The sequence below is a fragment of the Paenibacillus sp. FSL M7-0420 genome (assembly GCF_038002345.1).
Lineage (GTDB): Bacteria > Bacillota > Bacilli > Paenibacillales > Paenibacillaceae > Paenibacillus_AQ.
On the sequence record NZ_JBBOCJ010000001.1, the window covers coordinates 6,686,213 to 6,743,883 of the forward strand.

Genomic DNA, 57,671 nt, shown 5'->3' on the forward strand with positions numbered 1-57,671 from the left:
TTACGCCGAAGCTGGAAGCCAGCAGCGCCACTGAAGCATTAAGTGTCTCATTATACCTCAGGCGGATCGTCCGGTTATTCTCCAGCACTGCGCTCGTCAGCGAGGGTGGAGTCTTATCTATGGCCACAGTACGGAAGCTCCAGGACTTGGTACCGCTTAATCCCTCATACTGCACACTGGGGTCTGCGGCATCTGTGAACGCTCCTTTGGCGATGTCGATATAATAGATCGTATCTGATTCCAGCGCTGCGGACGGCTTAATGATGAATTCTTTAGCAGAGGAGCCTTGCTGAACTACCGCATCCACTTTAGATCCATTGCTTTTGTATAGAACAACCCCGTTCGCGACTGTGCTATTGTAGACAACCTCCCGGTTGAAATTAACCGCAATCGTTTTGGAGATATCTACTGATTCACTGCGGTCCGCTGGTGATAACGCAGCTACAGACAGACTTGTCAGTGATGCCGTCGTGAACGTCCAGGAGTACGGGCCTGAAGCCGGAAAGAGATGACCATCCTGATCATAAAAAGCTCCCTGCGGTATAGTCACTGTATATAGTGTACCGCTCAATAGCGGTGAAGCTGCGGAGGCTGGCAACAGAGTGATTGTCGAGCTTCCCCCACCGGTAACATTCGTTGAATTGACATTCAACCATCTTGTTCTAGGGTCCCCTACACCTGGAGCGACCGAGATTACTCCAGAGGCCGGACTCATCGGGCGGTCGAAGTATAGCTTCAGGGCTCCACTAACCGATGCGCCAAAAGAGGCATTGGCCGGAGCCGTAGATGCAGAGATAGTACCCGTGCCGACCGTGGAGAAGCTCCAGCCGCTGCCGCTTGCTATCCCCTGATAGGTTGTATTATTAGCATCCTTGAATGCATAAGCGTCGATAAGCACATAATAATTCCCGCCGGACGGAAGCTTATTAGCCAGTGTCAACGTCACCGTTGTCGAGGAATCTGCACTCTGGAAGGCTACCCCAGGTTCTCCATCTCTGATCGCAAACTCCTGTATAACCGCGTTATCCGCTGACGAGAGCAGCCTGACGCTGCCTCCTCCGGCTGTAAGGACTCCAGATAAGCGTATACTCAGCTCCGTTAAGCTTGCAGCCTCTACCCTGGAATTGATGGCAGGAGACACGCTGCTTGCTGTAATCGCCGGATTTACCTCCGGGGCTGTCGTGAACTTCCAGCTTGTTGCCGCAGATTCATTGCCTGCACTATCCTTGAACAGCCCCTTAGGCACACTTACACTATATGTTTTGTAGGGAGCAAATTTAAGGCTGGCGCCTAGCTTGATCTCGTAGCTTGACGAGTTTCCGATTAGTCCTGCACTCCCGATTGCAATTTCCGTAAATACCGTTTCGGCATTTACATCTGTAATGGTGATTTTCCCGGCTTGCGGGATCACTTGGCGGTCAAAGCTAAGCCCCAGTGAAGCCCCGACATTTACAAAGGCAGCCCCATTCGCAGGAGCAAAGCTGATTCCGAATTCTGAAGCGGCGTATACCGCTGATGTATGTATACCGATAGCCGGACTGCCCAGACCAAGCAGCAGATTGCCTGCAATGATAATTGCCGTTCCTATTCTTAATTTCTTTTTCATTCTTAAAAAAACCCCTTTCAGCCCTTCCAGCACTTCTTGTATTTGTATACTGTTATATTTCGGCTAAAGGGCTTCCAAAGTTTAGAAGATGACGGCTGAGGGCACATCAGCTTACTTTTTTCACAAAAAAAAGCCCATATAATCCCCCCTGATGAGGGGTACTATATAGGCATGATTATAATTTGATGACATTATGCAAACTAGCTCAATTCATTTGCTGCAACTTTAAATTCCGGACTGGGCTTTTAACAAATCCGCCTTATCCACGCGTTCCCAAGGAAGGTCCACATCGGTACGGCCAAAATGTCCATAAGCTGCTGTCTGTCTATAGATAGGCTTACGCAGATCCAGCATTGAGATGATTCCTGCTGGACGAAGATCAAAGTTATCGCTGATCAGTTGAACCAGCTTCTCCTCACTGATCTTGCCCGTTCCATATGTATCCACATTGATCGATACAGGGGTAGCAACACCGATAGCATACGCCAATTGAATCTCGCACTTGTCAGCAAGGCCGGCAGCGACCAGATTCTTCGCTACATAACGAGCCGCATAGGCTGCAGAACGGTCCACTTTGGTCGGATCTTTACCGGAGAAGGCTCCGCCGCCATGACGGGCATAACCGCCATATGTATCCACAATAATCTTGCGTCCAGTCAGACCGGCATCTCCTTGAGGACCACCAATCACAAAACGGCCAGTAGGATTAATGAAGTATTTAGTGGCTTCATCCAATAGTTCAGCCGGAACAACCGGAAGAATGACATGCTCTTTGATGTCTGCCTGAATTTGCTCAAGGGTAATTTCTTCTGCATGCTGGGTAGATACCACGATCGTATCCACACGCACCGGCTTGTCGCCCTGGTACTCAATCGTAACCTGGGTTTTGCCATCCGGGCGCAGATATTTCAAAGTTCCATCTTTACGGACTTCCGCCAGACGCCGGGCAATCCGGTGAGACAGGGCAATCGGAAGCGGCATAAGCTCAGGTGTCTCATTCGTAGCGAACCCGAACATCAGACCTTGGTCACCGGCACCAATGTTAGCAGTCTCTTCAGCTAATGACGCAGGGTCCCGATGCTCAAGAGCAGCATTTACACCCTGGGCAATGTCTGCCGATTGCTCGTTCAAGGAGCTAAGGACAGCACAAGTATTATAATCAAAGCCAAACTTCGCGCGGGTATAGCCAATTTCCTTAATAGTATTACGTACGATTGCCGGAATATCAACATATTCAGACTTAGTGCTAATTTCCCCGATGACAAGCACGAGACCTGTTGCTACAGCTACCTCACAAGCTACACGGGCATTAGGATCGTTAGCAAGAAATGCATCTAGTACCGCGTCGGATATCTGATCACAGATTTTATCGGGGTGTCCTTCCGTTACGGACTCAGAAGTAAACAGATGACGCCCTTTGATCGACATACACAACAACCTCCCATATTGTTGATCTGACACTGTATTCAAGGGGGCTCCCTAGTAGATAACAGGCCAAATATAAGTAGTAGAATAATTTATGATGGCCAATGCCTGTTTTATTCAAAAAATGAACCTTTTCCGGATGGAAAAGGTCTAAGGCCTTCCTCAAAGGTCATATTATCTTATTTACCGGTGGCTGTCAATTGAAGCCAGTTATGCGAAAAGAGACTGCTCGGCCTGTTTGATCAACCTCTTTGTGATTTCCCCGCCAACAGATCCATTATCTCTGGAGCTTAGATGCCCCAGATATGGAGTTCCTCCAGAAACGCTTGCTCCGCCAATCGTACCCAGCTCAGAAGCAAACTCTGTGTCCATCCCGCCGCCGTACGAAGCTCCATATAATCCGAATTCAGAAGCAATTTCATATTGCATTTGTTTCAGCATTGCCCGGCTCTCTGGTACCACAGTGCGATTTGTACGTGCCATGTTACAGCACCTCCTGCGAATTTTTTTAAGATTACAGGTGGTATTGTGTACGAATCCCAAAGGCCTGAGTCGGCTTAATGTTTGTCAACTGTGGGAATGAGTTCCGGGGTATATGAAGACCCAATATAGGGCATTCTTTATATAGAAAGAAAAATGTCGATTGAAGTGTACTTAAAAAAGAATTGCAGCTACTTCAGAGTATATGCACCACGGACCATAACAACGATTTTCATCGTTTGACCGTCCTGTACAGCGATTCCACGGCCATCCCGTGGAAAAGATAACAGATGATTCGTAGGCGCAGCGACACCATTCGCCAAATCGACACCATCCGTCAAGTCAGCTACCCCATTAGCATCTTGGGAATAAATAACTGCTTTGCCGGCACGAACAATGAATTCCGCACCTGCTCCAGCGATGAGAGTCTGGCCTGGCTTCACATCAACAATTTCACTGGCATTACCCGTATTGCCTGTATCACCCGAACTGGAAGCCGGCGCTTTGGTAGGAGCTGTGGTTGCAGCCGGTGCATTAGTTGCAGTAGCAGCCGGAGCCTGAGTAGGTGGACTAATTGTTCCACCCTGTAAAGCCTTCTGAATCTGCTGGTCCACATAGCTCTTAGTAACCACCGGGTCCTCTGCCGTTCCTGGCTGTGATCCGACACCGGCACCTTCAGCCTTTAGGTTAAGCATAGATCCAGCCCACAGGCCACCCGCCAGCAGCACTGCTGACATCGTAACTTTCCAAGCGGTCTTCAAAAGTAATTCCTCCTCATAGTGGGATAAATGGCTATAAAAAAAGAATAGCCTCCGAAGAGGCTATTCTTACTTGCAGTAATCGGAGATTACTTAACAGTGATGGAAGTACCAGTGTTAACATTGTTACCTTCAACGTCAGTGATGTTAGCCACAGGAGCTACATCTCTAACTTTCACAGTCAATGTGTAAACAGTGTTACCATTAAGATCGATAACTCCATTTGCATCGTTGAATGTTACATAGAACTTATCGGCCACAGAAGCATTACCGATAGTAGCAAATGATGAAGGCTGTACAGGAGTACCATTCAGCGTGAAGATAAAGTCATTAGCATCTGCATTCTTAACTGCTTCAGAGAATGTCAGAATCATTGTTTTGCTGTCAGAAGCAGATACTACAGCAGAAGACAATGTAGGTCTAACTCTATCACCCAGTTTGATGACCTGTTCAAAAGCAACGTCCAAACCGTTTCCGGCAGTATCCACAATACCAGCAACTGTGAACTTGTAGTTTTTAGTTTCGCTAATGCTGGACTTAGGAATGTGAACTTCTGCAACTCTTGTAGTGCTGCCACTTGTTGCAGGAAGCAGTGTTACATAAGAACCTACTGGAAGTGCAGCGTCAGCCAACGTATAACTGTTATTATCTTGAAGCGATTTGATGTTAAGTTCTGAGTTATCCGTAGCAGTTACACGGATTACGTAATCTGCGCTAGTCTCAACCTCAGTTTGGTATACAGCGCTGATAACTGTTGGTCTTTCAGTATCAGTAGATGCACTGCTTCCTGTTACAGGCAATACTGTTGCAGCAGATTTGTTCTTGGCGTAGCTCGTATCAGCCGCAAGGCCTGCAGGCAGACGAAGAGTTTGAGCACCAACTACAGCAGTCGTTCCTACTTTGAATGTCAAAGACTTGCCATCATTAGAACGGCCAGTATAAGTCAGATCAGTATTAGCAACACCAGTAGAGTCATTGATCAAAGTCAGACCATTAACATTACCATAAGTAACTTCTTCAGAGAACTTGATAGTGATACCAGTTCCAGCTTTGTAAGTTACGCTAGTTACCGTTGGAGCTACTGTATCCTTAGTGAAAGTGATTGGTTGGGACAGTGCAGTTCCCAGAGTGTTACCAAGTGTATCACGAACACTTGCTCCGAAAACAATTGTTCCTGTGAATGTTCCACTCTCAGGCAGGCTCGCCATAGTTGAAGTCAAGATAAACGTCTTGCCATCAACACCAGCATTGATTTGCATAACACTCTTCAGTTCACCGTTAGGGTCGAGCAAACGTACGCTACCTACCAGAGAATTGAAATCAATGTTTTTATTGAATACAACTTTAACTTTCTTGTCGCCTTCTGCAGTCGCGCTTACGATTGTAGGAGCAGCGGAATCAGCAGTTACAGTGACTGAAGCTTTTGTTGGATTAGGGTTAGCAACATTTCCCGCATAATCAGTCAGATTAGTCAGGGATACATCATAAGTTGCGCCACTAGTCAATGCAGAACCAGTGTTCAAAGTCACTTCGTCAAGTGGAGCATAAGTATCGCGGCTCACACTTGCTGGAGCACCGTTAACGTATGCGATCAATCCAGCAGTTTTAACTGGCTCACTCAGTTTAACGTAAACTTTGTTTGTTGTTGTTTTAGCAACAGAGGATACGGAAGCAACAGTTGGAGCAGTAGTATCAGCAACAGTCAACAGGTTAGTGAAGGCTGGGATAGCTTCTCCGGCAGTTGTTTTCACGCTGTCCTTAATTACAACAGTGTAAGTACCTTTAAGATACTCACTACCTGCAAATGTGATCCAAGCTTCTGTACCGTCGGAAGCCAGAACTACGTTTGCGTTATTAGCATTCACCAATTGATCGCTGTTGTTAACACGAGTTACTTTAACAACTTCATCAATCAATTTCGCGCCGTTAGCAGTGTTTTCAACAAGAGTTTCTCCATCAATAGCACGGTTGAATTTAACAACCAGTTGCTTAGCGTTTGGAGCAGTTACGGAAACTACCTTAGGAGCCTGCAGAGTTACTTTTGCAGTGTAGTCCTTTTCAAGGTGTTTGAAGTTGATTGTTGTTTCAACGCCTGCTACCAGAGCAGTTGTCAATTCAACGTTTGCAGTAGTTTTGTCAGAGAAAGTTACAACTACTTTGGTTGGGCTTACTGCTTCAGCAGTAGCAACAGTCAATGTAGGAACTTTACCGATTTGGTCAGCATAGTAAGCTGTTTCAACTACCAAAGAACGAAGAGCGTTAGCTTTGAAGTTGGTATCTTTAGCTACCAGACCAGCGTTGATAACTGCTTGTGCATAGCCTTTAGCCCATACAGATGCACCGTTATCAGTTGTAGTTGGTTGTTCCAGCTTAAGAGCGATAGCCAATACTTTAGCTACTTCTTCAACAGTTACTTTACCGTTGTAGTTGAAGATCCCTTTAACAGTATCTTGACCCTGCATCAATCCTGCTGCAGTAACTGCTTCGATGTAAGGAACAGCCCAGTTTTTAGCGTTGTAACCTTTATCGTTGTAAGACAACTTGCCAGTTACTTCAGTAAGACCGAACAATTTAGTAACGATCTTAGCGAATTCTCCGCGAGTCAGATCTTTATCAAGATGAGCCTTTCCATCCGGGAACCCATTAACAACACCTTTTGCTGCTAAAGCATCAAATGCTTGTTGTGGAGTTACCTTTGCTGTTTCACCAAATGCTACAGAGGCAAACATCGAGAATGCCATTGCTGTAGATAATGCTACGGATAAAATTTTCTTCATAACCTTTTTTTCTCCTCCTTGGACATTCATGAACTGGGATTTTTCTTTAGTTGTGTAGCTCATATCACTCATTTGTCGAGCACCCCCTTTCCCGAGTTGAGCAGATTAAGTATAAATAATGTCTGTGACGGGTATCACAGAAACTTGTAAACAGCTTCAAGGCATAGTAATACTAGATTCCTAATTCTACCTAAGTATTATACAATGTGCCTCTAGTCACGTAAAGCTAATTTTTCCATTTAGCAATGAACAGTGCCTTGAGGGCATTCCGCAATTGCCTCGTGCAAGTGACTCTACACCTTAAACGCAATAGTTTCAAAAAAGTTGCGCTTTGGTTAAAAATTTTTTTTCTGCCCTGCTGTATCCCTGCCCCGATACTCTAGAAGATACAATATGTATGTTCTACTAACTATTGTTAATGTTGGGTGGCTACGGGAATCAGTATAGCATAGAGGCATTCCAAACGTCATTAAACAATATTTGCTAAGTTTACAAACAAATATTGCATACTGAACGTGGTGTTTTTGTTGACCAGCATTCGAGCTAATAAGTATATACCCACATTGCAACAGGGTTAACACATTCCCGGATAATGATTGACATAAAGAAAGGCTGCTGAGATCAACTCAGCAGCCTTTCCTTCAACTCAGTATATCCAGGGCTATCGAATCTTCATCGATAGCTGTATTAACTCCTGGCGCTTCTCAGGACTTGCATTTACATTCTCATACATGGCATCAATCGCTGCGCGGTTCTCACGGTAGGTCTTCTCATGCTTGATGGTGCTATGGGACCAATCGATCAAAGCATTCTCAGCAATAACCAGTTCATTATAAGCATCATGGAAGCCAGTTGCTTGGACAAGCTCTTCCATTACCTCCTGAGTGATCTCCTGCAGAGCCCGCTTCGCTGCAATTTCCTTTTCCATAACCTTTGCTCTATTCTCAAACATATTCTTTGCTTTCGTGTAATCCAATTGTGCTTTTGATAAAATCGGTTTCATCGATGGCTTTCACCTTTCACGTAAAAATGGTTTCTTTGACATTGTAACGCAAATGGGAGCAGATTACAAAGATGTCCGAATGGTAATTTAACCTGAATAAGGTTTTTACTCTAGGACTGTTACTGCCTAGCTCAGGGTTTTAGGGAAAATTGTAGTGCTTTTCTTCAAAAGCTCCACAGCAATTTTACCAGCCTCAGCTCTGGTCATATTGGCTTTAGGATTAAAGTTGTACGAAGCCTTCTTTTGTCCCGTAGTGGTCACTTCAGCCCCATTCATAATTTTAGCCTTTGACACGGCCTGAACTGCGGCTAATGCATAAGACTCTATCTTACCGGAATCCAGGAAGGACTTGGCTACTGCATCCTTTAATTTCTGATCATTAACCGGCAGCTTCAGCTTAAGTGCTCTGGCAATCATCACAGCCGCTTGCTCACGCGTAATCGGTTGATCTGGACCAAAAACCCCATCGGTAAGTCCAGTCACAATTCCGGCTCTGGATGCTGTCTCAATATGTTCATAATCCCAGGTTACTGAACTGGCCCCTGGAACCAAATCTGAATAGGTCTTATTACTATCGTAGTTAAGCGGCAGATTCAAGCCCTTAACAAGCAGGGTTGCAAACTCTCCTCTTGTTGTCTGATCGTCTGTGCCAAACTGTTCAAAACGAAGATTATTCATGATCCCCTTGGAATACAGGGCATTAAGAATGTTCCGGGCCCATTGGTGATTCGTAATGTCGTTATAGCCACGGCTCATTTTCATAACCTTGTAATAACCAAATTCATCAAACGGAACACTGATTGTATGCTTGTTGGTATCCACAGTACCACCAATATTCACCCATTCACGGTTGGAGTTATATTGGAATACAGTGACAACAGTCCCCGCGTCATCAACAACATTGGAGTCAAAAGCCAGTGTTAGTTTCCCCCGCTTGGATGGAGTGATCTTGCGTTCTGCCGGAGTCTGCGGATCACCGAACAAACCATCTACAGAATATGGAGCCAGGCCATTCGTTGCAGGAATGTACCCTCCAGTCGATACTGTACCCAATTCGCCCAAGCCTCCGCTAATCCAGTACACATCGGATATTCTTACAAAGTTACTGCTCTCATATGGAGAACTGAATCGAAGTGAGAATTCATCGGGAATGGTCCAGTTAGGAATTCCGCTCTCTTCAAATGTTACCGGGAAGCCGATGACATTGCCATAATCGTTACGGCGTTCCACCACTCCTGTTGTCGGTTCAGCAATACCGAAGCGAAGTTTGGTATCAGGATAGAACTTCTTCAGATTGCGTGTATCTGTACTTTGCATTACAGTCCCTTTCGGGAAGGTCAATTCCAGCTTCTTATTAAATACACTGTATTTGTCCGCTACCTTAGGCGCCATGTATTGCGAATCAACTGCTACAGTGCCCGTATAGAATATTGAGATAGTATCTGTACTTGTACTGCTTCCTCTGACAATTTGAATTTTGATGCTGTTTGCCTTATCTGGCTTCAAGCCTACGTAATCCAGAACGAACCTGCCTGGTCCCAGATCCGTTCGCTTAACGGCCTGCTCTTTGTCAATAATTACATTTGTAGCTCCCTCAGCCTCAATATCGAAATGAACAAAGTTCTTATTCACAACATACTGAGTCCCTACAGAGGGCTGAGGAGACAGAATGCGGTAAGCACTAACCTCCCGGATCAGCTCCAGCTTCTGGCTAGTCTTGGCACCCGTGCTGTTGATTAGCTCAAGCGTATAGATGTAGGTTCCCGGTGTATCATTAGTAAGATCCTGAATCCGCATTACGAAGTCCTTTTGACTGCCAGCAAAGCTGGTGGTGTAACGTTGATCTGCAAACACCGGGCTTGCTGTATTAGCAGCACTGGCGTTAGCCGGAATATCAAGCGACAATATATTTTTGGTACCCAGGTTCAGGTTCAGCTTCACAGCCCCGCTGCCTCGCAGCACCAAATCGTAGGTTTTTAGACTAGTTGTATACTTTGTTTCATTATAAATAAAATCAGGTGTCAAATTGAACAGCTTCGTGAGCAGTACATCCGTTGGTCCAAAATTAGCGTCCGGGAATGTAGGTCTCCCTGTGCCTAAGGCCGGCTGGAACTTGCTGATGGTTGATACATTCTCATCGAGAATATAGACGCGCAGCTCCTTACGGACCTCACGGACCTGTCCTTTTTCATCTACCCCTGTTCCTGTCAGAACAATTTTGTTCTCTCCAAATACGATGGGTCCCTCTTTGGCATCAATCTTTAAATCCACTGAAAAAGTACCGTCACTTGGGTTGGGCCATTTCTCAGTCCCAGTAGGCTTCATTTTTATTCCATTCACATACATTTCAGCCAGGAAGTAACTACTTCCCAGATTAAAATCGATATACTGTCCTTTTACGTTCAATACTTTGCTCTCGCTGGAGTTAATCACATAAGTCTGTCCATCCGTAAGGTTGGATACATAAATATAGCTCTTGGAAGCAAATGAAATATTTACGTCCTTATTTGAGGAAGAACCACTAATCTTGAAGCGAACAGTCTGATTTCCGTTCTGGAAATCAGTAATTTTAAAGATGTGCTCTGTAGACGATGGCGACTTCACCCATTCAGGAGTCAACACTCTGGTGGACAAAGGCAAATATTGTGCAGTTAGATTAACAGGTGTGGTTGTTACTGCCGTATTGGTTTTGACCAAGATATAGAATTCTCCAGAATCGACCTTAGCCCCATTCAGCGCTACTCCGGCAGGTACTATCCCTGTTGTTGGGTCATATCCCGGCAAATACTTCATATCTGTAATTACAATGTTATTCTTCATATACTGAAAATCAATGGACCGGTTAACGGTCTTGGTTCCATACGCTACTGAAAGATTGTGCGTCTGCTTTTCTAAACGGTTAGCCGGTGTTGCATTATCCTTGTTTAGAGTCAGAGGGATTTTAAAGGTTACCAACCGATAAGCAGGCGCATCCTTAATTGGGGATGGCACCAAAATTTCTTTATCTCCTACCAAAGATACTTTGCCATTGCTTTGAAGTTCTAATCCTCCTCCATATTCAATAGCAGGTACTACACTATCCAGCTTCACAACTGCCGAACCGCTGAAAGGCACTCCGGCATTGTCTGGAACCATCATCTGGACAAATAGGCTGGCAGTATCTTTATCCTCTGTCATCACCGGCTGATCTCCGTACAAGAGGTCTTGCCCTTGACCGGTACTATCCCCTAAGTACATAGCGACTATTGGGTTCTTCTCATCATAATAGAAAATTGAATATTGAAAGCTGAGTGTGTCAGAACCATTCTGTACAACCAGCTTAAGGCTGTTCACCCCAGGCTTAAGCTCCATACGCTGGGAAAAGAAAGTGCCATCCTGCAATAATGATGTGCTTGAAGCAGTACCATCATTAAGAGAAACTGTAACCTTAGTAGCATTCTGGGCCTTACCTTCAAGTGTAATTTCCTTGTTAGCTACCACCAACTGAGCGCCTTCATTCAAATTCAGCTTCTCTGATCCCCCAAGAACCTGAAGCTTCTCCACATAGGGGACCTTATCAAACAGAACATAAAATGCTTCTGAGCGGTCATTGCTGCCCTGTGATCCGGTCAATGTTATCCGGTTCATACCAGGATACAGGGTCAGATTGGCACTGAAACGGTTATCGGGGCTGTCAACATCCAGTTGGACCACTCCCGGTGTTACGTGTGTAGGATCTTCCAGCCATTTGTTGTTCTGCTGATCCCAATTTAATAATTGTACATTTGCTCCGAGTGTAGAACTCGTTACCTTTGTAAAGGTACCTGTAACTGTCAGGCTTGCATCTGTCACCTGCAATACATTATCTCTGGCAATTTGCTTTGACGGCACTGAAGAAGACGGAAGTAAAGTCAGATCAACCGTATTCCGCAGCTTTTGATTATCCGGTGTAAAGTAACTGGTCGGCTTATCTGCAGCCGCCGCAATATTCATAAGTCCAGGCGGGACTAAGGATACCAATAAAGCGAGCAGAAGTGTCCAGATAAATGTTTTTTTCATGCGCTGCATGTCATTAACCTCTCCCTTTTGTTGATGATAATTATTTTATCGGTCCAGCAGCCCATAATATGAAGGACTCCGCCCAACTTTTCTGTAAGCGGCATCCAGATCTGCAATAAGACAAAAAAAAGGGCGTACCCTTATGGAAGGTTACGCACGGATATTTAATGAAACAATTTGTGAATTGTATTCAGCTTCAAAAGAAATTATAGCTTACTGCCCCGCTCTTGCCCAACCTTCATCCGCATCCGCAAAAACAAATCAATCACCGGGCGCTTGGTCTTGCTGATGACGCCGGTGATCTCTGCGCCGATCTGCAGGAAGAAGAGCATGACGCAGATGACTACGAAGGTAACCCAGTTGGCTTCGTAGAGCGAAGCGGAGGTCTGGATGACTGCCAGGATACCGAAGAATGCGGCAATGCCGTAGATAATCAGTACCGTCTGGCGGTGGCTGAAGCCCAGCTCACGCAGGCAGTGATGGAGATGGCCTTTGTCCGGAGCGAAGATCGGCTTCTTCTGCAGCTTGCGCCGGACGATGGCGAAGAACGTATCCGATAACGGAACTCCGATAATCAGGAGTGGTGTGATGAATGAGACCACCGCAATCTGTTTGAAGCCGAGGAGTGCAAGCAGTGCCAGGCAGAAGCCGAGGAACAGCGAGCCCGTATCTCCCATGAAGATTTTGGCGGGATGGAAGTTGAAGAACAGGAATCCCAGAATGCTGCCCAGAAGCAGCAGACAGAGCAGGGCAACCATGGTGTTCCCCATCAGGAAGGCCATGACGGCAATCGTAGCAATGGCAATACCGGATACGCCTGCTGCAAGCCCGTCCAGCCCGTCGATCAGGTTCACGGCGTTCGTGACGCCGACAATCCAGAAGATCGTCAGAGGGATGGCAATCCAGCTCTCCAAGGAAGAATAGCTATTATGAAAAGGAATATTTACGAAATCTACCGTGATGCCAAACCCGAAAACTACAATACAGGCAGCGGCAATCTGGCCCAGCAGCTTCACTTTGGCTGATAGCTCAAAACGGTCATCCAGACCGCCGATCAACACAATCAGGCCTCCGCCGCATAGCAGCGCTTTAATGAAATTAGCCTCCCGGGGAGTGAAGTCATACGGAATAATCGGTAATACGGCAAGCAGGCCTAACACAAACGCCAGAAATATGCCGAGTCCGCCAAGGCGGGGCATGATCTTCGTATGCACTTTCCGGGCATTTGGCACATCTGTCGCACCGATCTTAATGGCGAATTTCTTCACGAACGGCGTCAAAAGCAGTGCAAGCCCCATGCACACAACGAATCCGGCGATGTATATGATTAACATGTGAAAAGTCGACCTCCATTTCTCTACCGCATTGAATTATACGCTGAACCAAAAACAAATTCCAATACTGTTTTTAGGCGATACCACGGATTTTTTCAGTAAATTTCCTCATTTTACTGGTCTTTTGTGACTTTATCTTTCTCTCGTACCACTTTTACTGCGAATTTCGGCAGCGCAAGCATTCTTTTGTAACGTGTAGGTTCCTTGAGCAGCCGGTATAACCATTCTGCCCTTAATTTCTGGAAGGCCACAGGGGCACGGCGGCTCTTGCCGGAGATCACATCAAAGCTCCCGCCGACACCCATCATCACCGGGATCTGCAGCCGGGCTTTGTATTTGGCGATCCATGGCTCCTGGCTGTCCGCTCCTCTGGCAACAAAGAGCAAGTCAGGCTTCGCTTCAAGGATTCCGCTCACAATTTGTTCATCCTCTGCCGGACCAAAATACCCGTCATGATATCCTGCGATGACAATACCGGGATATCTTGTTTGTAACCGGGAAGCCGTCTCGCGAATCACCTCAGGGGTTGAACCGAGCAAATATACTCTCCAGTTATAGCTTTCGCCTTGGTGCAATAATTCATGTAAAAGATCAAAGCCCGCTACACGCTCAGCTACAGGCTCCTGACAATAATTCGCGGCCCACACCACTCCGGTTCCGTCAGGGACGACCAGCTCTGCTGATTTCATAATCTCCATATAAGACGGATTCTCCAGCGCCGCCATGACCATAATCGGATTGGCAGTAATTACCTGATGAGGCTCACGCTTATGAACCGCCTCTGTCAGATAGGAAACGGTGGTCTTCATATCCGCCTTGGATACTCGTATACCAAAAATGGGTACTGTCGGTAATGCGCTATCTGCTTTCACTTGTCACTCATCCTTTACGGCCGAAATATTGGACAATTCGCCGGGCCGGCGCCTCTGCCTCTTGGGTAAGCGCGGCAATCAGCGGCTCCCGCTCCTGCTTCCAGCGCTCCCCTGAGCTCAGCAGCTCCAGAAGCCCGGCAGCCACCTTGTCTGCCTCCAGTGTATCTGTCTTGCCTACCGGCTGACAATCCACCCGCTCAAGAAAATGATCAATCTTCGGATCATAAGAGACGCCCATCAGCGGAACAAGCTGTCCCGCAGCATAGATAAGGCTGTGCAGCCGCATGCCTATAAGCGCCTGGCACTGGCTTACCTCCCGCAGCATCTGCAGCGGATGAAGCGCATCCTCACGGATCGTTACCGATCCTCCATTGTCTTCTATACTCCGGCCCAGCTTCTGCATTACATAGCGGGAAGCCTCATTGTCCGCAGAATGATGGAAGGGCAAAAAGTGTACATGGAGCGGCTGGACCGCAGAAGCCTTCACAAGGCCTTCAGCCAACGCGTCCAGCTCCTTACGGGACTGCTCCCAGAAGCGGACAGAGACACCTACAGTAGCGGGCACAACTTGCAGGCCAGGATCTGGCGTATCCCCAATCAACGTCCCTTTTTCTACTCCTGGCTGCATATCCTTAGGCAACTCCAGACCCATAACCGGGTCAGGTACTACCTCTACTTCATCAATACTAAGCCCCATAGACTGAAGCAACAGGCGGGACTGTTCATCCCGCACGGAGATATAGGCACATTTCCGGAAAATGGATTTGATCAGCGGATGAAACAGCTTGCGGTTCACCGGGCCGATTCCCTGGGAATAGATAAATACCGGCTTCCCCATCCACTGGGCCAGCTTGATAATACCGAGGTAATACGGAATGGTCTTGCTGCTTGTAACATCCTGAAGCAGGCTGCCGCCACCGCTGATCAGGCCCGCACTTTCTGATATGGCTCTGCGGACCTCTCCCAGCTTCATCCGGTGTACAGATTCCACCCCGTACGTGGCAGCCGTCCACTCCGGATCAATGGATAAGACCACAGGCGCAAGCGTTATTCCGGCGGCCTGGGACTGCTTGCGCAGAGCATTCAGAATCGACTGCAGAACGGCTTCGTCTCCGCTGTTGCGGAAGCCGTAGAAGCCGGAGATTACAATTTTTTGAGGAGTGGTGACCATCGTTTCCAACATCCTTCCGCAATCTGCCATACCCCAACAGCGATAATACCGATGATCAGGCCAAGTCCAAGACCCAGGAGTCCGCGGATCAGCGAGATCAGCACAGGCGAATGAATATGGGCAAAGGTATCCACCATAGATAACTGCCCAATAACAGCAATAATCATAATGAAGGCTGCGCTCCGGTATTTATAGGCCAAGAATGCGCCGAGGATAAAGAGCGGATGTGCCAGCAGGAATTCCTTGTTACGCGGTCTTACCCCAACGGTATTCTCCAGGAAGACACGCAGGATTTTCTCCGGTGCACTTACACTTCCGGCATTCCCGGTCCGGCTCAAATAATACATCCCCACGATACCGATCACACCGGCGGCAATGACCATAGCGAGTGTAATCGGCGTCCGCAGCAGCTTACCTGTCTTGTTAAAGGCAAAATCCCCACGGTACAAAAGCACATAGATTGCGGTAAGCCCGATCGGGGCCAAATGCAGCAGACTCACACCGCGGAACTGTTCCAGTACCAGGGCATAGGTGATATTGTTCAGCAGTGCAATGACGAAAGGCACCGCACTGAAGGTGATTAACGCAGTTTTGACATACAGGACCAGACTATGCGTCAGACGGCGGCGCGGGCTCATTACGGCAAAGGTTAACGGATTGGCGCGCAAAGGCGGACCCATCTCATTAATTTTGCGGATAGCCAGTATTATAGCCAGGGTAGGCGCACTTATGGCTACGGCAAGCGCAAGCGCCTGTTCAAATAATGCCGGCTTCAGAACCAGCAGACCTGCACTTCCAACCAGTCCAAGCACCCATACTGGCAGAGTAAGCCAAGGAATGAAGTAGGAGAACAGCAGCGCAACCATAGCCACCGCTCCGATTACCGCAATCAGCTTGAAGTAACGCTGGAAGGAGGAGTCGCTCACATCAAATGCTGTAGCTTGTCCAATCTTGAAGCCGTTCGCCTCAATCTTAGCCACCGCACCCTCAGGTCCGCTGAGACTCTCAATCAGGTTATCCAGCGTATCTGTGATAGCTGCCTTCTTGGTGTCTCTGGAGGGAATCGTATTCAGATAGATCATGCGGATATTGCGGTCTTTGGTGCCCAGCGCGAACCGGTCTGCGATCACTTCAGTCTTCAGGCTGGAATCCGCCTCGCTGAGTGAATACAGGCGCGTCACGTTGTAATCCAGCATATAAGCCAGCTTGGAGAAGCCCTTCTGCTGAACCTTAATATTCTCGATTGCCGCAATTCCCATCCCGTGCTGCTTCAGGAGATCGGCGAAGACGGTCAGACTGCCCGTATCTGCATCATCGGAGTACCCTTTGACAGACTCTCCTTCAAAAAGAATCCGCTTGACGCCAAGCTCGGCGTAACGGTCCAGCAGCTTCTTCACGGCATCCTGATTGTATGCCAGTGAGTCTACAAGCCGGGGCACAATGCTGAAGCCCTTCCCGTGCAGCATTTCCAGGGTAATCGGGTCCGGCTGCAGCGGCTTGAGCGTTGCATCCTCCAGCGGTGTCTGGATGATCAGCCCCTGCTGGCCGCGGTAGTTCCATTCTTCCGTCCGGATGTCCAGTCTGCTGAAGGCATCGCGGATAACCGGTGAGAGCATTTCACTGTTCTTCGCACTGGTAAAGAGGACATATGTATAGTTCTCATTCTCCGGAATCACAGTATCGGTAAGATTGGCGATATCAGACGCTCCCCAGATCATCAGGCGGCGCGCCTTGCGGAAATCCTCCAATGTATTCTCATAGATAGCCATACTCTGAACACCCGCTGCCTTCAGCCGGTCCAGCTGCTCGTTGATATAATCCTGCGGGTTCTCCCGGTAGCTCGCAACCTCAACCAGATCGCGGTAATCAAAGACAAACTCAACCGTTTTGGAAGACTTCTCTGTCTGTAGACGGTCATATACGACCGGAAGCGCACCGATCAGACCTATCACCATAATGATCCATAACCACTTGCGTGATGCTATATTCCAGCGTTGCCATTTCTGCTGCACCAAAGTACCTCCTCTTTCACTTTAAAGCTGATTGCTACTTACAGACGCCGACCCTCTTGCCAGCGGCAAATTGAAGCGGAAACGGAGGTCTGTCCATCTGGAGCAGCTCCGTTTCCGCAGGGAAGTTATCTATTGCTTATTATTTCCCGTCTACCCGTGCCATAACCTGACTGGTCAATTCCGCAACCTTGTGCTTGGCGTTGTCCAGAGATTCACCCACCACGGCAAAATACACTTTGATCTTCGGTTCCGTGCCGGAAGGGCGCAGGCAGAACCAGGAGCCGTCCGACAGCAGATATTTCAGCACGTTCTCCTTAGGCAGACCGTCCAGTCCCAGGGAGTAGTCCAGCACCTGTGTTACGGATGCCCCGGCGATTTCGTGCGGCGGGCTGGTCCGCCAGTCATTCATGATCCCCTGAATCTGGGCCACTCCATCCTTGCCCTTCAGCGTGCGGGATTCCAGGCTCTCCAGGAAGTATCCGAACTGTGCATACAGCTCTTGCAGCACATCGTACAGGGTCTTGCCCTGGGCCTTGTAATAGGCACCTGCTTCAGCGATCAGCATTGCAGCAAGGACTGCATCCTTGTCACGGGCATAGTTGCCGGCCAGATAGCCGTAGCTTTCTTCATATCCGAACAGATACGTGTACTCGCCGGACTGCTCGAACTGGTTCATCTTCTCCCCGATATATTTGAACCCGGTCAGAGTGTTGAACACTGTAGCGCCATAATGGCTGGCTACAGCAGCACCCATCTCACTGGTTACAATGGTCTTGACTACAGCGCCGTTAGCCGGCAGCTTCCCTTGTTCCTGTAAACGGCTCAGGTAATAATGAATCATGAGCGCGCCGGACTGATTCCCGGACAGCACTACAAATTTGCCTTCGTTGTCACGAACCACAGCGCCCATACGGTCAGCATCCGGGTCTGTACCGATCAGCAGATCCGCATTCAGCTCTTCGCCCAGCTTCATCGCCAGGGTGAAGGCTTCACGTTCCTCCGGATTCGGTGATTTCACGGTAGAGAATTCGGAATCCGGCTGTTCTTGCTCAGGAACTACATGTACCTGAGTGAAGCCGATCTTCTCCAGTACACGGCGGACCGGAAGATTGCCTGTCCCGTGCAGCGGAGTATAGACAATGGAGAAGTCACGGCCCAGCGAAGAGGCAATCTCTTCACGGCTGACACTTACCGCAGCAACCGTATCCGTAAATGCCTCGTCCTCTTCGGCCCCCAGCCAGTGCAGCAGGCCTGCGCTCTCTGCAGCCTCCTGAGACATGCGCTTCACTCCGTTGAAGGAGTCCACATTCAGAATATTAGCAATAACCTTCTCCGCTTCATGCGGCACCAGCTGTCCGCCCTGGGCATTGTAGACCTTGTATCCGTTGTATTCAGGCGGATTGTGGCTGGCAGTGATTACAATGCCTCCAGACGCCTTCAAATGACGGACGGTAAAGGACAACTGCGGCGTAGAGCGCAGGGAAGAGAACAGGTGGGTCTCAATTCCGTTGCCGGCGAGTACAAGCGCAGCCTCCAGCGTGAATTCCGGCGAGAAGCGCCGGGAATCGTGGGCAATAACCACCGAGGGTCTGCCTTCTCCCGTATGCTGTCCCAGAATGTAATCAGCGAAGCCCTGAGTAGCCCGGCCGACAGTATAACGGTTCATCCGGTTACTGCCTGCTCCGATGACTCCGCGCAAACCGCCTGTACCAAATTCAAGATCTCTATAGAATCGTTCTTCCAGTTCCTTGGGTTCACCGGCAAGAGCCTTCAGCTCTTCTTTGGTGTTCTCGTCGACAGAAGGGTCCTGCAGCCAGCGTGTCAGAGTATCCTGCGCCTTCGGGCTTAATCCAGTCATGTCAATCTCTCCTTCTCCATCTATAATGTATAAGTTTATAACAGAAACTAGCTGAGTGCGAACATAATCTCGCCGGAAGCTACCGTCTTTCCGTCCACCTTGGCAGTGGCTTGTCCTTTGCCGATACTGCCTTTAAGCCGGGTAATCTCTACCTCAAGCACAAGGGTATCGCCGGGAACAACCTGTCCACGGAAGCGGAAGCCGTCAAGCCCGGCCAGAAAACCGATTTTGCCCCGGTTAGCTTCTACGCCAAGAATAGCCACAGCGCCCACCTGAGCCAAGGCTTCCGTAATCAGCACACCCGGCATCACCGGGAAGCCAGGGAAGTGTCCGGCGAAAAACGGCTCGTTCACTGTAACATTCTTGATGCCTACCGCACGTTTGCCCATTTCTATTTCAGTAATTCTGTCCACCAGCAGAAATGGGGGCCGGTGGGGGATTATTTCTTGAATCTCATTGGTATTCATCATGATTATAAAGCTCCCTTCGGTTATAACCGCGTCTATGAACCTCCGCCTACAGCAGCACTTTTGTTTTATTCTCCGCCGTCTCTGCATAAATATGGACAGCTTCGGCAAAAACTATAATTATCCTTCACCACCTGCAGCAGTGGAGGTTAAGATAAGGGGCTTTCTCCACCGCACGCGGCAGCATGGCGGAGAGGGCCCTTTTTGGCGCTCTTAGGGCACGCCATCATTATACATTTTTCAGTATAAAAAAGAAAACTCCCCTGCACAACAAGGGAGCCTCCGATATCGGTATGCCATAACGCTTTAAGGTGCGAACACCAGATCATATACATGCTTCCACGTGCTCCACAGGAGCACATCACTTAGTTCCTTTTTGCCGAGGATCACATACCCTACGACCAGCCCGCCTCCAAGCGCGGCAACCAGCAGCAATGGAATCAGGAACCACTGGATAATGGTCCAGGCCCTAATCCTGCGCCGCTTCACCGGCTGCTGCTGTTCCTCTTCTGCTTTCTGTGCAGTCTTAACCTTCTCACGACTCATTCCTTCACCTCACGCGCGCATGTTATTAGCCAGGCCCAGCATCTGGTCACTGGAGGACAGCGCCCGGGCAGCAAGCTGATACGTACGCTGAATCTGCATCATCTCCGTCATTTCCCGGCTCAGATCCACGTTAGAGGATTCCAGATAGCCTGAGCGAACGCCTACATCCTTCGCTTCGCCCGCTGCTCTTGGCACGAATGCCTGCTGCGTTGTCACGCCCTCAGCCAATACATAGAAATTACCATCTACAGCTTGCAAAGCATTCTTGCTGAGCGGCTCAACTATCATTAAGCTGCCTGCCAGGACAGGCGGCTGTTTCTCATCCGTCTTAGTCCACACCTGCCCGCGCTCATCAATAGCAGCACTTACATTAGCCCCTACGCTGAGCGGAGTACCGTTAGCACCCAGCACAGGATTGCCGGTATTGTCCACAAGAATCATCTTATCCTTATTGGCCGTATCCGGGGTGAAGTGGAAATTCCCCTGGCGGGTATATGCCGTTTCACCGTTCACCTGAACGCCGAACAATCCATTGCCTTGAAGCGCCAAGTCCGTAGGCTTCCCTGTCTCCTGGAGCGTGCCTTCCTCCCAATTACTTGACACTGTAGGCACACGCACACCAAAGCCGATATTGAAGCCCAGCGGCATGCTGCGCCCAGGCTGGTTATAATCCTTGGACTGCTGCTGTACACGGGTAAGCACATCCTCGAACGAGCCTTGCTTGCTCTTATAACCATTGGTATTCATATTGGCAATGTTATCCGCAATAATATCCAGCCGCTGCTGCAGACTGGCCATTGAGACAGAAGCACCGATTGTCGAGTTGTTCACAGGTCTAACCTCCTACTAGCTTGATAAGAAGAAACTGGCTTACACCATCAGTGTAATCGTCCATGCAGCCCGGCTATACCCGGCCGACTTCATTCACGGCCTTCTGCAGGCTGCTGTCATAGAACTGGATCACTTTCTGATTCGCTTCATAAGCGCGGTAAGCGGCGTTCATATCCACAGTGACCTGAGTGGCATCCACATTAGAGTTCTCAAGGTAACCCTGCCGTACCTGCAGATTATCCGTTCCATTAGAGAAGCGGATGTCTGCGGCCTCCGCATCATCGGCATGGAAAACCCCGTTGCCATCACGCACCAGCTCCTGCGGTCTTGTGATGACGCTGATTCCGATCCGGGTGCCTGAAGGCTGTCCGGTAGCATTGTTAATCAGATTGCCCTGCCCGTCCACTGTAAGGTTATCCTGGGGCCCTGTCAACCGCAGCGGATTGCCGTTACTGCCCAGCACTCTGAATCCGCCCGAGCTAAGCACTTCCCCTGTAGGAGCAACGGTAAAGCTTCCGTTACGTGTATATAAATTATTGCCTTCATTATCCTGAACTGTAAAGAACGCCTGGGGCCGGTAAGTAACCTCGCCATCCGGACTGATATATTTACCCGAGCCGTCAAAAGCAAGGTTGGTCCCAGGATTATCGGGGTCCTCGACCTGCAAGTCGGTGGACAGCGCAAAATCTGTGCTTTTTCCGCTCTCAATGAGGTCGCCCTGCAGGTATTGGGAGACGGACTGCTCGGCAAAAACCCCGGTGTTGATCCGTCCGACGGGTCTCGCAGCGCCCCCGTTCATCGCGGTGACCAGCACCTCGGGAAAAGCGTGGCTGACACTGTCTACCTGCTTGTACCCCGTAGTATTTAAATTGACCAAGTTCTGCGTCGCCGTATCATGTCTGCGCTGCTGCGTCACCATTCCTGCTGCGGCTGTATATAATCCTCTGAGCATGAGGTCAGTCCCTTCCTGGAATCTGCTGTTCTCCCTTATTATCGGCAGGCTAGAACTTTTTCTTAACCACCTTGTCCAAATGATCCAGCATAATTCCCGTGCCCTTGACTACGCAGTGCATCGGGTCTTCAGCCACCCAGACCGGAACATGTAGCTGTTCAGAGAGCAGCTCGTCCAGTCCGTTAAGCAGGGCGCCTCCGCCGGTCAACACAACTCCACGGTCAATAATATCTGCCGACAGCTCAGGAGGCGTACGCTCCAGCACCGACTTGGCCGCAGCCACAATCGACGAAACCGGGTCCCACAGCGCTTCCTTCACCTCGCTGGATGAAATGGTAAGAGTCTGGGGCAAACCGCTCACCATGTCACGCCCGCGGATATCCATCTCTGCCTTCATGCCGCCCGGACGTACCGAGCCGATGGTCACTTTGATATCCTCCGCCGTACGTTCACCGATCAGTAGCTTATATTTCTGTTTAATATATCTTAAAATGGCATCGTCGAACTTGTCCCCTGCGATCTTAATGGAAGAGGCGGTAACGACGTCGCCCATGGACAATACGGCTACATCCGTCGTTCCGCCGCCAATATCGACGACCATATTTCCGCTAGGCTGATAAATGTCCATTCCTGCGCCAATGGCTGCAGCTTTGGGCTCTTCCTCCATGAAGACCTCTTTGGCCCCGCTGCGCTCTGCCGCCTCACGGATGGACTTCGTTTCCACAGAAGTAATATTGGTGGGAGCACAAATCAAAATACGGGGCCGCGAATACCAGGTCCGGCCGCCAACGCTGTCAATAAAGTATTTGAGCATCATTTCCGTAATGGCAAAGTCGGCGATTACCCCGTCACGGAGCGGACGAATCGTCGTAATATTTCCAGGTGTCCGCCCGACCATCCGGCGTGCCTGTTCACCAACCGCAAGGACCCTCTTCGTATCACTTTCAAGTGTGACTACGGAAGGTTCATCCAGAACGACTCCCCTTCCCTTGACATGAATGAGCACGTTGGCTGTGCCGAGATCGATTCCGATATCCTTGCTAAGCATAATGAAAGAGCCCCCAAAGTGTTATTTTAAATGAGAAAAGATGATTGTACCAAATTTAAAAATACCATACTTTAGGGGGTGAGTACAATGGACTAAACCTGAATTATGGCGCGAAAATCCGAAAATCTCATGGCTTTGAGGCTACGGCAACCTCACGCTTCTTACCTGTGGTTTTCTTATATTTAATTTTTGTGGCTTCTCCCCCCCGAAGATGACGGATGGACTTGTGATATTCGAGAATGTGCTTCACCTGATCAGCCAGATCCGGATTGATTTCCGGCAGCCGTTCGGTTAAATCTTTATGCACCGTGCTTTTTGAAACGCCAAATTCCTTGGCTATGGTCCGGACCGTGTGCCTGGTTTCCACGATGCAGCGTCCGATTTTAATGGTACGTTCCTTGATGTAATCGTGCACGCTCCCGCCTCCCAACTGTGAATAGTTTGGTACATTATATGAGGGGCGGGCCTATATATTCGCGCTTTCAGGACATGACAAGCTCAGGAAGGCTCATTTTATTTGTCGGACAACCCAATTCACTGCATTTCATAGCCCTATTCCCAGAATAGAACCTGCCGGACTGTCCATTTCAAGTAGAAAAAAAGCAGGAGGCTTCCGCCCCCTGCTGATTATTCGGCTTAGCGCTGCGGAAGCAGATCCGAAGGATTCACAATCTTGCCGTCCTCATGCACTTCAAAGTGCACATGGTTGCCCAGATCCTTCTCCATCTCATTGCGTCCCGCTGTTGCCAGCGTATCGCCCTGCTTCACTTCGTCGCCCTGCTTCACTTTGGTTTCACCCAGACTCTGATAGACCGTCTTCAGATCGCCGGGAGAGGTAATCTCGATTACCTTACCCAATACAGCAACATCTTCCACTCTGGTGACTTCACCGCTGAGCGCCGCCTTCACATCAAACGTCTTGTTGTCCTCACGGGCAATATCAATTCCGGTGTTGGTGACAAAGGTATTGTTGTACTGCACCATCGCCGCAATATGATTCTCTTCCGTGCCGTTCTCATCGTAGTACGGTTTGACCACTTCCACTTCACTCGGGCTTGCTACCGGCCAGACCAGGCTTTCGGCTGATGCGACAACTTCCAGGGCTTCGGGATCACCGTTTGCGGCTCCGGTTTTGCTACCGGCCTCACCTTGGGATACTACCGCGGCGTTGTCCGGATTCAGCGGCTTCTGGCCGGCATCCTGATAGACCCACACCAAGGTTAGTATAAGTGCCGCTGCCGCCGTGTAGACTGCCGGGAATACCCACCGTTTGGATAACAGTCTGCTCCATGAAGAAGGCTTGGCGCCTGAATCTCCCTGCTTGTTTTTGAGAGATTCATCATGGGTTGATTTGATTTTGTCTTGTTCATTCATATGGTTATCACCTCAGTAACCAGTGTTACCGGGCGCTTCGCTTTTATACGTATCTTGCAGATTATTTTTTCAGAAGAGTTGAGATTCCGGTAAAAGAGACCCCGCTGTAGTAGTGTTTGAGAATCTGCGTGGCTGTCTTCCCCTGCTTCGCCATCCCGTTCGCCCCCCACTGGCTCATACCGACACCGTGGCCGTTGCCATACGTGGTGATCTGTACCTTCCCCGCTTGGCGCTTCCAGGTGAACTGGCTCGAGCGCAGCCCCAGCTTCTCTCTCACTTCCCGCCCGGTAAACACCTTCCCACCGATAGAGATCTGTTTGATCCGGTGGCCGGCTGTCAGCGACAGTACCTCCGCTGGCAAGCTGGTGGAGGATTGAGAGGAGACCGGCAGCGCCTTGCCCGAAGCTCCCAGACTGGCTGCTGCCGGAAGGTCCTTGGTTCCAAGGCCCAGCTTGCTGCGCAGCTCCGAATTGCTGAAGGTGTAGCTTACCGCCAGGTTCGGGGTGATCTGCAGCTCCCACGGGCTGGCTACACTGCGCAGATAGGGAACCGCAGCATTCCAATACTCCTCGGAGTTCTCGGTATAACCTCCGCTGGAGGCGAAGAAGGAAGCCGTGATCGGCTGCCCCTGATAGGTCATGATGGTCCCGCGCGTCTCCAGGACCGCGCGGCGGATCTTCGCCAGTCCGGCGCGCTTGCTGCCGGACGCCCAGTCCCGTTCCAGCACGGCCCGGGATACGTAAGCCTGATGGCTTACCGTATCGCTCACATCCGCTTCGGGAACGGGTACCCCGCTGTGGTCGCCGGCGGCCAGACGGCGGGCAATGAACGTGCGGGCCGCTACGGCCTGCGCCTTGAGCGCTTCGAGCTCAAATTCGGCCGGCATCTCGGCCGCCAGCACGCCGCTGACGTATTCCTCCAGCGGCAGGGTCTCTATTTGTCCACTCCGCGACAAATAGACGGAGACCTCCGGCTGCGGCGCCTCTGCGGCAGCCGGTTCCGGCGCCGCCGGAGCGGCCGTGGCCTGCGGCACAGCCGGGGGCGCCGGCGGCTGTTGTCCCCGCGCTGCGGGACAACAGCCAGCGGCAGCAGCAGCGCCGCCAGCAGGGGCGCTGCCAGCCAGGCGGCGGGGGCCAGCCGCCGCAGGGGGCGCACGCCGCGCCGCCGCGCGCGCGCTACGCTGCGCGCACGCTTCAGGATGCGGCGCAGGTTGATTAACTCTTTCATCTCTATGGCTCCTTCCGTAAGCACCGGTGATTCTTATAGATATGAATTTGCGCCACCTGCTAGAACGGGATTTTGAGAGAAAGAGAGTTGCGGAATCCCCTGGAACATATAAGGTGAATTCCCAAAAAAAGGACCAGCCGCTTAGCGGCTGGTCCTAATACTTGTAAGAATAACTATTATACCCAAGACGGCTGAATCTGGAAACGGGGTCTGATCTCTTCGGCTTTGGAGGATTCGCTTCTGGCCGGTTCAGGCTTAAGCGCTTCTTCCTTCGCAGCATGAACAGCCGACTCTTCCATGGAAATCCGCCATATGTCCGCACCAAGTCCTGACAGCTTCTCAGCCAGGTGCACATACCCGCGGTCAATGTGATGCGTTCCGCTAACTTCTGTAGTGCCTTCCGCCACAAGTCCTGCCAAAATAAGCGCAGCTCCTGCACGCAGGTCCGTAGCACATACCTTAGCGCCGACCAGACTGGCATTGCCGGTCACGATTGCAGAACGGCCCTCAATCTTGATCTCCGCATTCATGTTGTGGAATTCATCCACATGCATGAACCGGTTCTCGAAGACAGTCTCTGTCACTACGCTGGTTCCTTCCGAACGGAGCAGCAGCGCCATCATCTGTGACTGCATATCTGTCGGGAATCCCGGGTAAGGTAATGTCTTGAGATCGACAGCCTTCAGCGGCTTGTCGCTGATGACACGGACTCCGTTCTCATCCGGGATAATCGTAACGCCCATTTCCTCCATCTTGGCAATCACCGGACCCAGATGGTCGGCAATAGCTCCCTCAACATACACATCACCGCCCGTAATCGCCGCTGCCGCCATGTAGGTTCCAGCTTCGATCCGGTCAGGAATGACATGATGTCTTACGCCGTGCATACGCTCAACGCCTTCAATCCGGATCACTCCGGTACCGGCTCCGCGTACTATGCCGCCCATCCCGTTCAGGTAATTGGCAAGGTCAACAATCTCCGGCTCTTTCGCGGCGTTCTCAATCACTGTGGTGCCTTCGGCAAGCGCGGCAGCCATCATTATATTTTCGGTCGCTCCTACGCTGGCCACATCCAGGTAAATCTTGGCGCCGCGCAGTCTCCCGTTACTTTTCGCATCAATATAGCCCTGGCCCAGACTAATCTCGGCCCCAAGCGCTTCAAAACCCTTCAAATGCTGGTCAATCGGCCTAGTTCCAATGGCACAACCGCCAGGCAGAGAAATACGAGTATGCCCCATACGGGACAGGAGCGGGCCCATAACCAGGAAAGAAGCCCTCATTTTGCGTACCCATTCATATGGTGCTTCACAGGAAGTAATATTGGTGGCATCTACTTCAATCACATCGTTCTGGTATGTAATACCTGCACCCAGAGATTCCAATACCTTGTTAATCGTCATTACATCGTCTAACGGAGGTGCGTCCACAATGACGCTGACTCCTTCTTCTGCCAATAGAGAGGCGGCTATGATCGGTAGTACGGAATTTTTTGCGCCGCTGACTTTCACGCTCCCGGTCAATCTGTTGCCACCGCGGACGATAAATTTGCTCATTTCGGTTTCCCTCCGCGTCCATTATTTCTGAAATTAATTTTGAGGTTAAAATTCGTCTGTTAAGATATTGAATATTCCGCCATTGCGTCTTAGGTGCAGATTCCTTGCTTAACTTCAGTGTTGACATAATAAAACCTTATTATTCGACACTTTTTTCACTGCATCAGCCTATACAGATATAACCAAAGCTGCTGCCGTTAAAACATCCGTCCTATAAGTCCGCTCCAGCCCAGATAATCAAGCAGGAACCCGGCCACGAAGTGACCTAGAACAATCGCCAAGAGCAGGTGCAGCAGTCTGCCCTGAGGGCTCTTGGGATATCTTATGACCAAATCCAGCTTAAGGTTCTGAAGTGACCACCAGGATAATGCAACGCAAATCAAAGAAACAACCATCGAAATCATATTGCTGGTGCCGATTGCACCCGACAACTCAGCGGATAAACGTGTGCTCATATTAGCCCCCTGTGTTAGGTACTCGGAAATCGACTCTTATATCATACTTGTGCAGGGGAAAAGAATCCAGTACTTTTACGAAATTTTAAACAATTGGGTCTTTATATGCAGATCTGATGACGATATGTTCATACTCTGCTAGATTCGTGCAAGCAACATCACCCTTGCGGGGGACCAAAAACATATAAATTCTTTCAAAAAAAGCAGTCAAGCCCAGGGCTTGACCGCTTATCTGCTACTGTTGTCCTTTGCCGGTCGAAACTTTGATCCGCGTTACAGCACGCTGCAATGCCAGCTCCGCACGGCGGTGATCGATCTCATCCTGCTTGCTTTGCAGCTTAAGGCGGCGCTCAGCCCGCTCCTTAGCCGCTTCAGCGCGTTCCACATCAATATCCCGGGGCAGCTCAGCACTTTCAGCCAGCACCGTTACCTTATCTTTGTGCACTTCAACGAAGCCGCCATGCACAGCGATGGAGACTGTAACGCCGTCCGCCTTAACGCTAAGCGGAGCAACCTGAAGCGGGGTGACGAGCGGAATATGTCCCGGGAGAATCCCCAGTTCACCATTCACGCCGCGTACCGTCAGACTGTTCACTTGCTTGGAGTAGACCAGATGCTCCGGAGTAACTATTTCGAGCAAAAAGGTATTCACTTCCATTCCTCCTCAAAGCTTTACAGAATAAAGCCCGATCCCCCAGCATAGCATGCTTAGGGTTACAACGTTTTCGCTTTTTCCACGGCTTCTTCAATCGTGCCTACGAACAGGAACGCTACTTCCGGAAGATCATCGTGCTTACCTTCCAGGATTTCCTTGAAGCTGCGTACGGTTTCTTTGATCGGCACGTATTTGCCCTTGAAGCCGGTGAACTGCTCTGCTACGTGGAACGGCTGGGACAGGAAGCGCTCAACCTTACGGGCGCGGGCTACAATGACCTTATCCTCTTCACTCAGCTCATCCATACCGAGGATGGCAATGATATCCTGAAGCTCGGTATAACGCTGCAGCAGCTGCTTAACGCCTTGTGCCACGTTATAGTGCTCTTCGCCGACGATTTCCGGTGCCAGCATCCGCGAGCTGGAAGCCAGCGGGTCAACCGCAGGGAAAATCCCTTTTTCGGAGATTTTACGCTCCAGGTTGGTCGTTGCATCCAAGTGGGCAAACGCCGTAGCCGGTGCAGGGTCAGTATAGTCATCCGCAGGCACGTAGATCGCCTGGATGGATGTAACAGAGCCTTTCTTCGTGGACGTAATCCGTTCCTGCAGCTGACCCATTTCTGTAGCCAGTGTAGGCTGGTAACCTACCGCAGAAGGCATCCGGCCGAGCAGGGCCGATACTTCGGAACCCGCCTGGGTGAAGCGGAAGATGTTATCGATAAAGAGCAGCGTATCGCGGCCTTCCACATCACGGAAATATTCCGCCATGGTCAGACCGGTCAGTGCTACGCGCAGACGCGCGCCCGGAGGCTCATTCATTTGTCCGAAGACCATCGCCGTTTTCTTGATAACGCCGGAATCGGTCATTTCGTGATAGAGGTCATTCCCCTCACGTGTCCGCTCGCCAACGCCGGCGAATACGGAGATCCCGCCGTGCTCCTGTGCGATGTTGTTGATCAATTCCTGAATGGTTACTGTTTTACCTACGCCGGCACCGCCGAACAGGCCGATTTTACCGCCCTTGGCATAAGGGGCCAGCAAGTCGATAACCTTAATCCCGGTCTCCAGAACCTCTGCCTGAGTTGACAACTCATCAAAGGTAGGAGCCAGACGGTGAATCGGGTTTCTTGCCGCCACCACTTCAGCACCGTTATCGATTGGATTACCAAGTACGTTAAATACGCGGCCCAGTGTTGCTTCACCGACAGGAACCGAGATCGGCACTCCCTGGTCAATAGCGTCAATCCCGCGCACCAGTCCATCTGTAGAGGACATGGCGATACAACGCACCAGGTTATCTCCAAGATGATTGGAAACTTCAAGAGTCAGATCCATGCTGCGGCCATCGCTGAGGCTCGCAACAATTTTGATGGCGTTGAATATCTGGGGCAACTGGCCGCGTTCAAATTCAATATCGACAACCGGACCCATAATGCTCACAACGCGTCCTTTGTTCATCTTCATTTCCCTCCTCGAAAGCTGTTACATATGGACCTTGAGGCCCACTCATATTAAGACTGCGCGTTCGCACCAGCCACGATCTCGGTAATTTCTTGCGTAATGGCCGCCTGACGGGCACGGTTGTACGTAAGTCTAAGTTCTCCGATCATTTTTGACGCGTTCTTCGTTGCACTGCCCATCGCTGTCATCTTGGCTCCCAGCTCGCTGGCCTTGCCGTTCAGAAGAGCACCATAGATTAAAGTTTCGGCATATTTCGGAAGCAGAACCTCCAGCACGCCTGCAGGTGAAGGCTCATATTCATAAGCAGCAGATGCTCCGTGATGCCCGCCTTCCCCAACGCCTTCCATAGGCAGAAGTCTGTCTACAGTCGGAACCTGGCTGATCGCATTAACGAACCGGTTGTAGCAAATGTAGATCTCATCATAGACGCCTGTCTCGAACTGGTTAACCGCCGAATAGGCAATCGACTTGATGTCGGCAAATTTCGGGGTATCGGACAGCTCGGTGATTTCTTCTACAATGGGATATTCACGGCGCCGCAAAAAGTCACGGCCTTTGCGCCCGATCACAAACAGCGCATACTCATCCTTGGACTTATGGCGTTCTGCGATCAGCATCGTTACTTTACGCAGAATATTCGCATTGTAGCCGCCGGCAAGACCTCTGTCCGAGGTGATGATCAGATAACCTGTTTTTTTGACAGGCCGGCTGACCAGCATCGGGTGCTGGAGATCCTGCGTACCGGCAGCAATACTCGAGACGACCTCTTTCAGCTTCTCTGAATACGGACGGGCTGCTTCCGCCTTCTCCTGCGCCTTGCGCAGCTTGGATGCAGCGACCATCTCCATCGCTTTGGTGATCTGTCTGGTGTTCTGAACGCTCTTAATTTGACGTTTAATATCGCGCATGCTTCTTGCCATGATTTCACCACCTCTGAGCTTTGACGTAGTCAAAGCTAACTTCGTAAGCATAAGCTGAGCTCTGGCGTACCAAAGCTAACCTCGTAAGCATAAACGGTAGACTCTATATATTAGCTTGTAGCAAAGCCTCTTTTGAATTTCTCGATGGCATCCTTGAGCGCTGCTTCGTTGTCTGCTGTCAGATCCTTGGTATCCGCGATGGATTTCAGGATTTCAGTTGCACTGCTGTCGATAAAGGCCAAGAATTCCTTCTCGAAACGCTTAACGTCCTTGACAGGAATATCATCCAGATGTCCTTTGACAGCGGTGTACAGACTAAGCACTTGATGCTCAACGCTAAGCGGCTGGTTCACGCCCTGCTTCAGAATCTCCATCATACGCGCACCGCGGTTCAGACGGGCCTGCGTTGATTTGTCCAGATCGGAGCCGAACTGGGAGAAGGCTTGAAGCTCACGGTATTGAGCCAGATCCAGACGCAGGGAACCGGCGACCTTCTTCATGGCTTTGATCTGTGCGGAGCCCCCTACACGGGATACGGAGATACCTACGTTGATTGCCGGACGCTGGCCGGAGTTGAACAAGTCGGATTCAAGGAAGATTTGGCCGTCTGTGATCGAAATTACGTTCGTTGGAATGTAAGCCGATACGTCAGAAGCCTGTGTTTCGATGAATGGCAGCGCGGTTAATGAACCACCACCAAGCGCATCGCTAAGCTTGGCCGCACGTTCCAGCAGACGGGAGTGCAGGTAGAATACGTCACCAGGGAAGGCTTCACGGCCCGGTGGACGGCGGAGCAGCAGGGACAATTCGCGGTAAGCCGAAGCCTGCTTCGAAAGGTCATCATAGATTACAAGCACATGCTCGCCCTTGTACATGAAGTATTCGCCCATAGCGCAGCCTGCGTACGGAGCAATATAGAGCAGCGGAGAAGGCTCGGAAGCCGACGCGGTTACAACGATAGTGTAATCCAGCGCGCCATGACGGCGGAGGGTTTCTACTACCTGTGCAACAGTAGATTGTTTTTGTCCGATAGCAACATAGATACACTTCATCCCGTTGCCCTTCTGGTTGATAATCGCATCAATTGCGATGGCTGTCTTACCTGTCTGACGGTCACCAATGATGAGCTCGCGTTGTCCGCGGCCGATTGGCACCATGGCATCGATTGCTTTTAGACCCGTCTGCATCGGTTCGTGTACCGACTTACGGTCGATAACCCCCGGCGCGTTATGTTCAACCGGACGGAATTCTGTAGTAGCGATCGGTCCCTTGCCGTCAAGCGGCTGGCCCAGTGCATTCACCACGCGGCCCAGCATGGCTTCGCCAACCGGAACCTGCATGATCTGGCCGGTACGTTTAACCTGATCGCCTTCGCGGATCTCTTTGTATTCACCCAGAATAACAACACCGACGTTGCTTTCTTCCAGGTTAAGCGCCATGCCCACTACCCCGTTGGAGAACTCCAGCAGTTCCCCTGCCATTGCGTTTTCCAGACCGTAGACACGGGCGATACCGTCGCCGACTTGAATGACGGTGCCAATTTCGGCCACTTCGATATCGGCTTTATATTGCTCAATTTGACTTTTGATCAAAGTGCTGATCTCTTCAGGTCTGATGCCCAATATCCTCACCCCTATCTTCTTTGCTTATCATTAAAGGATTTCTCAAGACGCGTAAGCTTACCAGACAGACTTCCGTCATACAGCGTATCGCCGATGACGACCTTCAGTCCGCCGAGCAGGCTTGTATCGACCACATTGGTTACACGAATCTTACGGCCAGTAAGCTGGCTGAATTCAGCCGCAACACTATCCTGTTCAGCTTGATTCAGGGAATAAGCGGAATAGACAGTAGCGTAGCCAATGCCAAGAGCATCCCCTTCAATCTTGATATACTTGGCAAGCAACTCTTCGAAAATATCGGTTCTGCCCCGCTCTACCAATAGCTCTACCGTGTTCATAACCGCTTCCGAGACTTTACCTTGAAGTGTCGCGCGCAGCACATTCAGCTTGTCGGATTGCGAAATGCGGGGTGCCAGGATAAACCGTTTCACCTCTGCATCATTATGAAGCACTTCGACCACTAATTTGAGCTGTTCCTCCACTTGAAGCGTAATGCCTTCATCCACCGCTACACTGTACAAGGCTTTGGCATAGCGCCCGGCAACTACCGTGTCGCGGCTCATGATCGGCCTCCTACCTCTTTGAGGTATTGATCAACAAGCTGTTCCTGCTCGCCGTCAGCTGCAACTTCCTTCTCAAGCAGCTTCGAGGCAATGCGGACCGAGGCTGTGCCCAGCTCGCTGCGCAGCGCTTCTACCGCTTTGTTCTTCTCGTTCTCAATGTCACGGACCGCTTCGTCTTTCAGACGGCTCGCTTCCACATGGGCCTGCTCAAGAATCTTGTCAACCTGGTTGTTGCTGGTAGCCTGGGACTGCTGAATGATAGCCTGTGCCTCTTGGCGTGCCTGCTGCAGGGCCTGCTTCTGCTCTTCTACATAAGCGACCGCCTGCTCTCTGGTCTTGGCTGCTTCATCCATTTGCTGCAGCACCATTTCGCGGCGCTTCTCCATAATTCCGAACAGCTTGCTGAAGGCAAATTTGCTGAGCAGGAAGTATAGAATTACAAAAGCAGCAATAGAAAACACTATATTGGTCCAAATGATATCCACTGAGGTCACTCCCTTCCGTTACCGCGGCTTGCGGACATATACAAAAGTAAGGCGCGGATGGCACTTGCCCTCCCCGCCAAACCGTAAAAACGGTTTATTAAGTAAACATGATCAGGAACGCGATAACTGTAGCGGCCAAAGGAATAACTTCCACGATACCTACACCGATAAACATTGTTGTCTGCAGTGCGTTACGTGCTTCCGGCTGACGGGCGATAGATTCCACCGTCTTGCTGACGATCATACCATTACCCAGACCTGCGCCGAGTGCGCCCAAACCAACCGCGATTGCTGCTGCTAAAAATTCCATTTGTAAATATCCTCCTTTAATTTCGGTTCTTTTTGTAATGTCTTAATAATATAAAATCTCCCGCGAAGAGTGTTCCGGCAGCTGCCGCTATCCTCACGGCAGCTTATTAATGCGCTTCTTCCTCGTGGATCGTCATCTGTGCGATGTAGACCATCGTCAGAATCGTAAAGATAAAGGCCTGAAGCGCCCCGACAAAGATACTGAAGCCCTGCCAGATGGCCAGGAACGGAATACTGAACAGTCCCAGCTTCAGAATGACGGTAATCAGAACTTCACCGGCAAAGATGTTAGCGAATAGACGGATGGCAAGCGCCACCGGCTTCGCCAGATTCTCAATGATGTTCAGCGGCAAGAAAATTGGAAACGGCTCAATATAATGTTTGAAATAATGCTTGCCGTTCAGCTTGATGCCCAGGTAGTTCATGAGTACAAACACAACGATCGCAAGTCCTGCGGTTACGTTAATGTCTGCAGTCGGCGATTTGTACCACAGAATCTCAGCATGCGCGCCATCGGCCAGGTTCTTGGTTGCTTCAATAACATGTCCAAAAATATAGACCGGCTTATCAGCTTCTGTAATGAAGGAAAACGGCAGACCAAGGAGATTGGAGACGAAGATAAACAGTATCAGCGTCAATCCCAGTGATATGTAAGGCTTTCCCTTCTTCAAATCCATGGCGCTGCTGATCAGTCCCTGTACAAATTCGACCACCCATTCCATAAAATTCTGGAGCTTGGATGGATTCTCAACCGACAGGTTGCGGACGGACAGCATGACCAGTACGAACACAATCACCGAGCTGATTACCAGCATCAGCACAGCAGACAGGTCAATCGGTATTCCGCCAACATAGATTAAAGGCATTTCGTGCATAGTATCATCCCCCTTTCTCGTTAGTATGGCTACAGCTTATTCTTGATTCCTAGATATATCCCCACGGGAATAGCCAGAAGCTGGGGGATGAACAGGCCGATAATCGTTGCCTCCAGCGAGAAATGCTCATATTTGACTGAGAACATGGTCACCAGAATTCCAAAACTGATTCTTGTAGCAAAACCAAGGCTGAAGGAGCTTTTCCCTTGCTTCGCCACCGCTGCTGTCACTCTTCTGACCTTAAGGGCCAGATAACGGAAATTAACCAGTCCTGCCAGCAAGCCGAGTGTCATTCCCAGAGTAACTGCACGGGTCTCATGATGGAGAGCCCACCCCATTACCAATCCTGCCATAATGATTACTGTCACCCTGGTGACGATATTGATTACGGGAGTCATATTATCCATTTTGCTCCCCCAAAAAATTTTTGATTAGCAAAGCAACATTCACAACTCCGAGAATCAACCCGGTAATTGTTCCGATAGCCAGCCAAAAGGCAGGTCCGTCCATCAGATTGCGCAGCCACTTTGCCACAAAAAAGCCTATTACAATGTAAGCGGCGAGCAAGCTGCCCGCACCCCCGAGTACTAGAGCCGTACGCCCCAGTCCAGGCTCATTCTTTGGTTCCTTCATAGGCTACAATCCCAACTAATTTTACTGAATATCCAGACTCTTTGTCAATTCACAGAAAATTGCCCAAAATCGCATGAAAATATGAAAATAATCACAGCAAAATACACCAAAACCATATAAACCGTACAGTTTAACTGTATGCTGCTTTTATTAACGTTAGTATATTAGTTGTCTTGCCCTGTTTTATCATTTGTGAACATTGTGTGAAATTCTTCCGGACGTTCTTGAACAGCTCCGAAATGGTGCAAAATCGCATTGACAATCCTCTCGGAGGCTTTGCCGTCTCCATACGGGTTGGCGGCCCGGCTCATCGACTCATACAGGTTCTGATCAGTTAAAAGAGCATGTGTCCGTTGATACACCTTCTCCTCGTCCGTTCCCACAAGCTCCAGTGTTCCGGCCTCGATCCCTTCCGGGCGCTCGGTTGTATCACGCAGCACAAGCACAGGAACTCCAAAGGAGGGAGCTTCCTCCTGCAGGCCGCCGGAATCGGTCAATATCAGGTGGGTATGCGGATAAAAGTTATGCAGGTCAACGACATCCAGCGGATCAATCAGCTTGATTCTAGGGTGTCCGCCGAGGATCTCATGCGCCGGTTCCTTGACTGCCGGACTCGGGTGCACGGGATACACAATGGCTACATCTTCAAATTCATCAGCGATTCTTTTGACTGCACGGAAAATATGACGGTGCGGTTCGCCTTGGGATTCTCTGCGGTGCGCCGTCATCAAAATAAGTCTTTTTCCTGAAGCAAAATCAAGGACCGGATGCCGGTAGTCCGGCTGTACGGTATATTGAAACACATCAGTTACGGTATTGCCTGTGATATAAATACTTGATTCTTTTTTGTTCTCGTGTCTCAGGTTGCCCGCTGACCAATGAGTCGGAGCAAAATGCAGATCAGCAAGCACGCCTGTCAGCTGACGGTTCATTTCTTCCGGATAAGGCGAAAGCTTGTTCCATGTCCGAAGACCTGCTTCCACATGCCCAACCTGAATCTGCTGCAGGAAAGACGCATAGCTGGCCAGGAAGGTGGTCAGGGTATCGCCATGTACAAGCACGAGGTCCGGCTTCACTTCGCGGAGCACCGGCTCCAGGCCTTCGAGCACCCGGATCGTGATCTCATTGAGCGTCTGGCGGTCCTTCATTACGTCCAGATCATAATCCGGGGTAATCTTGAACACCTCAAGCACCTGATCCAGCAGCTCCCGGTGCTGCGCAGTTACACAAACAATCGATTCAATCTGCTCAGGATGTCTGTTCAGCTCCAGAACCAGAGGCGCCATCTTGATTGCCTCGGGGCGCACTCCGAAAATCGTCATTACTTTAATTTTGGACATAAGCCCTTCCCTCTCTTCTGAAAACTGCAGTCTATTGTGTTCGTTCTATTATTATCTGTGCTTCTTACTTGGTTCCGTACAGTCTGTCCCCGGCATCTCCGAGTCCCGGAACGATATATCCGTGATCATTCAAATGATCGTCAAGCGCCGCAACATAGATATCCACATCCGGATGAGCAGCTTGTACAGCCGCAACACCTTCCGGGGCAGCAATCAGGTTCATCATCTTGATCTGGGTGCAGCCGCGGTTCTTGAGCGAGGTAATCGCCGCAATGGCAGAGCCGCCTGTAGCCAACATAGGATCGATTACGATCAGCTCACGTTCCTGGACATCCGTAGGAAGCTTAATGTAGTACTCCACCGGCTGCAGGGTGTCCGGATCACGGAACAGGCCTACATGACCTACCTTCGCCGCAGGAAGCAGCTTAAGAACACCTTCCAGCATGCCAAGACCGGCGCGCAGAATCGGAATCAGTCCGAGCATTCTTCCCGAAATCACCTTACTCTGCGTTTCCTGCACTGGCGTCTGCACCGTAATGGTCTCCAGCGGGATATCACGTGTAATCTCATAAGCCATAAGTGTTGCTACTTCATCGACATGCTCCCTGAAGTCTTTTGTGTTGGTCCGCACATCGCGAATGAATGTCAATTTGTGCTGAATCAATGGATGATCGCAAATCACCAATTTTCCCATGTTGTCCCTCCGGTAATTGTAAGTCTTATTTATAGCCAAAGTAAGCGCTGTGCTTCTCAGGTGGCTAAATCCTATCTATTATATCATCACCAAGGCCGCTTTTCACCTACAGATAGACAAATCCGCAGGTCCCCCCGCTTACTGTAAATTCCCAGCCCATGGAAGCTTAAGGCAATATAGCCACCTCTCTGGATATAAAACAAAGTTTAGTTTGTACGATTAAGCGCTTTTAATACTATTCACAGTTCTTTCACTACTTTTATTGAAAATTCCATGAACTTTCATGTAACTTTCAGTATAATTCACACGTTTTCTTGGCAGCCATTTGTGAACATTATGTAACAGCAAAAAAAGCCCTTGCGTAAATCCGGCGGAACCAGATACGCAAAGGCGATGTTAGAGAGACTCAGATTAATACTGCAATCCAGGGTAAATCGGATATTGTTCAGTCAGCTTAGCTACCTCACGGGCTGCCTGGGTCAAGTTAGCTTCATCCTGCGGGTTCTTCAGGACAGTAGCAATAATCCGGCCGATCGTAACCATAGCCTGCTCATCCATTCCGCGTGACGTAACTGCCGGTGTACCGATGCGGATACCGCTGGTGACGAACGGGCTGGTCGGGTCAAACGGAATTGCGTTCTTGTTGACTGTAATTCCGATGGAGTCGAGCACCTTCTCAGCATCCTTGCCGGTAATGTTCAGGTTGCGGGTATCGAGCAGGATCAGATGGTTATCGGTTCCGCCGGATACAATATTAATCCCTTCGCCGACAAGGGTCTCCGCCAGCACCTTGGCATTCTTAATTACGTTCTCGGCATAAGTCTTGAATGAAGGCTGCAGCGCTTCGCCGAACGATACGGCTTTGGACGCAATCACATGCATCAAAGGTCCGCCCTGGGAACCAGGGAAGACCGCTTTATCAATCGCGGCAGCCCATGGCTGTCTGCACAGAATCATCCCGCCGCGCGGACCGCGCAGGGTTTTGTGCGTAGTTGTAGTGACGAAGTGGGCATGAGGAACCGGATTCGGGTGAAGACCGGCAGCTACCAGACCGGCAATATGAGCCATATCGACCATGAACAGAGCGCCCACATCATTTGCAATCGAACCGAGTGCAGCAAAATCAATCGTACGCGGATACGCGCTCGCACCGGCAACGATCATTTTGGGACGGTGCTTGAAGGCGGCTTTGCGCACTTCATCATAATCGATCAGGAAGGAATCCTCCTGTACGCCATAGGCCACGAAGTTATACAGAATTCCGGAAGCATTCACCGGGCTGCCGTGGGTCAAATGGCCGCCATGCGCCAGATTCATACCGAGAACGGTATCGCCGGGCTTGAGCGCAGCCAGATATACAGCCATATTAGCCTGTGCGCCGGAATGAGGCTGCACGTTGGCATGCTCGGCACCGAACAGCTCCTTGGCACGGTCACGGGCCAGGTTCTCTACGATATCCACATCTTCACAGCCGCCGTAGTAACGCTTGCCGGGATAACCTTCGGCGTATTTGTTCGTAAGCACGGAGCCCATAGCCTCCATGACGGCTTCACTTACAATATTCTCTGAGGCAATAAGTTCAATGTTCGCACGCTGACGGCTCAGTTCGAGGCCCATCGCTTCCAGTACTGCCGGGTCACTTTTACGCAATTGTTCCATGTTTCTAATTTCCTCCCTGTAACTCTGATTTATGTGGTGTTAGTTAAACCCTCTCACTTCAGTCACAATTCACGGAACCGCTAGTCTCAGGCGTGCGGTACACGGCCCGTTCCCCGCCGATCAGCGGCGGTCTGCTCCATGCGGCATTTACCCGGGCAGCCCCGATAACCCGCAGGCTAGGCCGGTAAGGTACGGCAATCCGGCGCAGATGCATGCCAATCAGGGTCTCCCCGATATCTATACCGGCATGAGCTTCAATCGTCTCTGCCAGTACCGGATCTGTCATGGACTGGTAGGCCGCTGCAGCCATAGAGCCTCCGGCCCCCGGAATGGGTACAGCCGACACCTCTCTGAGACCAAGGGCTTCCAGCAGAGCGCGTTCCATCACGAGCGAACGGTTCAAATGCTCGCAGCATTGATAGACCGGGTGAAAACCAAATTCATCCGCAATCTGCGTAATCCCCTCCAGCAGCTGCCGCGCAACCTCCAGCGCACCGCCTGTCCCAATCCGCTTGCCCGCCACTTCGCTGGTGCTGGCTCCGACGACCAGGATCTTCCCCGGACCGAGCTTGCCCGCTACTGCAAGTTCACGCGTTACCGCAGCAGTGGCTGCGGCCAAAGAAAGCTCCCCGCCGCCCGTTAGCTGCTGCTCTGCAGCCGCCATACCGGATAAGCGATCCTCCCCTGACTTTTGCTTCAGGACTTCCTCCATCTTACCGCCCCCTTCAACCGTTTCTGATTTCAATGGAGATGCAACTTTTAAACAAAAAAGAGCAGTCCGCAGGTTGAACTGCGGATGTGCTCTTTTGCCCAGGCGACCGGCCGTTTATTCCAGGTGCTCCATCGTGGTTTCATCCACACTCGTCGCCAGTTACACCGGAACCGGATCATATTTATTACATCTTAAGGGATTGGCGGCAAAAAATCAACCACTTCAAAGCCGTCTCAGCGATTCAAGCTTATCGAGCAGACCATACAGCGCCGTACGGATCTCGGCAGCCGCCAGCTCGTAATCTTCACGCGAGCCGCCGAACGGATCACTGATATCGAAGCTGGGGATACGCTGGCGGATCTCAATCATCCGCTGCATAGCCGCAGCATCCGGCTCGGTGCCCAGGGCCAGATTCAGCTCTGCATCTGCATACAAGCTGTCCAGCTCCCGGATATCGGCGTTCACGGATTCCTGCGTCTGGACATACTCCTTAAGGGTATGGGTCTTGGGTACCGCTTCAGGAAAATATTGCAGCAAGCGCCGCTTATGCGCTCCTGTCAGGGTGAGGATCAGATCGGCCCAAGCCACTGCCTCCCCGTCCAGCTGAGAGGATACGATGCGGTCCTGAATCCCTTCATCCTGGAGAATGCCGGCAGCATGTCTGGATATGGAAGTACCCGGGACAGCAGAAACTCCGGCAGACCGCACCTCCACATGAATGCCCCGCTCCTTCGCAAGCTTCCGCAGAAGCCCTTCGGCCATGGGACTACGGCAGGTATTACCTGTGCAGACAAATAAAATATGCAGCAACCTTTCCACCTCCGGTAAACATTATAATTTCGGTATGAAGCAAGCTTAAAAATTATGGGTATTGCCGTTATTGTATCAAAAGATGAACATCAAGCCAAACGCCAGGAGAATGGCTCCGCCCAGCGCTTCCCCGTACTCTCCGAGGCCGCGGCTCACCCGCCTGCCCAGCAGCAGCCCTGTAATGGACATGACACCGCCGCAGGCACCGAAGGCCAGCACGGTTAGAATAATACTATTCACAAACATCCCCAGCGAAACCCCGACCGAGAAAGAATCCACACTTACACTGAGCGAGATCAGCAGCATGCCCCACACTGTCCGGTGATCCATCTGCCGGCTGCTGCCGCCGTCTTCCTGGCGGAAGGAATTGAACACCATATGTCCGCCCAGCAGAACAAGCAGGCCTCCGGCAGCATAGGTGGTAACCTGTCCCAGCAAATGGCCGACATAGCTGCCCGTGAACAAGCCCAGCAGCGGCATCAGCACATGAAAAAAAGCAATCAGCAGGCTAAGCTGCAGCACATGCAGCAGACGGATGCCCCTCATCCCGATGCCCACGCCAAGCGAGAACGCATCCATCCCCAGCGCAACTGCCATAATGGCCACTGTTACTATCTGGCCCCAGCCCCCATGTATTCCGCCCCAGCCCCCAACCATTCCGTCCCAGCCCATGAATAGCCCTCCACCCTGAGTCCGTAAGTTCTTGTACAACAACGATATGCGGACAAGATGGTATTCATGACTGCGGGGTGTATGGCAGGAACTGGAGATTCTGGCTTGTCACGGACTGAGAAGCCGTTATTTTTGAGAATAACCACTTTTGCGCGGGCTAACGGACTCCCATGCGCTTATCTGCTGACTTCCACCCCAAAATGAGCTGGCGGAGAGGAAATAAGCGCATTACAGTCCTTTAGGCCTGGAAAATGGGCTAATATGAGAAAATAACGGCATTACGGTCCGCAAGGCCATCCGGAATGAACGGGGGATAATAATTCGGCGTTATTCTGCGTCGATCACCGAATCACCGGCGGCTTTCATCAGCCGGTTCATGATGGCTGCGCCGAGGCCCGTGACCGGGCAGGCCTCGGCCAGAATGTACGTGGCCCCCGCTTCATCGAAGCGCCGCAAGGCGGCATACAGGAAGCGGGCGGCCTCCTCCGGCGAGGACAGCGAGCCGAGAGACACCGTGCAGGCGGCCGGGTCGGCGGGATACAGGGCCCTATGCTCCTCGAAGAGGAGCAGGCCCGTGATCTCGCCCGCCCGCTGCGCCGCCTGCAGCAGCCCTGCGGCGGTCTCCGCCACGCGCTGCGCGGAGGAGCCGCGTACGATGCCAAGCGCGCCGCGCGGGGCATAGTGCGTGTACTTCATGCCCGGCGCGCGCGGCGCCGGGCTGCTGCCGGCGGCCGCCTGCGCAGCAGCGCCGGCTTCGCCGCCGGGCACGGCTGCCGGCGGCACAGGCACGGACCCGCCGCCGGATGCACCGGCAGGCGTGTCCGCCCCGGCGGCCGGCTCCGCTGCGGCCGCTTCAGTGCCGGTCACCGCTGCGAGCTGCTCGGCGGTGATGCCCCCGGGACGGAGCACGGCTACCGTCCCGTCCGGCTGCACCTGCACCACGGTCGACTCCAGGCCGACCCCGGCCGCGCCGCCGTCCAGCACCCCGCCGATATATCCGGCGAGGTCTTCCAGCACATGGGCGGCCAGCGTCGGACTCGGCCGCCCGGAGCGGTTGGCGCTGGGCGCGGCAACCGGACAATCCGCCGCCCGCAGCAGCGCAAGCGCCACCGGATGATCCGGCATGCGCACGCCAACCGTGTCCAGGCCCGCCGTCACCAGCGGCGAGAGAACGCCGGGACGCACCGGCAGCACCAGCGTCAGCGGGCCGGGCCAGAACGCATCGATCAGCGCCTCGGCCACCGGATGCACCTCCGTCACCAGGCGACCGAGATCCTCCCGCCGGGCAATATGCACGATCAGCGGGTTATCCGAAGGACGGCCTTTGGCTGCGAATACCGCTTCTACCGCTGCAGTATTCCGCGCATCTGCGCCCAGTCCGTACACCGTCTCCGTCGGAAAGGCCACCGTCTCCCCGCTCCGCAGCAGCGCTGCCGCTTCCGAGATCATGTCCAGATCACTCCCGCCCGGCTGCCAACCGGCAGAGCTACCCGATCCGCCATCCCTTCCCTCCTTGCCGGAAACGAGGCTCCAGTACAGGGTAGATTCTATATGACCGCTGCGGCGCTGGGCCGCAAACGGTGAATGCTTATCCTCTGTCATCTATCATCACTAGCTTTCTGATTGAATTATTACGCAAGTGGAAACGGCTTTGCCGTCCTTTATTATAGCGCGAAGCATATAAATTCTTATCTTTGCACAAAGTCATCCTGACGGATGAATAGGATTACCTTCACGCCAGTACAATGTATGCTGTTTTTCACATACATTTGGTCCATACGCCTGCATGGTAGCCAATGTATGCTGTTTTTGGCATACATTTGGGCCATACTCCTTCACGCCAGCATAGTATATGCTGTTTTTCATATACATTCGGGCATGCACCTCCTATATCAGCACAATGTATGCTGTTTTTCACATACATTTGGTCCATAAGACCCTGTGCCAGCTTATTGCATTCGGTTTTAGGAAGCTTGTCCACAACAGGAGGAATCTATAGTTTACTATACGGCCAAAAACGGCCCCCTCAGGTGGAGCCGCTTCTGCTCAAGTGCTGCAATCATCGTACCATATCCGGCGCAAAAACTGTAGAATCCAATCTGCGTCTACACTATGCTTCTCAGTACATTCAGGCGAACAACCCGCAGATCCAGCTCCAGATATTCTTCAGCAGCTCCCACACGAAGAACTTCACCTTCGGTGTCTCTGCAGCATCACCCGCGTTTCCTTCCTTGTTAGCAGAATCCGAGAGACCGGATACTGCCCCTTGCGCTGTTCCAGCCGCAGCCTTCACCTTCGCACCGTCTCCCGAAGCCTTGGCTGAGACCTTAGCCGCATCCTTGGCCCCCGCCTTCGCAGCAGCCGGTTCTGCAGCCGCAGCATCCCCTGTTCCCGCATCGATGAAGCAGAGCGGCGGAAACAGCACACACCACCAGTTCTGCCCTTTGCCTGCTCCAAGTGTGACCCGGACGGCCTCGTATTCTCCGGCAGGATAGACCCGGCCGCCATACATTTTGGTCGGAAAAGGAACCGTGCCCAGCTCCACCTGATAGCCGTATTCAATCCCGCGCTGCGCCAGCTCTCTGCCCACCAGCTCATTCAGCTCCGGCAGATGATTACGGATCAGGGCACGGGCCTGCTCCAGGCTCTGCGGATCTTCCAGCCCGGCCACCCACTGGTTGATCTGCTTCACGATCCGGTCACGAATCTGGCGCTTGACCAGCTGATCCCCGGTGCCGTCCGAATTCGCCAGAATACGCAGACGGATTGACTCCTGCGGGATCGATACCTCCGCTACGGCGGCATCGCTTTTTTGCCCTTCCCAGGCCATCATCAGAATCATAAAAAAACAAATTAAAATGGCAGTATACTTAAAGGTAATCCGCAGGGAATCCCCTCGCTCCAGCTTAACATCCTCCATCTTCCGCAGCCCCTCTCCCTCTGAACCTCTTATGTTCCCAGTATGTCCAGGAATGAGAGACTGCAAACCTAGTAATCTATTATTCATGAAGTAGGGACGGAAGCACCTAGTTTTTGGACAAAAGGGATTTGCCCTTCGTGTCCGGCTGCGGCAGCGGGAGATCGTCCTCCACATCCTGCCCGTAGAGCCTTACACTCATCGCAATCCCCATACAGGCCATATTAATCAGCAGCGAGGTTCCGCCGTAGCTGATGAACGGCAGAGTAATGCCGGTCAGCGGCATCAGTCCGGTCATCGCTCCGATATTCTCCAGAATCTGATACAGCAGCATTGCCACGATCCCGACTATCAGCAGCGGCCCGCCGCGGTCCCTGCATTCCAAGGCAATCAGGATTAATCTGTGGATCAGGATAAAAAAGAGCATCAGCAGCGCCGCTGCACCCAGGAAGCCGAATTCTTCCCCAATCTGCACAAAAATCGATTCCGAATACAGATACGGCACACGGTTGCTCTGTACGGAGCTGCCCTGCAAATAGCCTTCTCCCTTCAAGCCTCCGGAGCCAATCGCCGTCTGGGCATTTTTCGTCTGATAGCTAGCAGTGCTGCTGGCCAGCTCAGGCACCAGCCAAGGGTCAAACCGGCTGACGAAGTGATCACGGCCCAGCGTTTTCTCAATAAAATCAACCGTCTGCTCGTGATAGTTGATATAACACAAGATGAAGCCCAGAATCGCCCCGCCCGCGATGATCAGCCCGATCAGCGCATGCGAGAATTTGATACGCCCGATCCATAGCAGGCCAAGCAGGATTACGATATAACTGAGCGCATTGCCCAGATCATTCTGGACGATGACCAGCGCGCAGGGCATGAATGCAATCAGACCCAGCGGCACGACATCGCGCCAGAACTGGAGCCGGGTTTTATTTTTGCGGACAAGCACGGTGGTCAGAAAAATAATCAGAATCAGCTTGAACAGCTCCGCCGGCTGAATACTTAAATCTCCAATACCAATCCAGCCCTGGGCACCGTTCTTCACCTTGCCGAAAAAGCTGACCGACAGCAGAATCCCGATCCCGGCGATGTAAATATAGAGTCCATACCGCACCAGCAGGCGGTAATCGAACAGGGTGATCAGGATAAACGCGATAAACCCCAGCGCATAATATTTCAGCATGGTGATATGCATACCATCCAGGCCGTCTCTTCCATGAGTCACGCTATAAATGGAGAAGATACAGATCCCCATCAGCACAATCAAAATCAGCACAATGCTGCCGTCTATTCTTTTGATTCTCTGCAACATAAGGATAACCCCTCAACCTCTCCGGATTAGGAATCCGCCCGCTGTAGCCATCCCAGGCTGCAATCCACTAATTTCCATTGTAATGCAATTGGGAGCATTTATTCAATTTTTCTATTTCTGCATAGCTGACCCACATCCCCCACCCTCTAGGCACAACAAAATCACCCTGCGGGTGAACGATGCTAATGCCTCTCTCACCGGCCGCTTTTAAGGAGAAAATCATAATTTCCTAAACCGCAAAAAAAATACCGGAACCCTTCGTTAACGAAGAATTTCGGTATGGATGAAGCAGCATCCAGCCCCCCTAAAGGCGCGGGCTTTACTATTCTTAATAAGTTAGCTTCTTTTGGCGGGGGCGGCGGAAGAATACAGTGCAGGACTCGGCAGATCCTCCTCCACCTCTTGCCCATGCAGACGCACGCTCATTACAAGCCCTATGCTCGCCATATTGATCAGCAGTGAGGTTCCCCCGAAGCTGATGAACGGCAGCGTAATCCCGGTCAGCGGCATCAGGCCCAGGAAGGCCCCGATATTCTCAAAGATCTGGTACAGCAGCATCGCCACCACCCCGACGATCAGGAATGGTCCGCCCCTATCCTTGCACTCCAGTGCAATTAGTATCATCCGGTGAATGAGGATAAAGTACAGCAGCAGCACCAGCGCCGACCCGACAAAGCCGTATTCCTCCGCAATCTGTACAAAAATGGAGTCCGAATAGGTGTATGGCACACGGTCAGTCTGCACCGAGCTGCCTGTCATATAGCCTTCACCGCTCATGCCGCCGGAGGCGATGGCCATTTTGGCGTTCTTCGTATGGTAGATCGCCTTGGCCGTTGCCTTATCCGGCACCAGCCACGGGTCGAAGCGCTCGATCCAGTGCGAGCGTTTGATATCTACCAGGAAATCCTTAATTTCATCGTGATAATGAATATAGCTCATAATTCCGGCAGCCGCAGAGCCGCCTATAACCAGCAGCCCGATCAGCGCATGGGTGAATTTAATATTGCCGATCCACAGGAGACCGATCAGAATAACGATGTACGAGAGCGCATTCCCCAGGTCATTCTGGCTGATTACGATGACAAACGGCATGAGACTGAATAATCCCAGCGGAACCACATCACGCCAGAACAGCAGCTTATTTTTATTCTTGCGTACAAGCACAGCTGCCAGGAACAGAATCAGAATCAGCTTGAACAGCTCCGCCGGCTGAAGACTGAAGCTTTCGCCGAACTTGATCCACCCTTGTGCGCCGTTCTGCTCTGTACCGATGAAGCTGACCATTACCAGAATGCCAATCCCCGTGATGTAGACATATAACGCATATTTTACAAGCAGGCGGTAATCCACGAACGTCAGCCCGATAAAGGCAACAAAGCCCACGATATAGAATTTGATCATCTTAATATGCGACCCGTCCAGCCTCTCACGCCCGTGGGTCACACTATATATGGAGAAAATGCTGACCACCATCAGCAGCACAAGAATCACCAGGATAACGCCGTCAATCTTCTTAATCTTCTGAAGCATATTCTGTCTCCTTACTCAGTACTGGTTCTTCCCGTTCTTGTCCCCTGGCAGCCGCCCAGGCAGAAGTTCCGTCCTGTCTATTGTAAAGGAAGGGACCGCCTAAATACAATTTACCAAAGATTGGGGCTCGTCTGCTTCGCCCGAGGAGATTGTGCTTGCGCGTACGCTCCCAATGCCCTCACGCGCCCCTCGCTTTCCCAGCCATTCAGCGATAGGCATATCTACTCCGCCCCTCGTTCTCCCGGCCATTCAGTAATAAGTGTATTTTGTGCAATTAAAAGTAGTAAAAATGATGGTTTTCCTCTTCTAATTGTAGTCTGTACAACTAAATTTGTTTGATTACGGGAACATCGGGTGCGGAGGGAAATTTAAGTGTACGTTATACAGTTAAACAGATTATGGATGGAATATTAGATAATTTAGTTGTACAAAGTGCATTTAGCGCAGCGATTGCAGCTTAATGGGGCACGGCAAATCTTCAGCAGGCTATTTGTTAAAATTAGACTCGAAGCATGGCCGTCACTGCGGTGAAAACTGGACTTCCAACCGCAACAGCAGCGCCGCTCCTTCTAAAAATGACGCCGCACCAGACGGTTACACCGGCCCGGCTACGTCCGTCCCCGGCGGGCTATCCCGAGCACATGCCGGGGAATCCCGGCGAGATCATCGATGGTGATGATCTCGTCCCAATGTCCGGCTGCCCGCAGCAGTCCGGCTACCTGCTCGGCCTGCCCCTGGCCGAGCTCGAAGCCGACCAGGCGCGGCGGAGCCGGGAGCAGCGGCAGCTGCTCCATCATGCGGCGGTACGGGTCCAGCCCGTCCCCGCCGCCGTCCAGTGCCGTGCGCGGCTCATGATCGCGCACCTCGCGCTGCAGCCCGGCGATGTCGCCGCCGGGGATGTACGGCGGGTTGGAGACGAGGATATCCGTCTCCAGCCCCGCGAACGGCTCGAGCAGATCGCCGAGCCGCAGGTCCACCGCCGTGCCGTGCCGCTGCGCATTGCGCCGGGCCACGGCCAGCGCGCCGGGCGAGATATCGCCAGCGCAGACCCGCCACGCCGGCGCTTCCGCCGCCAGCGTGACGGAGATGGCTCCGCTGCCGGCGCCGATATCGACGGCGGTCAGCGGCCGTGCGGCGCCGGCTGCGCCTGTGCCGCTCTCCCGGCGGGCGGCGATGCGGCCCGCCGGGCTGTGGGCGGCTGCTTCATCCGCAGCCGCCATAGCTTCCGGTGCGGCTTCGCCCCGCACCCCGCCGACCTCGCCGCCCGCTGCTTGTCCCTGCTCGTCTCCTCCAGCTTCCGGTGCGGCTTCGCCCCGCACCGTGCCGCCCTGATCGCCCGCTGTCATATCCAGCGTGCATCCATCGGCCGCCACCATTCCGTCCGGCCACAGCTCCGCGCCGTACTTCAGAATCGCCTCGACGAGCAGCTCCGTCTCCGGGCGGGGGATCAGCACATCGGGCGTGACCTCGAAGGCCCGGCCGTAGAACTCCTGCTCGCCGGTGATGTATTGCACCGGTTCTCCCGCCGCCCGGCGGGTCACCAGCGCTTCCCATTCGGCCTTGCGCGCCAGCGGGAACGGATCAGCCAAGGCCATGTAATACGCCGCCCCGGACAAGCCCAGCACATGCTCCAGCAGGAGCTGGCTGCTGCGCTGCGGCTCCGTAAGGCCGTGTCCGGCCAAAAAAGAAGAAGCCTCCGCAAAGGCTTCCCGGATGCTTTGCACGTCAGGCATGACATAAGAGTCGTGTTTCAAAGCATTATTCTCCTTTTTCCATCAATTCTGCTTGTTCCGCAATTGACAGTGCCGAGATAATCTCGGTAATATCCCCGTTCATCACCTGATCCAGACGGTGGAGGGTTAAGCCGATCCGGTGATCCGTCACACGGCTCTGCGGGAAGTTGTAGGTACGGATACGCTCACTGCGGTCACCGGTTCCCACCTTGCTTTTACGTTCTCCGGAATACTTCGCTTCCTCTTCCTGCCGCTTCAAATCCGAGATCCGGGTACGCAGCACCTTCAGCGCCTTATCCTTATTGGAGTTCTGGGACTTGCCGTCCTGGCAGGTAGCCACGATCCCCGTAGGTACGTGGGTTACACGTACTGCTGATTTGGTCGTGTTAACGGACTGTCCGCCCGCGCCGCTCGAACAGAAGGTATCGACACGGATATCCTTGTCATGAATCTCGATTTCGAAATCTTCCGCTTCCGGCATTACGGCCACGGTAGAGGTAGAGGTATGGATACGTCCGCCGGATTCTGTGGTAGGGATGCGCTGCACACGGTGTGCGCCGCTTTCGAATTTCATTTTGCTGTAAGCGCCGCGCCCGGTAATTTGGAAGATGACTTCCTTGAAGCCACCGAGATCATTCGTGTTCACATCCATCAGCTCTACGCGCCAGCCCTGGGTATCGGCATAACGGGTATACATCCGGTAGAGGTCAGAGGCGAACAAGGCCGCTTCGTCCCCTCCGGCTGCGCCGCGGATTTCCACGATTACGTTCTTGTCGTCGTTAGGGTCCTTAGGCAGCAGGAGCAGACGAATCTTCTCCTCAAGAACGGCCTGACGCTCGGACAGGTCATCGATTTCCATCTTGACCATTTCTTTCATTTCATCATCAAGCTTCTCGGCCTGCATCATCTTCGCGGCTTCAAGCTCTTCCATTACGTTCTTATATTCGCTATACGCCTCGAAGGCGGGCTGCAAGTCGGATTGTTCTTTGGAATAGTCCCTCAGTTTCTTACTGTCGCTTGCAACATCCGGGTCACATAGCAGTTCACTGAGTTTCTCATAGCGGTCCGCCAGGGATTGCAATCGGTCCAACAAGGGAATTCACCTCTCCTGATTCAAATTCTTCGTTCATTATTACTTTAAATTGTTGCTACAACTGAAGTAGATATACGACTTTATATTATACCACCACAAGCCTCAATTGGCTACAGTACATGCGGCGGGCCGGGGATTTTTTTAAATTAAGATTCTGTATGATCTTATGATGTTGAGCCTCCGGCCAGCTTATACACCGGCACCGAGTCCGAATGACGCAAAGAAACCATCCAGCAAGCAAGTACCTCTACTCCTGAATGGCCTCTCTATAACAAGCGAAAAGTATCTATACGTTGAACCGGAAATGCATAACGTCGCCGTCCTGCACCAGATATTCCTTGCCTTCCAGACGCAGCTGCCCGCGTTCCTTGGCACCGTTCATTGAACCTGCCGCCACCAGATCGGTGTAAGCCACAACCTCCGCACGGATAAAACCGCGCTCGAAATCAGTGTGAATCACGCCCGCTGCTCCAGGGGCCTTAGTGCCCTTGCGGATAGTCCAGGCACGAACCTCTTGAACACCCGCAGTGAAATAAGTGTACAGACCCAGCAGCTTGTAAGCCGCTTTGATCAGACGGTTAAGCCCGGATTCCTGCAGACCCAGCTCCTCCAGGAACATCGCCTTGTCTTCGCCTTCCAGCTCTGCAATCTCCGCTTCCACCTTGGCACTAATCGGCACGACTTCAGCATTCTCGGCTGCTGCGAATTCACGGACCTGCTGCACATAAGGATTCTCCTCGGCAGTCGCCACTTCATCCTCGCCCACATTCGCCGCATACAGCACCGGCTTCAGCGTGAGCAGGTGAAGATCACGCACGATCTGGCGCTCATCGTCAGACAACTCCAGACTGCGTGCAGGCTGGTCCTGATACAGGGCTTCCTTTACGCGCTCCAGTACTTCTACTTCCTGGGCGTATTTCTTGTCGCCGCCCTTGATATTTTTGCGGGAACGCTCAATCCGCTTCTCCACGCTCTCCAGGTCGGCCAGAATCAGCTCCAGGTTAATCGTCTGGATGTCGCTGATCGGATTCACCTTGCCGTCCACATGGGTCACGTTCTCATCGACGAAGCAGCGCACCACATGAACAATGGCATCCACCTCGCGGATATGGGCCAGGAACTTGTTGCCCAAGCCTTCGCCCTTGCTCGCACCGCGCACCAGTCCGGCAATATCGACGAATTCAAAAGCGGTCGGAACCGTCTTGTTCGGCTGTACCAGCTCCACCAGCTTATCCAGACGTTCGTCCGGTACTTCTACAACCCCGACGTTCGGGTCGATGGTGCAGAACGGATAGTTGGCGGATTCTGCGCCCGCTTGTGTAATTGCATTGAATAATGTCGATTTGCCTACGTTGGGAAGTCCAACGATACCTGCTTTCAAAGCCATTTATATGACAACTCCTATTTTCGGTTGGTTTGATCACCGCATGAAATCCCGAACTGATCTCAAACCATTATATATTAGAACAAATTCTCCAGCAACAGCGGATGTCAAGGGCGGGCAGCCAAACTCATCTTACCGGGTAAAAAATATTTACTTGGCGCTGCCCGTTGTGGTCGGTTTATCAATTACATTTGGCCTACACAGCGCTTCTGCTCCTATTGTGGTCGGTTTTTCGACTACATCCAGCCTACACGGCGCGTCCGCTCCAATTGTAATCGGTTTTCCGACTACATCCAGCCTACACGGCGCGTCCGCTCCAATTGTGGTCGGTTTTTCGACTACATCCAGCCTACACGGCGCGTCCGCTCCAATTGTAATCGGTTTTTCGACTACAATTCGACTACACGTTGCGCTAGTCCCATTTTTTTCGTTTTTCCGTGAATCCTTGGCTCACATACCGCCGCACTTACTCCCGAACACTGCCCCTTATGCAAAAAGACTCCTTGAGGAGTCCAGTTACTTCGGCTGGTGCTGTGCAGAACCTTATGCCGCCTGGTGCTACTTTCCGCCTGCGGCCTACAGCGTCTTGGACATTGTGATGTCTGTAACCTGGAAGCCCATTTTCTTGTATAGCCCGAAGGCGCGTTCGTTATGCCCAAAGACATGCAGGCCGATCTTGGCCGCCTTCAGCTTCTTAGCTTCTTCATCCAGCAGGAGCAGTGTCTGCTTGCCATATCCCTGGCCCTGGAACGGCTCAAAGATATAAATGTCATAAATGAACGCCTCCCGCACCCCCCGGTTCTCGGTCACGTTGAACCACAGATAACCGGCTTGAGTCCCCGAAGTCTCCTCTACTACCGAATAGAAATAAGCTCCCGCCGTATTGAGGCCTTGCGGCAGGTAGCGATTCATCGATTCCTGGGCCTGCGCTAACGCTGTATCTGCATCCCAGGCACCGGCTTGTACTTTCTCTTCTGCGTAGTCGCGGGTTGATTGCTTCAAGAACGACTGAAACGCAGTTTCGTCCATCGGGACCAATGTAATCGTCATTTGGATACCTTCCTTCGGTTCTGATTATAAAAGCAAGCCTGACGTCAGCGCCGGACCAGACGCGGCGTTCCGCGCAGTGCGTCAAGGTCCGGTGCACCGATGCCGAACATCACTGTCCGCAGCTCCAGCTCTACCTGGGCCAGCGCCTGATCCAGCGCCTCCTCGGAGCTGACGGCCGGACCCAGCAGCCCCCGTCCGAAGCCTGCCAGATCAGCGCCAAGGGCCAGCGCCTTGGCGGCATCGACGCCGTGCTTCAGTCCGCCGCTGCCGATCAATGCCCCGCGCGGGGAGACCGCGCGGACCTCGGCAATGCACTCCGCCGTGGGAATCCCCCAGTCGGCGAAGGCCTCCGCAGCCGCACGCCGTACCGGATCAATGCTGCGGAACTTCTCCACCTGGCTCCACGAAGTGCCGCCTGCTCCGGCAACATCAATGAAGGCAGCACCCGCCTGATACAGCCGGGCAGCCGTATCGCCGTCAATCCCCCAGCCGACCTCCTTGATCCCCACTGGAATCTCAAGGCTCCGGCACAATGCCTCTATCCGCTGCAGCAGGGAACCGAAGCCGGTGTCACCCTCGGGCTGGAATACCTCCTGCAGCCCGTTCAGATGGAGAACCAGCCAGTCCGCTCCGGCAATCTCAACCGCCCGGCGGCATTCTTCTACCCCGAAGCCGTAAGCGAGCTGCACGGCTCCGACATTGGCAATGACCGGAATTGTGGGTGCATTGGCCCGCACATGGAAGGTAGCCGCCAGCTCCGCGCGTTCTACAGCCGCGCGCACCGAGCCGACGCCAAGCGCCCAGCCCCGGCGCTCCGCCGCTTCGGCCAGCCGCTCATTGATCTTCCCTGTAGCCGTGCTCCCCCCGGTCATGGAGCTGATCAGCAGCGGGGTACGCAGCGTACGGCCTAAGAACTCAGTACCCAGTGAGATGGTATCGTAATCCAGCTCCGGCAGCGCGTTATGGCGGAACCGGTACTGCTCGAACCCGGTTGTAATTCCGCTGCCTGCCACATCTTCATTCAGGCAGAGCCGCACATGCTCAATCTTCCGTTCCCCGGTTCTGGAGTCGGGCAGCAGAGATTTATGTCCGGAAGGACCTGAGCCTGCTGTCTGCTGCCCTTGCTGGACATATGTGCCTAACTGCTCCACAGCGCTCTGCGGCACACCGTTTCGCGGCATATCATTCATGCTGTCTTCCTCCGTTTCTGCTGCACTATTTCTCAAACTATAACAACATCACCCTACGGAGAATGTATGCTGTTTTTCGCATACATTCGGCCATGTGCCTGTGTGCGAGCACAATGTATGCTGTTTTTCACATACATTCCGCCATACGCCCGCCTGCGAGCACAATGTATACTCTTTTCCACATACATTCCGCCATACGCCTGCCTGCGAGCACAATGAATACTGTTTTCCACATACATTCCGCCATATACCCGCCTGCGAGCACAATGTATACTGTTTTCCACATACATTCCGCCATACGCCTGCCTGCGAGCACAATCTATGCTGTTTTCCACATACATTCCGCCATACGCCTGCCTGCGAGTACAATGAATACTGTTTTTCACATACATTCCGCCATACGCCTGCCTGCGAGTACAATGAATACTGTTTTCCACATACATTCCGCCATATACCCGCCTGCGAGCACAATCTATACTGTTTTTCACATACATTCGAGCCATAAGCCTACCTGCGAGCACAATGTATACTCTTTTTCACATACATTCGGCCATACGCCTGCCTGCGAGTACAATGAATACTGTTTTCCACATACATTCGGCCATACGCCTGCCTGCGAGCACAATGTATGCTGTTTTCCACATACATTCGGCCATAAGCCTGCCTGCGAGCACAATCTATTCGGTTTTTAGCATACATTCAGCAACAAAGTCACTCTACGAGTTATTCATCTACTTGCAATATATCCCGCTCCACAATTACCTTCCATTATAGCACAACTATTGCACATCCCCGCTCCGCCGTTGAACGCTGGCGGGGTCCTCACTCTTCATACATGGCTTGCAATATATTCGCCCACCAGCCTGCCCGACAAGGACACCACAGGGGTTCCCCCGCCTGGATGCGTGGTTCCGCCTACATACCACAGTCCCTTAACATCCCTGGAACGGTTGCCCGGGCGGGAGAAGGTCTGCTTCACCGTATTGGAGGATATCCCGTAAATGGCCCCCTGATGTGCCAGCGTATCGCGGGCGATATCCTGCGGTGTGTAACGCTCCAGCACATCTGCGGACGACAGCCCTCTCACACCGTGACTCTCCAGTACAGAAATCACCCGCTCCCCGTACGCATCCCTCTCCTCACTCCAGTCACAGGCCGGGCTCAGATAAGGCGCATTAGCCAGAATGAACAGGTTGCTGCCGCCCGCAGGCGCCATCTCAGGCTCGGAATAACCGGAGTGGCATACATACACTGTCGGTTGCTGCGGCGGACGCTTATGCTCGAAGATATCCTTGAATTCCTGCTCATAGTTCTCCGGGAAAAATACCGTATGATGCAGCAGCTTATCATACGTGCGCGGCACGCCTGCCAGCGTTACCAGCCCGGACAGGGACGGTTCGTAAGCTTCAATCCTGCGGTCCGTCATTCCCGGACGAACTGCTTCAGGAAGCAGCATCCGGTTGATGCTCAGGACATCGCCACCGGCAATCACAGTCTTGGCCGGGTAGAAGCCTTGCGCCGTATCCACACCTTCCACCGCACCGGATACTACGGAAATTCCTGTTACCTCCGTGCCTGTAATCAACCGTACGCCCAAATTCCGGGCGAGTGCAGACAGACCGCTGATTAATTCATAGGTGCCGCCCTTCACACCGTATACGCCCTCCTGAATCTCCAGATGACCAAGCATGGCGAAGATGGAGGGGGAACGATACGGCGATGATCCCACATAGGTGGCATAGCGGCCAAGCATAGCCAGGGTATGCGGGTGACTGAAGTAGCGGAGCAGCAAGCCATGCAGGCTGAGAAAAGGCCTTACGCGCACCAGGTCCCGCACAAGCGAAGGGGACAGCTTATCCCTCCAGGACAGCAGCAGCCTGTTCAGGAACTGCTTCTCGCTAAGCTGATACAGCCGTGAGGCTTCCGCCAGAAACTCCGGGAACCGCGCAGCATCTGCCGGGCTGTAGGAGGCCATCTGCTCCTGCATTCGCCCGGTATCCCTTGAGAAATCGACAACCTTGCCGTCTGCGAAGATATTGCGGGTACGCGGCTCCAGCTCATAGAGCTGGACATAATCCTCCATGCGGGCTCCCGCAAGCTCATAGAGCGAGCGGAAGACATGAGGCATCGTAATTGTACTTGGGCCGCGGTCGAAGGTGTAACCCCCTGCCTGCACACGCTGCAGCTTGCCGCCCGGATGCTGCTGACGTTCCAGCACAGTGACTTCCCAGCCTTCAGCGGCAAGGGTGACCGCACAGGACAGCCCACCGAATCCGGCGCCTATGATCACTGCCTTCGGTTTCATTCATAACGCCTTCCTTTCCATTCATAGCCTCCGCGTGTGCGGCTTCCGCGCCAGGACGCCACAGCAATCAAGGACAGGCAGAGCATGCTCGCCGGGAGAAGGAGACAGAACCAGAAAGGCTGCCGTCCGGCAGCATCACTAGTCCGTTTCACGGCCAGACCCGCAAGTAGCGCAGCAGCAGGCCAGAGCGCCGCGCTTAGCTGTCCGCTTAGGGCATAGTACAGAACGGCGGCGGTGGGCACCGCATACAGCGACAGATATGCAATAAGCACACCCAGCAGCAGCAACGGGCTGCGGCCGATACCGGCATAGATATTCTTCCGGTAGCCGTTCCATACTTGCCGGGCATTGTGGTACATCCGCATGAACACCTGCTCCGTAACATCCATGAGCGTCACCGTTCCGCCCGACCGCTTCACGGCGCGGGCCAGCGCCATGTCATCCACCAGCTCGCTGCGGATGGCCTCATGCCCGCCGCAGCTGTCGTAACTGTCCCGGTGAATCAGGATGAAGCCTCCATGCGCCGCAACAAAGCGCGGATCTCTGGAGCCGCGGACCAGCGGAATGGGCAGGTGGCAGATGATGGTGAAGACCATCAGGGGAACAACCAGCCGCTCCAGCCAGGTTCCGGTCATCTGCCGGGGGAAGCCGGTAATCATGCCGCCGCCCGCAGCGGAGGCAGCAGAAAGCGCCGTCTGAAGCGCCCCGTGCTGAAGACGGACATCTGCGTCCAGGAACAGCAGCCAGTCTCCGCTTGCCGCTTCTGCAAGCTGAGCGCAGGCATGGGACTTGCCCAGCCAGCCCTCCGGCAGCACTCTTCCCTTCAGAACGCGTACACCACTGCCCGCTGCTGCGGCAATAGCCCCCGTTCCGTCAGTGGATGAATCATCCAGTACAATAATCTCCATCCCGATTATGCCGGTGCTTGAGGCCAGCACAGAGGAGAGGCAGTCCCCAATATTATCCGCTTCATCCCGGGCGGGGATCAGTACCGATAAGCTCAAGGCCCGTGAGGATGCCGTTGCTTTTGCTGACAGCGCCTGCGATCCTGGTGCTGCCCCCAGCTTGGGGAGCTGCGCTGCATTCCATATTGCGAACAATAGCTGGAGCAGCACAATACCGGTTACAGCCTGAAAGAATACGTTCATCCGCTCCCACCGCCCGGCCGCAGCAGGTCAAGCCATTCATTGGTAGATCTCCCCCGGCGGAGCAGCGGCCTGAATTCATCCGGCATATAGCCTTGATGATTAAGTACTCTGCTGCGGTGTGACTCCAGTTGTCCGCTAAGAACAGTCTCCAGCTCACGGGCTACGCTTGAGCGGTCCATCTCCGCCCAAGGGAGCAGCAGCGGCGCACCGGCCAGCAGCGTAGCTTCCGGCTTCGTATGCCGGAACAGGCCGTGGTATAGCGTCACTGGGACTACGGCCGCCCCCGGACTGAGCCGCAGCGCCAGGGCCGCCCCTTCCTTCAGGCTCAGCGGCCGGTGCTCCAGCGGCCGGATTTCGCCTTCGGGATACATCCAGACACTCTCACCCTTTTGCAGCAGTCCGGCTGTATACCGCAGAGAAGCCCGCGCATCTCCGGCATTGCCGGGGTTAATGGAATAGGCGCCGAGCTTCCTGAAGAAGGCATACTTCCGTAGCTGCTCCTCTTCCATCATGAAATAATGCCGCTTCCCCGGAAGCTTCCCTGCGGCGTGATAGGCCAGCAGGCCGTCCCACCACGAGCTGTGATTCATAAGGTAGAGAATCCCCCGCCCGGCAGCGGCAGCGGGCTGAAGCTCTCCGCTGACTCCTATGAAGTGGAAATGCCTGCGCAGCAGATAGAAGGAATTATAACGGTAGAATAACCAGTCAAACCTTCCCGATGGAACGGCTTCCAGCATAGCGTAGACTCCCTTCGGCCAAAGCGGCACCTGCCCCCGCGATCACCGCGCAGGCAGGCAATCCCTCTGTCAGGCTGATCAG

General features: G+C 52.3%; 52 protein-coding genes and 1 riboswitch (2 of these 53 running past the window's edge). All 52 genes read right to left on the bottom strand.

What is annotated here, in order from left to right; all coding sequences use genetic code 11:
* Window positions 1–1,606 carry the 5' portion of an Ig-like domain-containing protein gene (locus MKX51_RS28705; protein WP_340994716.1) on the bottom strand. The gene continues 2,423 nt to the left of window position 1, outside the view, so the window shows 1,606 of its 4,029 coding nt (coding positions 1–1,606); it begins with the start codon at window positions 1,604–1,606; its stop codon lies beyond the left edge, outside the window.
* Between the two features lie 225 nt (window positions 1,607–1,831).
* Window positions 1,832–3,034: a methionine adenosyltransferase gene (gene metK, locus MKX51_RS28710; protein WP_076084485.1), complete on the bottom strand. Its 1,203-nt coding sequence runs from the start codon at window positions 3,032–3,034 to the stop codon at window positions 1,832–1,834.
* A 207-nt stretch (window positions 3,035–3,241) separates the two neighbouring features.
* Window positions 3,242–3,514, bottom strand: coding sequence for an alpha/beta-type small acid-soluble spore protein (locus MKX51_RS28715; protein ID WP_209868427.1), 273 nt, complete (start codon window positions 3,512–3,514; stop codon window positions 3,242–3,244).
* A 188-nt stretch (window positions 3,515–3,702) separates the two neighbouring features.
* Window positions 3,703–4,272 (bottom strand): hypothetical protein, encoded by a 570-nt coding sequence (locus tag MKX51_RS28720; protein WP_340994717.1) that lies wholly within the window; start codon window positions 4,270–4,272, stop codon window positions 3,703–3,705.
* 86 nt (window positions 4,273–4,358) lie between these two features.
* Complete coding sequence (locus tag MKX51_RS28725) at window positions 4,359–7,118, bottom strand: Ig-like domain-containing protein (protein ID WP_340946564.1); 2,760 nt, start codon at window positions 7,116–7,118, stop codon at window positions 4,359–4,361.
* Between the two features lie 589 nt (window positions 7,119–7,707).
* Entirely contained in the window at window positions 7,708–8,049 is a 342-nt protein-coding gene (locus MKX51_RS28730; protein WP_036721689.1) for a hypothetical protein, read from the bottom strand.
* 126 nt (window positions 8,050–8,175) lie between these two features.
* A complete protein-coding gene (locus MKX51_RS28735) occupies window positions 8,176–12,096 on the bottom strand; it encodes an S-layer homology domain-containing protein (RefSeq protein ID WP_340946562.1) in 3,921 nt (1,306 codons plus the stop codon).
* Window positions 12,097–12,293: 197 nt separating this feature from the next.
* A complete protein-coding gene (locus tag MKX51_RS28740) occupies window positions 12,294–13,421 on the bottom strand; it encodes a glycosyltransferase family 4 protein (RefSeq protein WP_036721693.1) in 1,128 nt (375 codons plus the stop codon).
* 113 nt (window positions 13,422–13,534) lie between these two features.
* A complete protein-coding gene (locus tag MKX51_RS28745; RefSeq protein WP_340994718.1) occupies window positions 13,535–14,230 on the bottom strand; it encodes a WecB/TagA/CpsF family glycosyltransferase in 696 nt (231 codons plus the stop codon).
* Window positions 14,231–14,300: 70 nt separating this feature from the next.
* On the bottom strand, window positions 14,301–15,464 hold the full coding sequence (gene csaB / locus MKX51_RS28750; RefSeq protein ID WP_340994719.1) for a polysaccharide pyruvyl transferase CsaB: 1,164 nt from the start codon (window positions 15,462–15,464) through the stop codon (window positions 14,301–14,303).
* The gene (locus MKX51_RS28755) at window positions 15,437–17,476 is read right to left on the bottom strand and encodes a DUF5693 family protein (protein ID WP_340946558.1); all 2,040 of its coding nucleotides are present in this window, start codon (window positions 17,474–17,476) and stop codon (window positions 15,437–15,439) included. The genes csaB and MKX51_RS28755 overlap by 28 nt, the downstream gene beginning before the upstream one ends.
* A 139-nt stretch (window positions 17,477–17,615) precedes the next feature.
* On the bottom strand, window positions 17,616–19,334 hold the full coding sequence (locus MKX51_RS28760) for a phospho-sugar mutase (protein WP_340994720.1): 1,719 nt from the start codon (window positions 19,332–19,334) through the stop codon (window positions 17,616–17,618).
* Between the two features lie 47 nt (window positions 19,335–19,381).
* A complete protein-coding gene (fabZ, locus tag MKX51_RS28765; RefSeq protein WP_339251866.1) occupies window positions 19,382–19,804 on the bottom strand; it encodes a 3-hydroxyacyl-ACP dehydratase FabZ in 423 nt (140 codons plus the stop codon).
* A 303-nt stretch (window positions 19,805–20,107) separates the two neighbouring features.
* On the bottom strand, window positions 20,108–20,347 hold the full coding sequence (locus tag MKX51_RS28770) for a DNA-directed RNA polymerase subunit beta (RefSeq protein ID WP_036699259.1): 240 nt from the start codon (window positions 20,345–20,347) through the stop codon (window positions 20,108–20,110).
* 9 nt (window positions 20,348–20,356) lie between these two features.
* On the bottom strand, window positions 20,357–21,178 hold the full coding sequence (locus MKX51_RS28775) for a flagellar hook-basal body protein (protein WP_340946553.1): 822 nt from the start codon (window positions 21,176–21,178) through the stop codon (window positions 20,357–20,359).
* A 73-nt stretch (window positions 21,179–21,251) separates the two neighbouring features.
* Complete coding sequence (locus tag MKX51_RS28780) at window positions 21,252–22,130, bottom strand: flagellar hook-basal body protein (RefSeq protein ID WP_340946551.1); 879 nt, start codon at window positions 22,128–22,130, stop codon at window positions 21,252–21,254.
* Window positions 22,131–22,179: 49 nt separating this feature from the next.
* A complete protein-coding gene (locus MKX51_RS28785; protein ID WP_340994722.1) occupies window positions 22,180–23,178 on the bottom strand; it encodes a rod shape-determining protein in 999 nt (332 codons plus the stop codon).
* 127 nt (window positions 23,179–23,305) lie between these two features.
* Window positions 23,306–23,593, bottom strand: coding sequence for a sporulation transcriptional regulator SpoIIID (gene spoIIID / locus MKX51_RS28790; RefSeq protein ID WP_019915029.1), 288 nt, complete (start codon window positions 23,591–23,593; stop codon window positions 23,306–23,308).
* Between the two features lie 221 nt (window positions 23,594–23,814).
* Window positions 23,815–24,552 (bottom strand): M23 family metallopeptidase, encoded by a 738-nt coding sequence (locus MKX51_RS28795; RefSeq protein WP_340946550.1) that lies wholly within the window; start codon window positions 24,550–24,552, stop codon window positions 23,815–23,817.
* Between the two features lie 61 nt (window positions 24,553–24,613).
* Window positions 24,614–25,585, bottom strand: a complete 972-nt coding sequence (gene spoIID / locus MKX51_RS28800) for a stage II sporulation protein D (RefSeq protein ID WP_340994724.1) — start codon at window positions 25,583–25,585, stop codon at window positions 24,614–24,616.
* A 370-nt stretch (window positions 25,586–25,955) separates the two neighbouring features.
* On the bottom strand, window positions 25,956–27,332 hold the full coding sequence (murA, locus tag MKX51_RS28805; protein WP_340994726.1) for a UDP-N-acetylglucosamine 1-carboxyvinyltransferase: 1,377 nt from the start codon (window positions 27,330–27,332) through the stop codon (window positions 25,956–25,958).
* Between the two features lie 197 nt (window positions 27,333–27,529).
* Window positions 27,530–27,787, bottom strand: a complete 258-nt coding sequence (locus MKX51_RS28810) for a DUF1146 family protein (RefSeq protein ID WP_340994728.1) — start codon at window positions 27,785–27,787, stop codon at window positions 27,530–27,532.
* 235 nt (window positions 27,788–28,022) lie between these two features.
* Entirely contained in the window at window positions 28,023–28,439 is a 417-nt protein-coding gene (locus tag MKX51_RS28815) for a F0F1 ATP synthase subunit epsilon (RefSeq protein WP_036699230.1), read from the bottom strand.
* 62 nt (window positions 28,440–28,501) lie between these two features.
* Window positions 28,502–29,899 carry a F0F1 ATP synthase subunit beta gene (atpD, locus tag MKX51_RS28820; protein WP_076084533.1) on the bottom strand — a complete coding sequence of 466 codons (1,398 nt, stop codon included), beginning with the start codon at window positions 29,897–29,899 and terminating at the stop codon, window positions 28,502–28,504.
* Between the two features lie 53 nt (window positions 29,900–29,952).
* Entirely contained in the window at window positions 29,953–30,822 is an 870-nt protein-coding gene (gene atpG / locus MKX51_RS28825; RefSeq protein WP_076084536.1) for an ATP synthase F1 subunit gamma, read from the bottom strand.
* Window positions 30,823–30,932: 110 nt separating this feature from the next.
* On the bottom strand, window positions 30,933–32,444 hold the full coding sequence (gene atpA / locus MKX51_RS28830; protein WP_036721723.1) for a F0F1 ATP synthase subunit alpha: 1,512 nt from the start codon (window positions 32,442–32,444) through the stop codon (window positions 30,933–30,935).
* An 11-nt stretch (window positions 32,445–32,455) separates the two neighbouring features.
* A complete protein-coding gene (locus MKX51_RS28835; RefSeq protein WP_340994729.1) occupies window positions 32,456–33,007 on the bottom strand; it encodes a F0F1 ATP synthase subunit delta in 552 nt (183 codons plus the stop codon).
* Complete coding sequence (gene atpF / locus MKX51_RS28840) at window positions 33,004–33,492, bottom strand: F0F1 ATP synthase subunit B (protein WP_036721727.1); 489 nt, start codon at window positions 33,490–33,492, stop codon at window positions 33,004–33,006. Before atpF ends, MKX51_RS28835 begins: the two co-directional genes overlap by 4 nt.
* Window positions 33,493–33,589: 97 nt before the next feature.
* Window positions 33,590–33,802 (bottom strand): F0F1 ATP synthase subunit C, encoded by a 213-nt coding sequence (gene atpE, locus MKX51_RS28845; protein ID WP_036699216.1) that lies wholly within the window; start codon window positions 33,800–33,802, stop codon window positions 33,590–33,592.
* A gap of 106 nt (window positions 33,803–33,908) precedes the next feature.
* On the bottom strand, window positions 33,909–34,676 hold the full coding sequence (atpB, locus tag MKX51_RS28850; protein ID WP_340994730.1) for a F0F1 ATP synthase subunit A: 768 nt from the start codon (window positions 34,674–34,676) through the stop codon (window positions 33,909–33,911).
* Window positions 34,677–34,705: 29 nt separating this feature from the next.
* On the bottom strand, window positions 34,706–35,083 hold the full coding sequence (locus tag MKX51_RS28855; protein ID WP_036699219.1) for an ATP synthase subunit I: 378 nt from the start codon (window positions 35,081–35,083) through the stop codon (window positions 34,706–34,708).
* Window positions 35,076–35,309, bottom strand: coding sequence for an ATPase F0F1 (locus tag MKX51_RS28860; protein WP_209868447.1), 234 nt, complete (start codon window positions 35,307–35,309; stop codon window positions 35,076–35,078). Before MKX51_RS28860 ends, MKX51_RS28855 begins: the two co-directional genes overlap by 8 nt.
* Window positions 35,310–35,473: 164 nt before the next feature.
* Window positions 35,474–36,649, bottom strand: a complete 1,176-nt coding sequence (wecB, locus tag MKX51_RS28865) for a non-hydrolyzing UDP-N-acetylglucosamine 2-epimerase (protein ID WP_340994731.1) — start codon at window positions 36,647–36,649, stop codon at window positions 35,474–35,476.
* 64 nt (window positions 36,650–36,713) lie between these two features.
* A complete protein-coding gene (gene upp / locus MKX51_RS28870; protein WP_036721735.1) occupies window positions 36,714–37,343 on the bottom strand; it encodes a uracil phosphoribosyltransferase in 630 nt (209 codons plus the stop codon).
* Between the two features lie 411 nt (window positions 37,344–37,754).
* A complete protein-coding gene (gene glyA, locus MKX51_RS28875) occupies window positions 37,755–39,002 on the bottom strand; it encodes a serine hydroxymethyltransferase (RefSeq protein ID WP_340994732.1) in 1,248 nt (415 codons plus the stop codon).
* 58 nt (window positions 39,003–39,060) lie between these two features.
* Window positions 39,061–39,666, bottom strand: a complete 606-nt coding sequence (locus MKX51_RS28880; RefSeq protein ID WP_340946823.1) for a TIGR01440 family protein — start codon at window positions 39,664–39,666, stop codon at window positions 39,061–39,063.
* A gap of 137 nt (window positions 39,667–39,803) precedes the next feature.
* Window positions 39,804–39,887: riboswitch (ZMP/ZTP riboswitch) on the bottom strand.
* A gap of 49 nt (window positions 39,888–39,936) precedes the next feature.
* Window positions 39,937–40,524 carry a low molecular weight protein arginine phosphatase gene (locus MKX51_RS28885; RefSeq protein WP_340994733.1) on the bottom strand — a complete coding sequence of 196 codons (588 nt, stop codon included), beginning with the start codon at window positions 40,522–40,524 and terminating at the stop codon, window positions 39,937–39,939.
* Between the two features lie 75 nt (window positions 40,525–40,599).
* Window positions 40,600–41,196 (bottom strand): manganese efflux pump MntP, encoded by a 597-nt coding sequence (locus MKX51_RS28890; protein ID WP_340946540.1) that lies wholly within the window; start codon window positions 41,194–41,196, stop codon window positions 40,600–40,602.
* 327 nt (window positions 41,197–41,523) lie between these two features.
* Complete coding sequence (locus MKX51_RS28895; RefSeq protein ID WP_445322039.1) at window positions 41,524–42,798, bottom strand: L-threonylcarbamoyladenylate synthase; 1,275 nt, start codon at window positions 42,796–42,798, stop codon at window positions 41,524–41,526.
* 102 nt (window positions 42,799–42,900) lie between these two features.
* Window positions 42,901–43,068, bottom strand: a complete 168-nt coding sequence (locus MKX51_RS28900; protein WP_340994736.1) for a hypothetical protein — start codon at window positions 43,066–43,068, stop codon at window positions 42,901–42,903.
* A gap of 256 nt (window positions 43,069–43,324) precedes the next feature.
* Entirely contained in the window at window positions 43,325–44,083 is a 759-nt protein-coding gene (gene spoIIR / locus MKX51_RS28905) for a stage II sporulation protein R (protein ID WP_445322087.1), read from the bottom strand.
* A gap of 139 nt (window positions 44,084–44,222) precedes the next feature.
* Window positions 44,223–45,419 (bottom strand): FtsW/RodA/SpoVE family cell cycle protein, encoded by a 1,197-nt coding sequence (locus tag MKX51_RS28910; RefSeq protein WP_340946535.1) that lies wholly within the window; start codon window positions 45,417–45,419, stop codon window positions 44,223–44,225.
* A gap of 336 nt (window positions 45,420–45,755) precedes the next feature.
* Window positions 45,756–46,949, bottom strand: coding sequence for an FtsW/RodA/SpoVE family cell cycle protein (locus tag MKX51_RS28915; RefSeq protein ID WP_340946533.1), 1,194 nt, complete (start codon window positions 46,947–46,949; stop codon window positions 45,756–45,758).
* Window positions 46,950–47,557: 608 nt separating this feature from the next.
* A complete protein-coding gene (locus MKX51_RS28920) occupies window positions 47,558–48,703 on the bottom strand; it encodes a N5-glutamine methyltransferase family protein (RefSeq protein ID WP_340994738.1) in 1,146 nt (381 codons plus the stop codon).
* A 4-nt stretch (window positions 48,704–48,707) separates the two neighbouring features.
* Window positions 48,708–49,775, bottom strand: coding sequence for a peptide chain release factor 1 (prfA, locus tag MKX51_RS28925; RefSeq protein WP_340946530.1), 1,068 nt, complete (start codon window positions 49,773–49,775; stop codon window positions 48,708–48,710).
* Window positions 49,776–50,061: 286 nt separating this feature from the next.
* Window positions 50,062–51,162, bottom strand: a complete 1,101-nt coding sequence (gene ychF, locus MKX51_RS28930) for a redox-regulated ATPase YchF (RefSeq protein ID WP_036726185.1) — start codon at window positions 51,160–51,162, stop codon at window positions 50,062–50,064.
* A gap of 573 nt (window positions 51,163–51,735) precedes the next feature.
* Window positions 51,736–52,209 carry a GNAT family N-acetyltransferase gene (locus MKX51_RS28935; RefSeq protein WP_340994739.1) on the bottom strand — a complete coding sequence of 158 codons (474 nt, stop codon included), beginning with the start codon at window positions 52,207–52,209 and terminating at the stop codon, window positions 51,736–51,738.
* A 44-nt stretch (window positions 52,210–52,253) separates the two neighbouring features.
* Window positions 52,254–53,399: a type 2 isopentenyl-diphosphate Delta-isomerase gene (gene fni, locus MKX51_RS28940; RefSeq protein WP_340994740.1), complete on the bottom strand. Its 1,146-nt coding sequence runs from the start codon at window positions 53,397–53,399 to the stop codon at window positions 52,254–52,256.
* 829 nt (window positions 53,400–54,228) lie between these two features.
* Window positions 54,229–55,704, bottom strand: coding sequence for a phytoene desaturase family protein (locus tag MKX51_RS28945; RefSeq protein ID WP_340994742.1), 1,476 nt, complete (start codon window positions 55,702–55,704; stop codon window positions 54,229–54,231).
* Window positions 55,701–56,852, bottom strand: coding sequence for a glycosyltransferase (locus MKX51_RS28950; RefSeq protein WP_340994743.1), 1,152 nt, complete (start codon window positions 56,850–56,852; stop codon window positions 55,701–55,703). Before MKX51_RS28950 ends, MKX51_RS28945 begins: the two co-directional genes overlap by 4 nt.
* Window positions 56,849–57,589, bottom strand: a complete 741-nt coding sequence (locus MKX51_RS28955) for a lysophospholipid acyltransferase family protein (protein ID WP_340994744.1) — start codon at window positions 57,587–57,589, stop codon at window positions 56,849–56,851. The genes MKX51_RS28950 and MKX51_RS28955 overlap by 4 nt, the downstream gene beginning before the upstream one ends.
* On the bottom strand, window positions 57,558–57,671 hold the end of the coding sequence (locus MKX51_RS28960) for a carotenoid biosynthesis protein (RefSeq protein WP_076080834.1). Its footprint extends 672 nt past the window's final position; only the last 114 of its 786 coding nucleotides appear in the window; its start codon lies beyond the right edge, outside the window; its stop codon occupies window positions 57,558–57,560. The genes MKX51_RS28955 and MKX51_RS28960 overlap by 32 nt, the downstream gene beginning before the upstream one ends.

Bases quoted from the DNA above. Each gene is read 5' to 3' on its own strand.
- MKX51_RS28730 (WP_036721689.1), bottom strand. From the start codon at position 8,049: ATGAAACCGATTTTATCAAAAGCACAATTGGATTACACGAAAGCAAAG.
- MKX51_RS28760 (WP_340994720.1), bottom strand. From the start codon at position 19,334: ATGACTGGATTAAGCCCGAAGGCGCAGGATACTCTGACACGCTGGCTG.
- csaB (WP_340994719.1), bottom strand. From the start codon at position 15,464: ATGGTCACCACTCCTCAAAAAATTGTAATCTCCGGCTTCTACGGCTTC.
- MKX51_RS28950 (WP_340994743.1), bottom strand. From the start codon at position 56,852: ATGAACGTATTCTTTCAGGCTGTAACCGGTATTGTGCTGCTCCAGCTA.
- MKX51_RS28740 (WP_036721693.1), bottom strand. From the start codon at position 13,421: ATGTTAATCATATACATCGCCGGATTCGTTGTGTGCATGGGGCTTGCA.
- atpG (WP_076084536.1), bottom strand. From the start codon at position 30,822: ATGGCAAGAAGCATGCGCGATATTAAACGTCAAATTAAGAGCGTTCAG.
- metK (WP_076084485.1), bottom strand. From the start codon at position 3,034: ATGTCGATCAAAGGGCGTCATCTGTTTACTTCTGAGTCCGTAACGGAA.
- upp (WP_036721735.1), bottom strand. From the start codon at position 37,343: ATGGGAAAATTGGTGATTTGCGATCATCCATTGATTCAGCACAAATTG.
- MKX51_RS28745 (WP_340994718.1), bottom strand. From the start codon at position 14,230: ATGAAGACCACCGTTTCCTATCTGACAGAGGCGGTTCATAAGCGTGAG.
- ychF (WP_036726185.1), bottom strand. From the start codon at position 51,162: ATGGCTTTGAAAGCAGGTATCGTTGGACTTCCCAACGTAGGCAAATCG.
- MKX51_RS28860 (WP_209868447.1), bottom strand. From the start codon at position 35,309: ATGAAGGAACCAAAGAATGAGCCTGGACTGGGGCGTACGGCTCTAGTA.
- MKX51_RS28910 (WP_340946535.1), bottom strand. From the start codon at position 45,419: ATGTTGCAGAGAATCAAAAGAATAGACGGCAGCATTGTGCTGATTTTG.
- fabZ (WP_339251866.1), bottom strand. From the start codon at position 19,804: ATGATGAATACCAATGAGATTCAAGAAATAATCCCCCACCGGCCCCCA.
- MKX51_RS28880 (WP_340946823.1), bottom strand. From the start codon at position 39,666: ATGGCGGCTGCAGAGCAGCAGCTAACGGGCGGCGGGGAGCTTTCTTTG.
- atpD (WP_076084533.1), bottom strand. From the start codon at position 29,899: ATGAACAAAGGACGCGTTGTGAGCATTATGGGTCCGGTTGTCGATATT.
- MKX51_RS28945 (WP_340994742.1), bottom strand. From the start codon at position 55,704: ATGAAACCGAAGGCAGTGATCATAGGCGCCGGATTCGGTGGGCTGTCC.
- MKX51_RS28735 (WP_340946562.1), bottom strand. From the start codon at position 12,096: ATGCAGCGCATGAAAAAAACATTTATCTGGACACTTCTGCTCGCTTTA.
- MKX51_RS28955 (WP_340994744.1), bottom strand. From the start codon at position 57,589: ATGCTGGAAGCCGTTCCATCGGGAAGGTTTGACTGGTTATTCTACCGT.
- MKX51_RS28770 (WP_036699259.1), bottom strand. From the start codon at position 20,347: ATGAGTCGTGAGAAGGTTAAGACTGCACAGAAAGCAGAAGAGGAACAG.
- atpB (WP_340994730.1), bottom strand. From the start codon at position 34,676: ATGCACGAAATGCCTTTAATCTATGTTGGCGGAATACCGATTGACCTG.
- MKX51_RS28780 (WP_340946551.1), bottom strand. From the start codon at position 22,130: ATGCTCAGAGGATTATATACAGCCGCAGCAGGAATGGTGACGCAGCAG.
- MKX51_RS28900 (WP_340994736.1), bottom strand. From the start codon at position 43,068: ATGTATATGAAAAACAGCATATACTATGCTGGCGTGAAGGAGTATGGC.
- MKX51_RS28835 (WP_340994729.1), bottom strand. From the start codon at position 33,007: ATGAGCCGCGACACGGTAGTTGCCGGGCGCTATGCCAAAGCCTTGTAC.
- MKX51_RS28890 (WP_340946540.1), bottom strand. From the start codon at position 41,196: ATGGGCTGGGACGGAATGGTTGGGGGCTGGGGCGGAATACATGGGGGC.
- atpE (WP_036699216.1), bottom strand. From the start codon at position 33,802: ATGGAATTTTTAGCAGCAGCAATCGCGGTTGGTTTGGGCGCACTCGGC.
- murA (WP_340994726.1), bottom strand. From the start codon at position 27,332: ATGAGCAAATTTATCGTCCGCGGTGGCAACAGATTGACCGGGAGCGTG.
- wecB (WP_340994731.1), bottom strand. From the start codon at position 36,649: ATGTCCAAAATTAAAGTAATGACGATTTTCGGAGTGCGCCCCGAGGCA.
- MKX51_RS28715 (WP_209868427.1), bottom strand. From the start codon at position 3,514: ATGGCACGTACAAATCGCACTGTGGTACCAGAGAGCCGGGCAATGCTG.
- MKX51_RS28895 (WP_445322039.1), bottom strand. From the start codon at position 42,798: ATGACAGAGGATAAGCATTCACCGTTTGCGGCCCAGCGCCGCAGCGGT.
- MKX51_RS28725 (WP_340946564.1), bottom strand. From the start codon at position 7,118: ATGAGTGATATGAGCTACACAACTAAAGAAAAATCCCAGTTCATGAAT.
- MKX51_RS28935 (WP_340994739.1), bottom strand. From the start codon at position 52,209: ATGACGATTACATTGGTCCCGATGGACGAAACTGCGTTTCAGTCGTTC.
- MKX51_RS28810 (WP_340994728.1), bottom strand. From the start codon at position 27,787: ATGAGCACACGTTTATCCGCTGAGTTGTCGGGTGCAATCGGCACCAGC.
- fni (WP_340994740.1), bottom strand. From the start codon at position 53,399: ATGAATGATATGCCGCGAAACGGTGTGCCGCAGAGCGCTGTGGAGCAG.
- MKX51_RS28915 (WP_340946533.1), bottom strand. From the start codon at position 46,949: ATGCTTCAGAAGATTAAGAAGATTGACGGCGTTATCCTGGTGATTCTT.
- glyA (WP_340994732.1), bottom strand. From the start codon at position 39,002: ATGGAACAATTGCGTAAAAGTGACCCGGCAGTACTGGAAGCGATGGGC.
- MKX51_RS28795 (WP_340946550.1), bottom strand. From the start codon at position 24,552: ATGAATGAACAAGACAAAATCAAATCAACCCATGATGAATCTCTCAAA.
- MKX51_RS28855 (WP_036699219.1), bottom strand. From the start codon at position 35,083: ATGGATAATATGACTCCCGTAATCAATATCGTCACCAGGGTGACAGTA.
- MKX51_RS28785 (WP_340994722.1), bottom strand. From the start codon at position 23,178: ATGCTTAGCAAGGATATCGGAATCGATCTCGGCACAGCCAACGTGCTC.